45 protein-coding genes and 1 pseudogene (2 of these 46 cut by a window edge) are annotated in these 57,671 nt (G+C 62.3%); 25 read left to right on the top strand and 21 right to left on the bottom strand.

From position 1 onward, the window contains the following. The 4 genes from aceA to AC0L15_RS02125 all read left to right on the top strand — a co-directional run. Nucleotides 1–938, top strand: the 3' portion of a protein-coding gene (gene aceA / locus AC0L15_RS02140; RefSeq protein ID WP_287246535.1) for an isocitrate lyase. Its footprint begins 352 nt before the window's first position; 938 of the gene's 1,290 nt are visible here — the last part of the coding sequence; the start codon falls outside the window, past its left edge; the stop codon is at nt 936–938. A 64-nt stretch (nt 939–1,002) separates the two neighbouring features. Further along, the gene (locus AC0L15_RS02135; protein ID WP_027156310.1) at nt 1,003–1,245 is read left to right on the top strand and encodes an SMc00767 family acetate metabolism repressor; all 243 of its coding nucleotides are present in this window, start codon (nt 1,003–1,005) and stop codon (nt 1,243–1,245) included. A 273-nt stretch (nt 1,246–1,518) separates the two neighbouring features. Continuing rightward, nucleotides 1,519–1,932: a response regulator gene (locus AC0L15_RS02130; RefSeq protein WP_473495842.1), complete on the top strand. Its 414-nt coding sequence runs from the start codon at nt 1,519–1,521 to the stop codon at nt 1,930–1,932. A 195-nt stretch (nt 1,933–2,127) separates the two neighbouring features. Then, on the top strand, nt 2,128–2,571 hold the full coding sequence (locus tag AC0L15_RS02125; protein WP_287223349.1) for a Fur family transcriptional regulator: 444 nt from the start codon (nt 2,128–2,130) through the stop codon (nt 2,569–2,571). A gap of 137 nt (nt 2,572–2,708) precedes the next feature. Here the strand turns inward: AC0L15_RS02125 and AC0L15_RS02120 are convergent, their stop codons facing one another. The 5 genes from AC0L15_RS02120 to AC0L15_RS02100 form a co-directional block, all read right to left on the bottom strand. Beyond that, nucleotides 2,709–3,554 (bottom strand): metal ABC transporter permease, encoded by an 846-nt coding sequence (locus AC0L15_RS02120; RefSeq protein WP_287246534.1) that lies wholly within the window; start codon nt 3,552–3,554, stop codon nt 2,709–2,711. Next, the gene (sitC, locus tag AC0L15_RS02115; protein WP_287246533.1) at nt 3,551–4,408 is read right to left on the bottom strand and encodes an iron/manganese ABC transporter permease subunit SitC; all 858 of its coding nucleotides are present in this window, start codon (nt 4,406–4,408) and stop codon (nt 3,551–3,553) included. Before sitC ends, AC0L15_RS02120 begins: the two co-directional genes overlap by 4 nt. Further along, on the bottom strand, nt 4,405–5,310 hold the full coding sequence (locus tag AC0L15_RS02110; protein ID WP_287238014.1) for a manganese/iron ABC transporter ATP-binding protein: 906 nt from the start codon (nt 5,308–5,310) through the stop codon (nt 4,405–4,407). Before AC0L15_RS02110 ends, sitC begins: the two co-directional genes overlap by 4 nt. Next, nucleotides 5,307–6,188, bottom strand: coding sequence for a metal ABC transporter substrate-binding protein (locus AC0L15_RS02105; protein ID WP_287246620.1), 882 nt, complete (start codon nt 6,186–6,188; stop codon nt 5,307–5,309). Before AC0L15_RS02105 ends, AC0L15_RS02110 begins: the two co-directional genes overlap by 4 nt. A gap of 318 nt (nt 6,189–6,506) precedes the next feature. Then, the gene (locus AC0L15_RS02100) at nt 6,507–7,220 is read right to left on the bottom strand and encodes an HAD family hydrolase (RefSeq protein WP_287285166.1); all 714 of its coding nucleotides are present in this window, start codon (nt 7,218–7,220) and stop codon (nt 6,507–6,509) included. 148 nt (nt 7,221–7,368) lie between these two features. Between AC0L15_RS02100 and AC0L15_RS02095 the strand changes: the two genes are divergently transcribed. The 4 genes from AC0L15_RS02095 (at nt 7,369) to AC0L15_RS02080 (ending at nt 11,702) form a co-directional block, all read left to right on the top strand. After that, entirely contained in the window at nt 7,369–8,805 is a 1,437-nt protein-coding gene (locus tag AC0L15_RS02095; protein ID WP_287246531.1) for a glutamine synthetase family protein, read from the top strand. Between the two features lie 48 nt (nt 8,806–8,853). Beyond that, the gene (locus AC0L15_RS02090) at nt 8,854–9,219 is read left to right on the top strand and encodes a four helix bundle protein (RefSeq protein ID WP_287246530.1); all 366 of its coding nucleotides are present in this window, start codon (nt 8,854–8,856) and stop codon (nt 9,217–9,219) included. Between the two features lie 129 nt (nt 9,220–9,348). Beyond that, nucleotides 9,349–10,632, top strand: a complete 1,284-nt coding sequence (locus AC0L15_RS02085; protein WP_287246529.1) for an NAD(P)/FAD-dependent oxidoreductase — start codon at nt 9,349–9,351, stop codon at nt 10,630–10,632. Nucleotides 10,633–10,859: 227 nt separating this feature from the next. Then, on the top strand, nt 10,860–11,702 hold the full coding sequence (locus AC0L15_RS02080; protein ID WP_287246528.1) for an SH3 domain-containing protein: 843 nt from the start codon (nt 10,860–10,862) through the stop codon (nt 11,700–11,702). Between the two features lie 212 nt (nt 11,703–11,914). On the opposite strand, the gene AC0L15_RS02075 is transcribed toward AC0L15_RS02080, so the two are convergent. Continuing rightward, complete coding sequence (locus tag AC0L15_RS02075) at nt 11,915–12,661, bottom strand: SDR family oxidoreductase (protein ID WP_287246619.1); 747 nt, start codon at nt 12,659–12,661, stop codon at nt 11,915–11,917. 309 nt (nt 12,662–12,970) lie between these two features. Here AC0L15_RS02075 and zwf point away from each other — a divergent pair, with 309 nt between their 5' ends. The 3 genes from zwf to edd all read left to right on the top strand — a co-directional run bounded on the left by zwf (nt 12,971) and on the right by edd (nt 17,049). Continuing rightward, nucleotides 12,971–14,440 carry a glucose-6-phosphate dehydrogenase gene (gene zwf / locus AC0L15_RS02070; RefSeq protein ID WP_287239880.1) on the top strand — a complete coding sequence of 490 codons (1,470 nt, stop codon included), beginning with the start codon at nt 12,971–12,973 and terminating at the stop codon, nt 14,438–14,440. Further along, nucleotides 14,422–15,138: a 6-phosphogluconolactonase gene (gene pgl / locus AC0L15_RS02065; protein ID WP_287239882.1), complete on the top strand. Its 717-nt coding sequence runs from the start codon at nt 14,422–14,424 to the stop codon at nt 15,136–15,138. The genes zwf and pgl overlap by 19 nt, the downstream gene beginning before the upstream one ends. A gap of 66 nt (nt 15,139–15,204) precedes the next feature. Continuing rightward, entirely contained in the window at nt 15,205–17,049 is a 1,845-nt protein-coding gene (gene edd, locus AC0L15_RS02060) for a phosphogluconate dehydratase (protein ID WP_473495841.1), read from the top strand. Between the two features lie 781 nt (nt 17,050–17,830). Here edd and AC0L15_RS02055 read toward each other — a convergent pair. Continuing rightward, nucleotides 17,831–18,889, bottom strand: coding sequence for an alpha-hydroxy acid oxidase (locus tag AC0L15_RS02055; RefSeq protein WP_287246600.1), 1,059 nt, complete (start codon nt 18,887–18,889; stop codon nt 17,831–17,833). Between the two features lie 522 nt (nt 18,890–19,411). After that, a complete protein-coding gene (locus tag AC0L15_RS02050; RefSeq protein WP_287246252.1) occupies nt 19,412–19,993 on the bottom strand; it encodes a TetR/AcrR family transcriptional regulator in 582 nt (193 codons plus the stop codon). A 120-nt stretch (nt 19,994–20,113) separates the two neighbouring features. On the opposite strand from AC0L15_RS02050, the gene AC0L15_RS02045 reads away from it, so the two are divergent. Beyond that, nucleotides 20,114–21,514: an FAD-binding oxidoreductase gene (locus AC0L15_RS02045; RefSeq protein WP_287246601.1), complete on the top strand. Its 1,401-nt coding sequence runs from the start codon at nt 20,114–20,116 to the stop codon at nt 21,512–21,514. Between the two features lie 851 nt (nt 21,515–22,365). Next, nucleotides 22,366–22,824 carry a YHS domain-containing (seleno)protein gene (locus AC0L15_RS02040; protein WP_123150749.1) on the top strand — a complete coding sequence of 153 codons (459 nt, stop codon included), beginning with the start codon at nt 22,366–22,368 and terminating at the stop codon, nt 22,822–22,824. Here the strand turns inward: AC0L15_RS02040 and AC0L15_RS02035 are convergent. Continuing rightward, the gene (locus AC0L15_RS02035; RefSeq protein ID WP_473495853.1) at nt 22,821–24,791 is read right to left on the bottom strand and encodes an adenylate/guanylate cyclase domain-containing protein; all 1,971 of its coding nucleotides are present in this window, start codon (nt 24,789–24,791) and stop codon (nt 22,821–22,823) included. The two genes, AC0L15_RS02040 and AC0L15_RS02035, sit on opposite strands and share 4 nt — an antisense overlap. 529 nt (nt 24,792–25,320) lie before the next feature. Between AC0L15_RS02035 and AC0L15_RS02030 the strand changes: the two are divergent. Further along, a pseudogene (locus tag AC0L15_RS02030) lies at nt 25,321–26,737 on the top strand (transposase). A gap of 239 nt (nt 26,738–26,976) precedes the next feature. After that, nucleotides 26,977–27,324, top strand: coding sequence for a hypothetical protein (locus tag AC0L15_RS02025; protein WP_254026881.1), 348 nt, complete (start codon nt 26,977–26,979; stop codon nt 27,322–27,324). 570 nt (nt 27,325–27,894) lie between these two features. Here the strand turns inward: AC0L15_RS02025 and AC0L15_RS02020 are convergent. The 3 genes from AC0L15_RS02020 to AC0L15_RS02010 form a co-directional block, all read right to left on the bottom strand. Then, on the bottom strand, nt 27,895–29,205 hold the full coding sequence (locus AC0L15_RS02020) for a hypothetical protein (RefSeq protein ID WP_473495840.1): 1,311 nt from the start codon (nt 29,203–29,205) through the stop codon (nt 27,895–27,897). A 252-nt stretch (nt 29,206–29,457) separates the two neighbouring features. Then, nucleotides 29,458–31,290 (bottom strand): AAA family ATPase, encoded by a 1,833-nt coding sequence (locus tag AC0L15_RS02015; protein ID WP_473495839.1) that lies wholly within the window; start codon nt 31,288–31,290, stop codon nt 29,458–29,460. 949 nt (nt 31,291–32,239) lie between these two features. Then, nucleotides 32,240–34,015: a hypothetical protein gene (locus AC0L15_RS02010; protein ID WP_287246257.1), complete on the bottom strand. Its 1,776-nt coding sequence runs from the start codon at nt 34,013–34,015 to the stop codon at nt 32,240–32,242. A 736-nt stretch (nt 34,016–34,751) separates the two neighbouring features. Here AC0L15_RS02010 and AC0L15_RS02005 point away from each other — a divergent pair. Together AC0L15_RS02005 and AC0L15_RS02000 are read left to right on the top strand one after the other, a co-directional pair. After that, the gene (locus AC0L15_RS02005) at nt 34,752–35,288 is read left to right on the top strand and encodes a FecR domain-containing protein (RefSeq protein WP_473495838.1); all 537 of its coding nucleotides are present in this window, start codon (nt 34,752–34,754) and stop codon (nt 35,286–35,288) included. Between the two features lie 5 nt (nt 35,289–35,293). After that, entirely contained in the window at nt 35,294–37,183 is a 1,890-nt protein-coding gene (locus tag AC0L15_RS02000) for a CHASE2 domain-containing protein (RefSeq protein WP_287246517.1), read from the top strand. Nucleotides 37,184–37,555: 372 nt separating this feature from the next. Here the strand turns inward: AC0L15_RS02000 and AC0L15_RS01995 are convergent, their stop codons facing one another. The 5 genes from AC0L15_RS01995 to AC0L15_RS01975 form a co-directional block, all read right to left on the bottom strand. Further along, on the bottom strand, nt 37,556–38,089 hold the full coding sequence (locus tag AC0L15_RS01995) for a dihydrofolate reductase family protein (protein ID WP_287246516.1): 534 nt from the start codon (nt 38,087–38,089) through the stop codon (nt 37,556–37,558). Between the two features lie 335 nt (nt 38,090–38,424). Next, nucleotides 38,425–40,086 carry a vWA domain-containing protein gene (locus AC0L15_RS01990; RefSeq protein WP_287246515.1) on the bottom strand — a complete coding sequence of 554 codons (1,662 nt, stop codon included), beginning with the start codon at nt 40,084–40,086 and terminating at the stop codon, nt 38,425–38,427. A 165-nt stretch (nt 40,087–40,251) separates the two neighbouring features. Next, nucleotides 40,252–41,250 (bottom strand): GlxA family transcriptional regulator, encoded by a 999-nt coding sequence (locus AC0L15_RS01985; RefSeq protein ID WP_023800286.1) that lies wholly within the window; start codon nt 41,248–41,250, stop codon nt 40,252–40,254. A 19-nt stretch (nt 41,251–41,269) separates the two neighbouring features. Continuing rightward, on the bottom strand, nt 41,270–42,169 hold the full coding sequence (folD, locus tag AC0L15_RS01980; protein WP_287239909.1) for a bifunctional methylenetetrahydrofolate dehydrogenase/methenyltetrahydrofolate cyclohydrolase FolD: 900 nt from the start codon (nt 42,167–42,169) through the stop codon (nt 41,270–41,272). Nucleotides 42,170–42,291: 122 nt separating this feature from the next. Beyond that, nucleotides 42,292–44,556: a GumC family protein gene (locus tag AC0L15_RS01975; RefSeq protein WP_473495837.1), complete on the bottom strand. Its 2,265-nt coding sequence runs from the start codon at nt 44,554–44,556 to the stop codon at nt 42,292–42,294. A 151-nt stretch (nt 44,557–44,707) separates the two neighbouring features. On the opposite strand from AC0L15_RS01975, the gene AC0L15_RS01970 reads away from it, so the two are divergent. Together AC0L15_RS01970 and AC0L15_RS01965 are read left to right on the top strand one after the other, a co-directional pair. Beyond that, nucleotides 44,708–46,003, top strand: a complete 1,296-nt coding sequence (locus AC0L15_RS01970; protein WP_473495836.1) for a lipopolysaccharide biosynthesis protein — start codon at nt 44,708–44,710, stop codon at nt 46,001–46,003. A 461-nt stretch (nt 46,004–46,464) separates the two neighbouring features. Next, a complete protein-coding gene (locus AC0L15_RS01965) occupies nt 46,465–47,613 on the top strand; it encodes an alpha-hydroxy acid oxidase (protein ID WP_287246513.1) in 1,149 nt (382 codons plus the stop codon). A gap of 99 nt (nt 47,614–47,712) precedes the next feature. Here AC0L15_RS01965 and AC0L15_RS01960 read toward each other — a convergent pair whose 3' ends face one another. The 3 genes from AC0L15_RS01960 to AC0L15_RS01950 are packed head-to-tail and all read right to left on the bottom strand — an operon-like array spanning nt 47,713 to nt 50,620. Continuing rightward, nucleotides 47,713–48,636: a DUF6492 family protein gene (locus tag AC0L15_RS01960; RefSeq protein ID WP_128247758.1), complete on the bottom strand. Its 924-nt coding sequence runs from the start codon at nt 48,634–48,636 to the stop codon at nt 47,713–47,715. Then, nucleotides 48,633–49,451 carry a WecB/TagA/CpsF family glycosyltransferase gene (locus AC0L15_RS01955; protein WP_287067502.1) on the bottom strand — a complete coding sequence of 273 codons (819 nt, stop codon included), beginning with the start codon at nt 49,449–49,451 and terminating at the stop codon, nt 48,633–48,635. The genes AC0L15_RS01960 and AC0L15_RS01955 overlap by 4 nt, the downstream gene beginning before the upstream one ends. Then, nucleotides 49,448–50,620: a glycosyltransferase gene (locus AC0L15_RS01950; protein ID WP_287246512.1), complete on the bottom strand. Its 1,173-nt coding sequence runs from the start codon at nt 50,618–50,620 to the stop codon at nt 49,448–49,450. The genes AC0L15_RS01955 and AC0L15_RS01950 overlap by 4 nt, the downstream gene beginning before the upstream one ends. A 173-nt stretch (nt 50,621–50,793) precedes the next feature. Between AC0L15_RS01950 and AC0L15_RS01945 the strand changes: the two genes are divergently transcribed. The 3 genes from AC0L15_RS01945 to proC all read left to right on the top strand — a co-directional run bounded on the left by AC0L15_RS01945 (nt 50,794) and on the right by proC (nt 54,024). After that, nucleotides 50,794–51,792, top strand: coding sequence for a glycosyltransferase family 2 protein (locus AC0L15_RS01945; RefSeq protein WP_287246511.1), 999 nt, complete (start codon nt 50,794–50,796; stop codon nt 51,790–51,792). Then, nucleotides 51,761–53,080 carry an O-antigen ligase family protein gene (locus AC0L15_RS01940; RefSeq protein ID WP_287285108.1) on the top strand — a complete coding sequence of 440 codons (1,320 nt, stop codon included), beginning with the start codon at nt 51,761–51,763 and terminating at the stop codon, nt 53,078–53,080. Before AC0L15_RS01945 ends, AC0L15_RS01940 begins: the two co-directional genes overlap by 32 nt. 128 nt (nt 53,081–53,208) lie before the next feature. Further along, a complete protein-coding gene (gene proC, locus AC0L15_RS01935; RefSeq protein WP_287246509.1) occupies nt 53,209–54,024 on the top strand; it encodes a pyrroline-5-carboxylate reductase in 816 nt (271 codons plus the stop codon). Nucleotides 54,025–54,301: 277 nt separating this feature from the next. Here proC and AC0L15_RS01930 read toward each other — a convergent pair whose 3' ends face one another. Beyond that, a complete protein-coding gene (locus AC0L15_RS01930) occupies nt 54,302–55,618 on the bottom strand; it encodes an NAD(P)H-dependent oxidoreductase (RefSeq protein ID WP_287246508.1) in 1,317 nt (438 codons plus the stop codon). 133 nt (nt 55,619–55,751) lie between these two features. Between AC0L15_RS01930 and AC0L15_RS01925 the strand changes: the two genes are divergently transcribed. The 3 genes in view from AC0L15_RS01925 to AC0L15_RS01915 are tightly spaced (at most 56 nt apart) and all read left to right on the top strand, a layout consistent with a single transcriptional unit that may run on beyond the window. Next, nucleotides 55,752–57,062: a pilus assembly protein TadG-related protein gene (locus AC0L15_RS01925; RefSeq protein WP_287246507.1), complete on the top strand. Its 1,311-nt coding sequence runs from the start codon at nt 55,752–55,754 to the stop codon at nt 57,060–57,062. Nucleotides 57,063–57,118: 56 nt separating this feature from the next. Beyond that, the gene (locus AC0L15_RS01920) at nt 57,119–57,508 is read left to right on the top strand and encodes a TadE/TadG family type IV pilus assembly protein (protein ID WP_287067487.1); all 390 of its coding nucleotides are present in this window, start codon (nt 57,119–57,121) and stop codon (nt 57,506–57,508) included. A 40-nt stretch (nt 57,509–57,548) separates the two neighbouring features. Beyond that, nucleotides 57,549–57,671, top strand: the beginning of a protein-coding gene (locus tag AC0L15_RS01915) for a TadE/TadG family type IV pilus assembly protein (RefSeq protein WP_287067486.1). 231 nt of this gene lie beyond the right edge of the window; the window shows 123 of its 354 coding nt (coding positions 1–123); the start codon lies at nt 57,549–57,551; its stop codon lies off the right edge, out of view.

The raw sequence follows: 57,671 nt of genomic DNA, 5'->3' as shown, positions 1-57,671 counted from the left end.
ACCGCACCCTGCAGCGCGCCGACCAGATCGAGACCTCCGAAGGCAAGGGGCTTTCGGTCGACACCTGGTTCGCGCCTATTGTCGCCGATGCGGAAGCCGGCTTCGGCGGACCGCTCAACGCCTTCGAGATCATGAAGGCCTTCATCGAGGCGGGTGCCGCCGGCGTCCACTACGAGGACCAGCTGGCGTCGGAGAAGAAGTGCGGCCATCTCGGCGGCAAGGTGCTGATCCCGACCGCCGCACACATCCGCAACCTCAACGCCGCGCGGCTTGCCGCCGACGTCATGGGCACGCCGACGCTGGTCATCGCGCGCACCGACGCGGAAGCGGCAAAGCTGCTCACCTCCGACATCGACGAGCGCGACCAGCCCTTCGTCGACTATGGCGCCGGCCGTACGGTGGAGGGCTTCTATCAAGTCAGGAACGGCATCGAGCCCTGCATCGCACGGGCCGTCGCCTACGCGCCCCACGCCGACCTGATCTGGTGCGAAACCTCCAAGCCCGATCTGGCGCAGGCCAAGAAGTTCGCCGAGGGCGTGCAAAGGCAGCATCCAGGCAAGCTTCTCGCCTATAATTGCTCGCCGTCGTTCAACTGGAAGAAGAACCTCGACGATGCCACCATCGCCAGGTTCCAGAAGGAACTCGGCGCCATGGGCTACAAGTTCCAGTTCATCACGCTGGCCGGTTTTCACCAGCTCAATTTCGGCATGTTCGAACTCGCCCGCGGCTACAAGGCGCGTCAGATGGCGGCTTATTCCGAACTGCAGGAGGCTGAATTCGCGGCGGAAGCCCACGGCTACACCGCGACCAAGCACCAGCGCGAAGTCGGCACCGGCTATTTCGACGCCGTGTCGATGGCGATCACCGGTGGCCGGTCTTCGACCACGGCGATGCATGAATCGACCGAGCACGCCCAGTTCAAACCGGCGGCGGAATAGCACGAACGCAACAAAATAGAGGCAACGCCCCAAAAGGGGTAAAAAATACGCAAGGAGAATACCAATGGCATCGATAAGCCGCGTCAAGGAACGAGCCGAAGAACAGGCCACCACCATGACCGTCGACCAGCAGGCGACCATCCGCATGCTGGCCAACGACCTGCACAGGCTCAACCAGTCGGTGATGAAGGCGGTCGAGGCCGGTGTGTCGGTAGAACTCGTGCGCTCGGCACGGCACCATGGCGGCGACGGCAACTGGGGCGACCTGCTGATCCCGGTCATCGTCACGCAGCGGAGCGTCGGCTGACCGAAATCCGACCAAACCCTGCTGGCGGGTCCGGCATCACCTGCGCAGTTCTCTGCGCAGGTGATTTGCGTTTGCGCAACCAGTTTGCATGCTGGGCCAGAAAAGAACTTTTGCTTTGAATTTTAACCTTTCTTGCGATGTTCTCGATGCCAGCCATTTCAGCTTGACATAGGCAGCGATCTCACGGCAATTGTTTGCAAGATACAACCCTGCATTGAAGTACCCGCCCTGCTCATGCGCCCCTTGAATCGCATTGTGAACCAGTTGAGTTTGATGAGCCGGAATGTGGACCTCGAAATGCTCACCGACTTCACCCGCGTGCTCGTCGTCGGAAATTCGCCGGTCAACCGGGTGGTGGTGTCGAAAATCGTCGAACGGTCCGGGCTCAAACCAATCTCGGAATCGCCCGAAATGGCAGCTACGACGCTGCGCTCGTTGATTCCCGGAGCGATCGTCCTCGATGGCGGAGCCGACAACAAGGACTGCGACGCACTGATGTCGCGTATCGACGCGCTTCGACGCATCTCGGGCAGATCGCGTCCCTCGGTGATCCTGCTCTCGACCAAGAGCGGCACACCGGAGAGCCTCGGCCTGTCGAGCGTCGTCGATGCGGTGGTCGTCAAACCGATCACGACCGAACGGCTGCAGCCGGTAATCGACCATTTGATCGGGCTCGGACGCAGCTAGCCGGCGTCCTATCCGGCTCCTTCCTCGCTTCTTGCGATCGGATCTGAATCTCTTATGTCAGTGTGTGACCGCCTGACAGCGAACCCAGTCCGATGTCCTTTTGCAATTGCGACGCATCTGGGATAGCACCTTCGAACAAATCCGCAGGCATGTTCCGACTTCGCGACATGGCTGTCGATATTGGCGGATCATGACATGTCCTCAGAACAAACCATCGCCGCGCTTTGCAGGGAACTCGGACTGCGCATCACCGGTCCGCGCCGCGTCATCATGCGCGTTCTATCCGAATCCAGCGACCATCCGGATGTGGTGGAACTCCATCGCCGTGTTGTCGCAATCGAGCCGACGATCGCGCTCGCCACTGTCTATCGCACCGTCAGCCTTCTGCGCGAAAAGGGCATTCTGGAGCGGCACACCTTTGGCGATCGGCGCGCCAGATACGAAACCGTCCCCCGCGAGCATCACGATCATCTCATCAACATCGAGACGGGAGATGTCATCGAGTTCCAGTCGGCGGAGATCGAGCGGCTCCAGGAGGAAATCGCTCGACAGCACGGATTCACGATCATCAGCCACAGGCTGGAGATCTACGTGAAGCCGATCCAGAAACCGCGACGCTCTCGCCAAACCAGGGAATGACCGCCGGTCTCCAAAGCGCGTCGCGTCTGAAGGGATTCATGCGACGCGCTTAAGTTCTTGTTTTATGCATGTCGTTATCCCAAAACCGCTGCGCACCCGCGGGTCAGGCCCGAGGGCATGCTTTTGGGCGACATGCATTAGCCCTCCTCGCCAAGCTCCATTCGGCCCGCCTTGAGCGTGGTGACGACGAAGGCAGCGATGAAGGCGGCAGACAGCATGAGAATGATTGTCGGCGCCGGTGCGCTGTCGATGAAGAAGGACAGATAGACGCCTAGAAACGATGCGGCGACCGCGATCGCCACCGACAGGATCAGCATGGCGCTGAACTTCCTTGTCAGCAGGAAGGCGATGGCGCCGGGCGCGATCAGCATGGCGATGGCCATGATGATGCCGACCGCCTTCAGCGCGCCGACGACGGTGAGCGAGATCAGGCAAAGCAGGCCGTAATGGAGCAGGTTGACCCGAAGTCCGACCGCGCGCGCCTGAGCCGGGTCGAAGGCGTGCAGCAGGAAGTCGCGCCATTTGATGCCGATGATGCCGGCCGTGATCGCAGCAATGAGCCCCGTTTCGACGATGTCGCGCAGGCCGATGCCCAGAACGTCGCCGAACAATATGTGGTCGAGATGCACGTCGGACTGAATTTTTACATAGAGCACCAGGCCGAAGCCGAACATGCCGGAGAAGACGATGCCCATGACCGTGTCCTGCTTGATGCGGCTATTGTCCTTGAGGAAGCCGGTGGCGAGAGCGCAGACCATCCCGGCGGCGAAGGCGCCGATCGAATAGGGGAATCCGAGGATGTAAGCGATGACCACGCCGGGAAAGACGGCGTGGCTGATGGCGTCGCCCATCAGCGACCAGCCCTTGAGAACGAGAAAGCAGGAGAGCAGCGCCGTCGGCACGGCGACCAGCACCGAAGCAATCAGCGCATTGACCATGAAGCCGAACTGGAAGGGGGTAAGCAGTGTATCGAGGATGCTCATACGCTGGCCTCCAAGGCCCTCGCCGAGCGACGGCGGGCTGCCAGCATTCCATGCTTGGGAGCGAAGAAGAAGGCGGCGAGAAAGATCAGCGTCTGCAGCACGACGATGATGCCGCCGGTGGCGCCGTCGAGGAAATAGCTGGCATAGGCGCCGGTGAAACTCGTCGCCGCGCCGATGACGACCGCGATGACCAGCAGGCGCGGAAAGCGGTCCGTCAGAAGATAGGCGGTCGCGCCGGGGGTCACCACCATGCAGATGACCAGGAAGGCGCCGACGGTCTGAAGCGCGGCGACCGTGGAGGCCGATAGCAGCATGAAGAACATGATCTTGAGCGCGCTCGGGTTGAGGCCGATCGAGCGGGCATGGCTCTCGTCGAAGAAGACCACCATCAGATCCTTCCATTTCACCAGCAGGACGGCGAGCGAGACGAAGCCTATGATGGCGAGCTGAAGCGTGTCTTCCGGAGTGATGGCCAGGATGTTGCCGAGCACGATCGTCTGGATATTCACCGAGGTCGGCGACAGCGACACCATGAACAAGCCGAGGCCGAAGAAGGAGGAGAAGATCAGGCCGATGATGGCGTCTTCCTTCAGCTTGGTGCGCTGGTTGAGGAAGAGCATCGCCGCAGCGGCGAGCCCGCCGGAGAAGAAGGCGCCGATCGAGAAGGGAAGGCCCAGCATATAGGCGCCGGCGACGCCCGGCACGATCGAATGCGAGAGCGCGTCACCGATCAGCGACCAGCCTTTCAGCATCAGATAGCAGGACAGGAAGGCGCAGACACCACCGACCAGGGCCGACACCCACATCGCGTTGAGCATGTATTCGTAGCCGAACGGCTCGAGCAGGACACTCATTCGTCCGGTTCCCGCATCTTGTGCTGCATGGCTCCGTTCTCTCCGTAGAAGACCAGTGGCCGCTCGTCGTCGGTGATGACGGCAAGGCGGCGCCTGTCGTCGTCCTCATGCAGCCCGGCTCCGCCCAGCACGAAATGACGCAAGGCGCCGCCGAAAGCCTTTTCCAGGTTCGCCTGCGTGAAGGTCTGGCCTGTCGGCCCGTAGGCAAGGACCGTGTTCCGGAGCAGCACGGCACGGTCGCAGAACTCCGGCACGCTACCCAGATTATGCGTCGAGACCAGCATCACCCGGCCTTCGTCCCGGAGCGCGCGCAGCAGTTCGATGATAGCGTCCTCGGTCCTGACGTCGACGCCAGTGAAGGGCTCGTCGAGCAGGATGACGCGCCCGTCCTGCGCCAGCGCCCGAGCGAGAAAGACGCGCTTCTTCTGCCCGCCCGAAAGCTCGCCGATCTGGCGCTTGCGGAAATCGCTCATGCCGACACGCGCAAGCGCCGATGTAACCGCCTCGCGATCAGCAGCCTTCGGAATGCGCATCATGCCCATATGGCCGTAACGCCCCATCATGACGACGTCCTCGACCAGTACTGGAAAGTCCCAGTCGACCTCCTCGGCCTGCGGCACATAGGCGACGACGTTCTTCCTCAGCGCGGCCGCGGCCGGCCGTCCGAGAACAAGAATCTCTCCCTTTGCCAGCCGCACGAAGCCCATGATGGCTTTGAACAGCGTCGACTTGCCCGAGCCGTTGACACCGACAAGTGCCGTGATCGTGCCTGTCGGAATTTCAAAGCTCGCATCGCGCAGCGCCGTGAGGCCGTTGCGGTAGGTGACGGTCGCGCCGCGCACGGCGAGACCGCCTCCCGCATCCTCGGACGCGGCGGCAAGAGGCGGAACGGCTTCGTTCATTGCGACAGCCCTGCGGCGAGGCCTTTCTGAATTGTATCCGATGTCACACGCAGCAGGTCGATATAGGTCGGCACCGGGCCGTCCGCCTCGCTGAGGGAATCGACGTAGAGCACGCCACCGTAATGGACCCCCGTCTCGCGCGCGACCTGCCGGGCCGGCTTGTCCGACACGGTGCTTTCACTGAAGACGGCGACGATCTTGTTGTCCCTGACGGCGTCGATCACCTTGCGAACCTGCTGTGGGGTGCCTTGCTGGTCAGCGTTGATCGGCCACAAATAAAGCTCCTTCAGCGCGAAATCGCGTGCGAGGTAGGAGAAAGCGCCTTCGCTCGACACCAGCCAGCGCCTGTCCTGCGGGATCGAGGCAAGCTTATCGCGGATCGGCGCGACGGCCGCCTCTATCTTTGCCTTGTAGGCTTCCGCATTGGCGTTGTAGGTCTCGGCATGCGCCGGATCGTGCTCGACGAAGGCGTCGCGGATGTTGTCGACGTAGATCAGCGCGTTTGTCGGCGACATCCAGGCATGCGGATTCGGTTTGCCGGTATAGGGTCCCTCGGCGATGCTCATCGGCTGGACGCCCTCGGAGACGATGGCGCCGGGCACGTCGCTGAGGTTCTGGAAGAATTTTTCGAACCAGACTTCGAGGTTGAGCCCGTTCCACAGAATGAGCTTTGCGCCCTGAGCCCGCTGAATGTCGCCCGGCGTCGGCGCGTAATTGTGGATCTCCGCCCCCGGCTTGGTGATCGATTCCACGATCGCTGCGTCGCCCGCCACGTTCTTCGCCATGTCGGCGATGACGGTGAAGGTCGTCACGGCCTTGAATTTTTCCTGCGCTTTCGCTGGGCTTGAAGCCACTGCCGCAGCGAAAACCGCAGCCATCAACCCGACGGCAACCCATCGCCCGTATCTCTCGATCATCAAAATCTCCTGTCGCGATTACTCGCATGCCGCGCGGGCGCTGTGACGCCGCGCTTGTCGCATATTCTGCAATTGCGACTGATTTGCAAGTAGAAAACGATTTTACAGCATCGATTGTTCAAGAGCCGCGCGATGGAGGGGCCGCGCGATGGAGGGCCGCACGATGGAGGGTCAGCCACAGCGCGGCTCTTTGGCGGAGCGAACAACAAGGATTGCGACGCGCTATGTCGGCATCGATACGCCTGCCGCGCACGTCCGGTTCGACGCCGAGACATGCGATCAGCCGGCTTTCCCGATGCTTTCGACCAGCCGGGGCAATTCCGAGAGATCGGCTATCTGGCGGAAGCGAGGCGCGGTGACCGGCGTCTCGACATGTTCCAGCGCCCAGGTCAGCTCATGCGGCACGTGGATGCCCCAACTGCCGGCCTCGATGGCCGGCACCACGTCCGACTTGAGCGAATTGCCGACCATCATGCTTTTTTCGGCGCCATCGCCGTGGCGGCTGAAGATGCTGATATAAGTAGCGGGGCTCTTGTCGCTGACGATCTCGACGGCATCGAACAGGTCACCGAGGCCCGATTGCGCCAGCTTGCGTTCCTGATCGAAAAGGTCGCCCTTGGTGATCAGCACCAGGCGATAGGCACCCGCCAGTTTTTCAACGGTTTCGCGCGCATGAGGCAGCGCCTCGATCGGATGGCCAAGCATCTCGCGGCCCGCGGCGAGAATTTCGGCGATGACCGAGGCCGGCGCGCGGCCCTCGGTAATCTCGATCGCCGTTTCGATCATCGACAGGGTAAACCCCTTAATGCCGAAGCCGTAAACGGCGAGGTTGCGCTTCTCGGCCTCCAGCAATCTTGCCGAGATGTGCTCCTCCTCGGCATGATCGGCGAGCAGCGCGGCAAAGCGCTTTTCGGTGATGCGGAAGAACTGCTCGTTCTGCCAGAGCGTGTCATCGGCATCGAAGCCGATCGTGGTCAATTCATGGTTCCGCATTCGACGTCTTCAAACGAGGTCATTGAACTTGCGTCGAACCTAGCCTGCTTGGGGCGATTTTCAACTGGCGGCGAAGGCAGGGCCGGCTCCCCTTCCCTTCCATCACCGGCCCCGGCTATACTCCCAAATCCGCAACCCAATCTGGTGAATGATGCCGCCTGCAAAAAAGGAAGTCCGTCCGTCGAGCCGCGGAGGACGTATCCGCACGCCTGCCTTCGTGAAAAATCAACGTGGTGTGAAAAACTGGAAGGAAGTCGGCGCTTGGCTGGCGTGGCGCGGCATCGAGGATATCGAATGCATCACGCCCGACCAGGCCGGCGTTGCGCGCGGCAAGATGATGCCGTCGAAGAAATTCACCTCCAACACCTCGCTGGCGCTGCCTTCGGCGGTGTTCATGACGACGATCTCCGGCGGCTACCCCGAGAACGGCAACGGCTTCAACTATCCGGAAGACGACGGCGACCTCAAGCTGATGCCGGACCTTTCGACGCTGACCGTGGTGCCGTGGGAAGAGGACCCGACGGCGGCGGTCATCTGCGACCTCGTCCACCAGGACGGCCGCTCGGTCGAGTTCACGCCGCGCAACGTGCTGAAGCGTGTGCTTGCCGCTTACGACAAGCACGGGCTGAAGCCGGTGGTGGCGCCCGAGATCGAGTTCTACCTGGTGCGCAAGAATCCCGATCCGGACTACCCGCTGACCCCGCCGGTCGGGCGTTCGGGACGGGCGATCGGCGGTGGCGCCGGCTATTCGATCGCCGGCGTCAACGAGTTCGACGAACTGATCGACGACATCTACCATTTCTCCGAAAGCCAGGGCCTGGAGATCGACACGCTGATCCACGAGGAAGGCGCCGGCCAGCTCGAGATCAATCTGCGCCACGGCGACCCGATCGAACTGGCCGACCAGGTGTTCATGTTCAAGCGCACCATCCGCGAGGCGGCGCTGAAGCATGAGATCTATGCCACCTTCATGGCCAAGCCGATCCAGGGGCAGCCCGGGTCGGCCATGCATATCCACCAATCGATCATCGACAAGAAGACCGGCAGGAACGTCTTTTCTGCCGAGGACGGCTCGGAAACCGAAGCCTTCTTCCATTTCCTCGGCGGCATGCAGAAACATGTGCCGAACGCGCTGGTGATGTTTGCGCCCTACGTCAATTCCTATCGCCGCCTGACGCAGTCGGCTTCGGCGCCGGTCAACAACAAATGGGGCTACGACAACCGCACCACCGCCTTCCGCGTCCCGCGCTCCGACCCGGCAGCCAGACGCGTCGAGAACCGCATCCCCTCCTCCGACGCCAATCCCTATCTGGCGATGGCCGCATCGCTCGCCTGCGGGCTAATCGGCATGACCAACAAGATCAAGGCCGAACCGCCGGTCCTCACCACCGCCAACGCGGCCGAGATCGACCTGCCGCGCAGCCTGCTCGAGGCGGTCGACCTGTTCGAAGCCGACGAGGAACTCTGCGCGCTGCTCGGCAAGTCGTTCGCCGCCACCTATGCAGCGATCAAGCGGGCGGAATTCGAGACCTTCATGGAAGTGATCAGCCCGTGGGAGCGGGAGTACCTGTTGTTGAATGTTTAGGAAGGGGAGTAGGGGAGTACGGCAGTAGGGCAGTAGGGGCGGCACGTAATGGCGAAAATCGAATCTTACAGGGATCTGATCGTCTGGCAGCAGGCAATAGACCTGGCAGTATCAATCTATGAAGTGACACGAGCTTGGCCGAAAGACGAGATCTATGGAATGACAGGTCAGGTGCGTCGGGCAGCTACCTCAGTGCCTGCCAACATCGCTGAGGGTTACGGCCGAGAGAGTCGAGCTTCCTATCAGCAATTTCTCAGGATCGCCCAAGGATCACTCAAAGAACTGGAGACGCATCTTATGATTGCGCACCGTGTCGGAATCGCCTCGCACGAGGCGGTCGAACCTTTGATGAACCGCAGCGAGAGCGTAGGGACGCTACTGCGCCTTCTGATCCGCAAATTGTCACCTGAATAGCTCCTACTGCCCTACTGCCCTACTGCCCTACTGCCCTACTGCCCTACTGCCCTACTGCCTTACTGCCCTACTGCCTTACTGCCCTACTGCCCTACTGCCCTACTCCCCTACTCCCCTACTCCGAGCATCATGCCCTACCAATCCGCAATCTCCCCCGGCCGCTCCTGGTATGAGGACACGGCCGGGCCGCGGCCCGAATACAAGGCGCTCGACGGTGACCTGAGGTGCGACGTCGTCGTCGTTGGCGGCGGTTTTACCGGCCTGTCGGCGGCGGTGCACCTCGCCAGGGCCGGCAGCAATGTCGTGCTGGTCGAAGCGCATCGTTTCGGCGACGGCGCATCGGGCCGCAATGGCGGCCAGCTCGGCACCGGTCAGCGCGCCTGGGCCGAGGAGCTCGAAGCGGAATACGGCTTTTCCCGGGCCAAGGCGCTGTTCGAACTCGCCGAAGAGGCCAAGGCGCATCTCCTCGAATTCGCCGCCGTCAACAAGATCGAGATCGACTACATGCCCGGACAGATGTCGGTGGCGCACAAGCAGCGCTACGTCGACGACTACAAGGGGCATGCCGAGATCATGGCGAACCGCTTCGGCTATCCGCACATCAGCTTCATGGACGCCAGGGAGACGGCGGAGCGGTTGGGCTCGGCGCGCTATTTCGGCGGCACCCGCGACACCGGCACCGGGCACATCCATCCGTTGAAGCTGGTGATCGGCACGGCAAAAGTGGCGGCGCAGGCGGGCGCGCAGCTGTTCGAGCAGACGCCGGCGACCGCCATCGCGTCCGTTGGCGGCAAGGTCAGGGTCACGACGCCGAAAGGCACGATATCAGCCGAAAAATGTCTGATCGGCGTCAACGCCCATGGCGGCACGCTCGAGCCGATCAGTGCCGCGCATATTATGCCGATCGGCTCCTTCATCGGCGCGACGGTGCCGCTTGCGGATTCAAACGTGTTGCCGGGCGGTGAGGCGGTCGACGATTCCCGCTTCGTCGTGCGCTACTTCCGCAAATCGACGGATGGGCGGCTGCTGTTCGGCGGGCGCGAGATCTACGCGGTCAACGATCCGAAAGACATCCATGTCCACATCCGCCGGCAGATCACCGAGCTTTACCCTGACCTCAGGGATGTCGAGATCACCCATGGCTGGGGCGGCTATGTCGGCATCACGATACCGAGAAAACCGTTCGTGCGCGAGGTGATGCCCAATGTGATCTCGGTCGGCGGCTATTCCGGCCACGGCGTCATGCTGTCTAACTTTTTCGGCAAGCTCTATGCCGAAACCGTCGCCGGCAACCGGGACCGGCTGAGGCTGATCGAGGACCTGAACATCCCGGCCTTTCCCGGGGGCCGGCGCTTGCGCGCGCCTCTGCTGTTTCTTGCGCTCAACTGGTATGCCTTGAGGGACCGCATATAACCACAGGTTGCAAAATCCCTTGCAAGTTGCAGAATCGATGGTAAACGTGCAGAATCCGCCCGGCCAGGGCGCAGTGATGCCACAATCGCCGGCAAAGGATGCCGGTTCTGGGCAGTCGAAGGGGGATTTTGCGGGCCTGCCCGCGTTGGATTGGGACCGATGCCGACCAGATGCCGGTTTCCGGCACAGGTCGTAAGAACGTTGGCCCGCAAATGGAGGTTGTAACAGTGAGAGAGCCCTTCAGTTTCGGCGCGCCGGAACGACGGCGCTTTGCGATGCAGTTTGGCTACGACATGCAGCCCAGGTTCTGGCGGCAAATCCGGTCGAACCTGCATCTGGTCATCGCCGCGTTTGGCACAGCAGCGCTGCTTGGCGTGGCAGCGATGGCGCTATGGCTGGCATTGCCGGCCACCGAGAGACAAGCGGTCGCCAGTCCCGAGCAGATCGTTTCCAGCATTCCGGTGAAAACGACAAGGATCGTGCCGGCCGCGGCCGCGGCCGCGAGGATAGAAGCGGCACAGCAGGCTGCAAGCAAGACCGATGCGATTTCGTCGGCGGTGGTTGCAGCGAAGGCCGAGATAGCGGCGCTGGCGCCCAATGACCCTCGCTGGACAGGATCGGGACCGAAGACCACATCCGGCCAGACGGGGGGCGGCGAGACGGCGGGCCAGGCTGAAAAAGCAGACAAGCCGTCCACTGCGGCGGCATTCGCCGATCCGGCAGCGAAAACCAAAGTGGCAGCATTGATTGCCAAAGTCGCTGCTCCCGCCAAGGCGGCGACGGACGGTGCGCCAACCGCCGCCATCTCGACCCCGAAGCCGCTGCCGGCCGCGACACAGAAGGATGGCACCAAGGCCAAAGTCGAGGCCAAGCCAGCAAGCGCGGCAGATACCGGACGCATCCTCAGGGGCGTCACCATGCGCACCGGTCCGAAGAACAGTGCGGCCGCCATCGTCACCATTCCCGCCAAGACCTCGGTTCAGGTGATGGGCTGCAAGAAATGGTGCCAGATCGTCTACAACGGCAAACGCGGCTGGATCTACAAGAGCTTCGTCAAGACCGGCGCCTGATGCATGTCGCGCAAAAGCATGCCCTCGGGCTTGAAGCGAGGGTGCGCAGCGGTTTTGCGACAACGACATGCATAAAAACAGGAACCCAAAGCGCGTCGCATGAGTCGATTCAAAGGCGACGCGCTTTAGGGCCGGTCAGGCCATTCCTTGACGTTGCCCACGGCTCATTTGGCTGCTGCCAATCAGCCGCCCGGGTGCGAGGGCCGGACGGCTCAGATGCACCGTCCGCCGTCGACCTCCAGCGCCACGCCAGTGATGAAGGCCGCCTCGTCCGAAGCCAGCCAGAGCGCCGCGTTGGCTATGTCGAGCGGCGTCGAAAGCCGGCCAAGCGGGATCGACGCGCGAAATTTCTCGCGGATTTCGGGCGTGTCGGCGCCCATGAATTTTTCCAGCATGCCGGTCTCGCCGGCGACCGGGCACAGGCAGTTGACGCGGATGTTCTTCGGCGCGAGTTCCACCGCCATGGATTTGGTCGCGGTGATCGCCCAGCCCTTCGACGCATTGTACCAGGTGAGGCCGGGCCGCGGCCTGATGCCGGCGGTCGAGGCCGTGGTCAGGATGACGCCGCCGCCTTGCCTGTCCATCACCGGCACGACAGCCAGAGCAGCGTGGTAGATCGCCTTCATGTTGACGGCCGTGATCAGATCGAAGGTCGTCTCGTCGACCTCGAGCATATCGCCGTTGCGATGGGTGTAGCCGGCATTGTTGACCATGATGTCGATGCGGCCAAACGCACTGTTTGCGGCATGGACCATCTCGTCGAACTCGGAACGGGTCGAGACGTCCGTCTGGGTCCAGATCGCCGCCCGGCCGATCTCGTTGGCGACGCGTTCGGCGCCCTTGGCGTTGAGGTCGGCGACAACGACCTTGGCGCCCTCCTCGGCAAAACGCTTGGCCATGCCCTCGCCGAAGCCTGACGCGGCACCGGTGATGATGGCAACTTTGTTTTCCAGGCGCATGGCTTTCTCACTCATGATTGAAGTCTCCCCGCTCCGGCAGCCTCCGGCAATGGCCGCCGAAAGATCAAAAATACTCTCGATTTCTCCTTTGGCTTTCGCCTCGATCCCGCTCTATGCTGCATTTGCGAAGGCCTCCCGGAACCACCTCGCCGACAAGCGTCCGGGTTGCGCCAGTGTCAAGGGCACACCTCAGAACAATCGGCAAACACCCGATTGGCCCTGGGATGTGACGCCATGTCACTGGAAAATCTAAATCGATTAGATTATATCCACCCGTACACCAGCGAGCGGCGTCAGAGCGGACAGACCATGACCAGCCAGATCATTCCTGTCGACCCTTTCGACTTCATCATTTTCGGCGGCACCGGCGATCTGTCGGAACGCAAGCTTTTGCCGTCACTCTATCATCGCCAGCGCGGCCACCAATTTTCCGAACCGACGCGCATCATCGGCACGTCGCGCTCGAGAATGACCGACGAGGAATTCCAGGCTTTCGCCAGGCAGGCGATTTCCGACCATGTGAAACCGGCCGATATCGACGCCGCCGAGCTGGAGACCTTCCTTGCCCGGCTTTCCTACGTCTCGGCTGACGCGACGACCGGCGCTGGCTTCGACAAATTGAAGACGGCGATCGGCGACAGCGAATGCATCCGCGCCTTCTATCTGGCGGTTGCGCCGGCGCTGTTCGGCGACATCTCGCACAAGCTGAAAGAGAACGGACTGATCACGCCGAACTCGCGCATCGTGCTGGAGAAGCCGATCGGGCGCGATCTCGCCTCCGCGCGCGAGCTCAACGATTTGGTCGGCGACGATTTCCATGAAAGCCAGATTTTCCGCATCGATCACTATCTCGGCAAGGAAACGGTGCAGAACCTGATGGCGCTGCGCTTTGCCAATGCGCTCTACGAGCCGCTGTGGAATTCCGCCAATGTCGATCATGTGCAGATCACCGTGGCCGAGACCGTCGGCCTCGAAGACCGCGTCACCTATTACGACAAGGCGGGCGCGTTGCGCGACATGGTGCAGAACCACATGCTGCAGCTTCTCTGCCTCGTCGCCATGGAGGCGCCGTCGTCTATGGACGCCGACGCCGTGCGCGACGAAAAGCTGAAGGTGTTGCGCGCGCTGAAACGCATCAACGGCAATGAAGCGCCCAAGCACACGGTACGCGGCCAGTACCGTGCCGGGGCCTCGGCCGGCGGGCCGGTGAAAGGCTATGTCGAGGAGCTCGGCAAAAACAGCAACACCGAGACCTTCGTTGCGCTCAAGGCCGAAATCGGCAACTGGCGCTGGGCGGGCGTGCCGTTCTACCTCAGGACGGGCAAGCGGCTGGCGACACGCGTTTCGGAGATCGTCATCGAATTCAAGCCGATCCCGCATTCGATCTTCGGCGACAGCGCCGGGCCGATCTCGGCCAACCAGCTGGTCATCCGGCTGCAGCCCGACGAAGGCGTCAAGCAGTTCATCATGATCAAGGATCCGGGGCCTGGCGGCATGCGGCTGCGCCAGATCCCGCTCGATATGAGCTTCGCGCAATCGTTCGACGGCCGCGCCCCCGACGCCTATGAGCGACTGATCATGGACGTCATCCGTGGCAACCAGACGCTGTTCATGCGCCGCGACGAGGTCGAGGCGGCGTGGAAATGGATCGACCCGATCCAGGACGCCTGGGAAGGCGCCAGGCAGGAGGCGCAGGGCTATACCGCCGGCACATGGGGCCCCTCCGCCTCGATTGCGCTGATCGAACGCGACGGGCGGACATGGCACGAGAGCAATTGAACAGCGAGGCCTACAACTGGCACGCGTTTGCCGAACGCCAGGATCTGGCGGCTGCACTTGCCGGCCACGTCGCAGGCCGGCTGACCACTGCGATCGCTGAGCGCGGCACGGCATTGCTCGCCGTTTCCGGCGGCACGACGCCGGCGAAATTTTTCGCATCGCTTTCGAGCATCCCGATCGCCTGGAACAAGGTCACGGTGACGCTGGTCGACGAGCGTTGCGTGCCGGTCTCCTCGCCGCGCTCCAACGCCGCGCTGGTCGCCGCCAATCTTTTGCAACACGCCGCCGCAGCCGCACGTTTCGTGCCGCTCTACCAAGAGGCAGAAAGCGTCGGCAACACGTCGGAGGCCGATAGCAGGATGTTGCGGTCGCTGCCCTGGCCGCTCGATGTGGTCGTGCTTGGCATGGGAACCGATGGCCATACCGCGTCGTTTTTTCCTGACGCCGACAATCTGGAAACACTGCTCGACCCGTCCTCGGAAAGGGTCGTGCTCCCGGTTCACGCGACAAGCGCCGGCGAGCCGCGGCTGACGCTGTCGCTGGCGCGGATCGTCAGGGCCGGCTTCATCGCGCTGCACATCGAGGGCGAGGACAAGCGCAAGGCATTCGAAAGCGCGATGGCATCGGACACGCGAAAGCCCATTCGCGCCGTGCTCGACGCAGCCGAGAGACCCGTACAGGTTTTCTGGGCACCCTGATTTCAACTTGCCGAGGGGTCCCGCACGGACCGTGTTTGCGGGACCTCGCCTGAAAGGACCGACGCCATGACCGCGAGACGCGACATCGAAGCCATCACCGAGCGCATCCGCCAACGCTCGAGACCGGGGCGCGAGGCCTATCTCGCCCGCATCGCCGAGGCATCGAGCCGCACCGCCAACCGAGCCGTGCTGTCCTGCGGCAACCTCGCCCACGGCTTTGCCGTGTGCAGCCCTTCGGAAAAGCTGGCATTGGGCGGCGACCGCGTGCCGAACCTCGGCATCATCACCTCCTATAACGACATGCTGTCGGCGCATCAGCCTTTCGAGACATTTCCAGCACTGATCAAGGACGCGGCGCGCGAGGCCGGCGGCATTGCCCAGGTCGCCGGCGGCGTGCCGGCGATGTGCGACGGCGTCACCCAGGGCCAGCCCGGCATGGAGCTGTCGCTGTTCTCGCGCGACGTGATCGCCATGGCGGCGGCGATCGGCCTGTCGCACAACATGTTCGACGCCGCCGTCCATCTCGGCGTCTGCGACAAGATCGTGCCGGGGCTGGTGATCGCGGCGCTGACCTTCGGCCATCTGCCGGCGGTGTTCATCCCGGCCGGGCCGATGACGACGGGCCTGCCCAACGATGAGAAAGCCAAGGTCCGCCAGCTCTATGCCGAAGGCAAGGCAGGACGGGCCGAGCTGCTCGAGGCCGAGTCCAAATCCTATCACGGGCCGGGAACCTGCACCTTCTACGGCACGGCGAACTCCAACCAGATGCTGATGGAGATCATGGGCCTGCACACGCCGGGCGCCTCCTTCGTCAACCCCGGTACGCCGTTGCGCGACGCGCTGACCCGGGAGGCGACGAAGCGGGCGCTGGCGATCACCGCGCTCGGCAACGCCTACACGCCGGTCGGTCGGATGATTGACGAGCGCTCGTTCGTCAACGGCATCGTCGGCCTGCACGCCACCGGCGGATCGACCAATCACACCATCCACCTGATCGCCATGGCGGCCGCGGCCGGCATCGCCATTACCTGGCAGGATATTTCGGACCTTTCGGAAGCCGTGCCGCTGCTGGCGCGGGTCTATCCGAATGGCCTTGCCGACGTGAACCATTTCCACGCAGCCGGCGGGCTCGGCTTCCTGATCCGCGAACTGCTCGACGAGGGAATATTGCACGAGGACGTCCAGACGGTTTGGGGCGAGGGGCTGCGGCCTTATGCGGTCGAGGCCAAGCTCGGCGCCGATGGCGGCGTGGTGCGCGAGGCCTCGCCCCGCGAAAGCGGCGACGAGAAGGTGCTGGCGCCGTTCAAGAAGGCGTTCCAGCCGACGGGCGGGCTGAAGATGCTCTCCGGCAATCTCGGCCACGCCGTCATCAAGACTTCCGCCGTGAAACCGGAACGGCGCATCCTCGAGGCGCCTGCCAGGGTTTTCGACAGCCAGCAAGGGCTCAACGAGGCGTTCAAGGCCGGCACGTTGACCGGCGATTTCATCGCCGTCATCCGTTTCCAGGGCCCGAAAGCCAACGGCATGCCGGAGCTGCACAAGCTGACCACCGTGCTCGGCGTGCTGCAGGATCGCGGCCAGCATGTGGCGCTGGTCACCGACGGGCGCATGTCGGGCGCGAGCGGCAAGGTGCCGGCGGCGATCCATGTGACGCCGGAGGCGGTCGAGGACGGGCCGATCGCCAGGATCCATGACGGCGACATCATCAGGCTCGACGCCGACACTGGGACGCTGGAAGTGCTGGTGCCGGCAGGCGATTTCGCGCTGCGGCGGGCGGCGGACAGCGATCTTGTCGGCAATGAATTCGGCTTCGGCCGCGAGCTTTTCGCCGGGTTGCGGCAAATGGTCGGCCGTGCCGACCACGGCGCTAGCGCATTCGGAAACAACGCGGCGGAATTCGCGCTGCAGTGAAAAGGGCGGCTCGTGGCCGCCCTTTTGGCGGTTGTCGATTGCCACGCTATTTTGCCCTTTTGGCCACTACGCTGCCTTCAGGGCAGACATGCTGTCCTATCTCCTTAAGACGGGCATTAAACACATCGAGGGATGCAGTGTTGAGTGGTTCTGCGTCGTTAGGGAACGGCAAAGGTCGACCCGTTCCAGTCGTCCAGATTCGCTCGCACTACGGAATAAGTTGACCCTTTCGAGACCCCCCGGAGTCGAATTCTCGTCCTGGAAGCCGACATTGGCCGGAACCAGCATTCGTGACCCAAAGACGACTGACATCTGCCGCGACGTGGACGGCAGCTTTGCGCCCCATGTCGGTCGTTGAGGTGATCTTCGCTGTTGCCCAATAGCGGACGTTGCCGGCGACCACCTTGGACATAGTTGTTGCGCCATGAGCGGCCCCTTAGGGACATCGGATGACCGCAGTGGGGCCGACAGCAGACCGTCAGCTTCACGGTGCGAGTCCTCAAAGCGGCCATTCAGGTAGATGCTGGGAAAGGACGCATTCTGATCCAAATCTGACAGGCGCATGATCCAATGGAGGTCTAGAACCGATCAGGCGTTGCCATCAGTGCCGCGAATTCTTGGGCTTAGAATAGCGCTGCGTAAGGAGTGGAGAGCGTCCCCATAATCCAAGTTTTCTGTCCAAAAGCCGCCCCCTTGCTATGGCCGGCGTTCGTTGGACAAAGGGCGGGGACGGAGGTAAAGCGAAGTGCAATCCTGAACTTGGCCGAGGAATGGGCCGGCTTCACCAGATTACCGACTGGTCGATTTCGCCAACGCGCGCCCGGCCGGTTAGCGCCATTGCCACCTCGAAGTCCCGGCGAAGCAGGTTGACACAATGGGCTACGCCCTCAGCACCACCCGTTGCCAGGGCGTAGACATAGGGGCGGCCAATCATGACTGCGCTTGCCCCCAGGGCAATCGCCTTCAAAACGTCTGTGCCACGCCTCACGCCGCCGTCGAGGATGATGGGAATCCGCCCGGCTACCCGCTCCGCGATGGCGGGCAGGGCGTCGATAGTCGCCGGCAGGGTGTCGAGGTTACGCGAACCGTGGTTTGATACGGCGATAGCATCAGCACCGCTTCCAATCGCCTGCTCGGCATCGTCAGGATCGAGGATACCTTTCAGGATAAGCGGCAGGGTTGTCAGGGAACGCAGCCAGGCAATATCCGCCCAGGTCGGCATGGCCCGCGGCTGCGCAGTGCCAACTTTGAGCACGCCGGTGTTCCGGTCCTTGAAGTATGGCGTTGCGAGGCTGTCGGGAATTTTGAATCCTGCCCGGAACTGCCTGCGGCGATCGCCTGGCGTTGGCATGTCGACCGTCACGCTGATTGCCTTTGCGCCCAGTGCCGCCATGCGCGATACGAGTTCACCATTGAAACAGCGGTCGCTTTGCCAATAGAGCAGGAACCAGACTGGAGACTGGCTCACCGCCACGCAATCTTCGATCGCCGCCGTCGCCGTGGTACCCAGAGTGAACACCGCTTCCGCCACTCCGGCGCCGCGCGCCGCGGCTATCTCGCCTTCCGGATGCACCAGCCGCTGATATGCTATTGGGGCCAGCATGATCGGATGCGGCAGACTTTGCCCGAAGAGCGTAATCCCGGTATCAAGCCTTGTCACATCGCGCAGCACGCGCGGCCTTAACCTGATGCGATCGAATGCGGCTTCGTTATCGCGCTTGGTGATTTCTTCGCCAGCACCGGCGGCAATGAACTCGTAAACAGCGTGCGGCAATAACTCTCGCGCCGCAGGTTCAAGATCCGCCAGGCATAGAAACCGGGTTTCGATGTCAAGCGGCATGGACCACTCCGGTCAACGTCTCAAAAAAAGTCGGCTAATCCAGAGACAACATTCGCGCATATGGCCGCTGGCCGCAAGGCTGCGGCACGGCACGCGGGACAACGAACGCCGATGACTGAGGGGCGGAAACGGGGCCGGAAACAGTAGGTCCGTTTGTGGTGGAGGAAGAACGATAGGGGACATTCAACTCTCGTGCGCGAGAGCGACTTTCAGCAAAGGCCACCCAAATCTCGGCTCCAGCTTCCACACTCGGCTGACAGCGACAGCTGAGCGCGGCTCCGGAGGATTGGCCTCAAGGCGTTTAACTCATCGTCGTTGCTCCAGCCTGCGTTGAGACGAGGCCCCGGCCGCCTGAGGTTTCGCGGGTGGCGTTAGTTGTTTCGCGCTGAAGGGCGTGCGCGAGCGCAAGCGCCACGAGACGGGCAAGAAGGTCGCGAATGCTGCAGACTGAGACCAAAAGTTGTTCTGGGGCGCGGCGTCACCTTCAGCGTTCGCCATCGCAGTCGCAATATTGACGTGCGCCTATGTCGGCGTCGGACTATCTGCCATCACTGCTGCCTGGCGACGAATTCGAAACAGCCCTTGAGCGGCGGCGGCGGCGGCGCTCGCATATGATCGGTCGCCATGGATAAGGATCAGCACCATGGCACCCTCGGTCAAAAGCAGTATTTCGCGGGCAACTACTGCCGCATCCGAGATACCGTCGCTTTCCAGCCGCTCCGCCAAAAGGCGCTCCAGCGTCGCCTTGTGTTGCCGTGCCATCCGTCGCGCCGGGTGACCCGGGAGATCAGCAAGCTCGATTGCCAGCCTTGTGAAACCTGATCCCTCCCAGTGTTTGGTCGCCGACCAACTCGCTAAATCCGCGAAGATTCCCTCGACGACTTGTTCCGGTCCATGCTTTGGACGGTCAATCATCTTGACGAAAGCAGCAACGGCAAGGTCGTGCTGGGCATCGAGCATAGCTGCCAATAGGGCGTCCTTGCTGTCGAAGTGGTGGTAAAGGGTTCGCTTGGTCAGAGATGCTCCGGCAGCAATGTCGCTCATCTTCACTCGGGCAAAACCGTGCCTCCGTATCAATCGATAGGCGGATGCAAGTATTTTCATCCGGGTTTCATGCGCGGACCTGGCCATTGCTCCTAGGCTTTCGAAAGTAGACCCAAGAGTGAATTTACTCCGATCAGTCAATAAGTGAACATCAAGAAATTCAACGTTCGGAGCAGGGCCGTGGTCGCGGATTTTAGGGGGCCTGTCGCTGGATTGAGCGACGGGAGTGGGCACGCCGAACTCATCGCTCTGTTTGGTGATCGTCTTGTTGTGACGCGAGCGGTTCGGGAGCAACACGCCAACACGACAACATGGGTGGCCGGGACACTGCCCGACGCGGTTGCGTTCCCCAGGTCGACGGACGAAGTACAGCAAGCTGTCCGGATATGCGCCAGGCATCGCATTCCCATCATCGCGTTTGGCGCCGGAACCTCGTTCGAGGGACACGTAAATGCGCCTTTCGGCGGACTATGTCTTGACCTAACTGAGATGAACCGCGTGATCGAAGTGCACGCCTCAGATTTTGACTGCATCGTCGAACCGGGCGTCACCCGCAAGCAGTTGAACGACTTTCTGCGGGACGAGGGCCTGTTCTTCCCGGTAGATCCCGGCGCCGACGCTTCGTTGGGCGGTATGGCCTCGACACGCGCGTCCGGCACCACCGCTGTGCGGTATGGCACGATGAAAGACAACGTCCTGGCGATGAAAGCTGTGCTGCCGAACGGCGACCTCATAGTCACGGCGCGCCGTGCCCGCAAATCCTCCGCTGGCTATGATCTGACCCGGTTGCTTGTAGGCGCCGAGGGCACCTTGGGCGTTATCACAGAACTCACCCTCAAGCTCCACGGCATACCCGAAGCCATTTCCGCCGGTGTCTGCCCGTTCCCCTCGGTCGAGGCCTGCTGCGACGCGGCCATCACGGGGATTAAGTCCGGCACACCGTTTGCGCGGGTCGAGCTTCTCGACGAGTTGCAGGTTCGGGTTTGCAATGCCTATTCGAAACTCAGCATGCCTGAGCAGCCGCATCTGTTTCTGGAATTCTACGGTTCCGAGGCGAGCGTTGCGGAGCAGGCAGAGCTTTTCGGCGCCATCGCCGAAGATTTCGGCGGAGGGCCTTTCGAGTGGAGCGCCCGATTAGAAGACCGTGCGCGCCTTTGGCAGGCCCGACACGATGTATTCTGGGCTCAGCGATCCTACCGCGCAGGCGCAAAGGTTGTCGTCTCCGATGTCTGCGTTCCGATTTCTCGATTGGCTGAATGCGTCCGTGAGACAAAAGCCGATATCGAACGTTCCTGCCTAATCGCACCTATTGTTGGACATGTGGGCGACGGCAACTTTCATGCCGGGGTCCTGGTCATGATGGACGATCCTGATGAGGTTCGGCGTGCGAAGGCTTTCCTTGAGCGCCTCGTCGAGCGGTCACTTGCCATGGATGGCACCTGCACCGGCGAACACGGCATCGGCGAGGGCAAGAAGCATTTTATGGTCGCTGAGCATGGCCAGAATGCCGTCGATCTCATGGGTGCTATCAAGCGCGCCATCGATCCCAATATGATCATGAACCCGGGCAAGATTTTCTAAAAGGTGGCGCACCGGGATTGGACAGCACTGCTTTCAGTTGCAAGCCGCGAGACCTGAAGGTTGGCCTTACCCACGCAACAACAAAAAGGTGCGACATGGATAGGGAATTTAGACCGCGCAGTCTTTTTGAAGATTCGTCCAAACTGAATGTGGACTTGCGAGCGACCACCCTTCCTCCCCCACGGTGTAGGCACCTGTCGCTACCGCTGCCCGTATGTTTAGGCTTGCTATCATCCCATTTGGCCGTCGGCTTCGTGACCGAAGAGGACATTCGGCAATTTTGGAAGGGTTACGCAATAGGCGGCGGGGTATTTGTCATTCTACTGATCTTGGAGCTAGGGGTCATCTGCCTCCTCTGACTTTCAGTGGTCGCTCCGGCAGCGGTGGCGCTGTCCGCTTTGGTAGTTTATAAAACCGTCGCATTGGCTGCTATCGGGCGCACAGCCAGAATTGGGGCGGCAGCTTTACCGAGCGGATCCTCCAGGATCGAGGAAGCTCCGGCAAGTCTCGCTGGCTGCTTCGGCAGCATATTCGAAATGCGGGTGTTGGTTCCAAGGGATGTCGGCTTCGCGCCGATCTCGGCCGTAGAGAATCCCTTTGCCACCGCCTGAAAGCGGACGATAGGGGGACCAAGCTGGAGGTCGCGGTTGCGGACTAAGCAGACGAAGAATGGAGCCCGGCGCCCCTGCAATGTGCGCCGGCCTCACCACACTCGAACTCCGAAAATCTCCGAAACGTGTTGCGGCCGAGCGCTACAAGAGCGATAATTAGTGCCCGAACGGAATGACGCAGACGGCTTCGCTTGCCGCGGGGCTGGTAGCGGCCCGGACGGTCAAATCAGGGAATTCGCCATGCACAATGTCTCTCGGCGAAATGCCATTCGCCTCGTTCTGGCGGTCACAGCCGCCCTGTTTGCGACCTCGATGCCCTCTTTTGCCACTGAAGCGGTTCCGCTGGCGATCAAGGGTTATGACCCGGTCGCCTATTTCACCATCGGAAGCCCCACGCGCGGGCTGCCGGAGATCGAGTACGAATGGGATGAGCACCGCTACCTCTTCGCGAACGCCGAGCATCGCGAGCTTTTCAAGGCCGATCCTGTTCGCTACGCGCCAGAGTTCGGAAATTTTTGTGCAATGGCGCTGGCCCTGGGCGAGCTCGACGAGGCCAACCCGGAGAACTGGCTGATCAGCGACGGAAAGCTTTATATTTTCGGTAAACCGGCCCCGATGGGACCCGCGCTCTTCCAGCAGGACCTTGCTGCGAATATCGCAAAGGCCAACCAGAACCGCGCGCTACTTCAAGGACATTAGCGGTTCATTCTCTCGGCTGGTGGCAGGTCGCCTGTGACGGGGTAGAGGCGGGCCTTGCGGAATCCGTCGCGCAGATGTTCGAGATCGCCAGAGCGTAGAAACTTGGTTCCGAACTCCTGGGGGTCGAAGGTTGGGTCGATGCGGCGTATCATCGTCACGACACGCGCGGCGTCCTCCGCTCGATCGTCTTGTGCATAGGCGGCCGCCAGCAGGATACGGCTGAAGTTCGCGCCTGCGGTTGTTCGAAGACTAAGTTCCGCCTGTTCGATCGCCGCGTCGTAACGCCGTTTCAGATAGTAGGCCAGGCTCAGCGCAAAGCGATCGATCGCATTGAGATCGGGGTCGATACGCTGCGCCTGCTCCAAGGCCTCGATCGCCGCATCCGTCTGTCCCAGCCACAACAGGATGGTGCCGCGCCCGGCGAGGCCGTGAGCATCGTTCGGATTGATCGCAATGGCGCGCTCGATCTCAACCTCTGCCTGGTTGTATCTCTGACGAAAGAGGTGGATGTGGCCGAGAGTGATGCGCGCGCGCACGTCGGAATCATCAAGGCTCAGCGCCTTGATTGCCAGTTCCTCGGCACGGCTCAGGAAGGCGGTTGGCGATTCCGCCCAGCCCATCGAGCTGGCAATGTGATAGGTTTCGGCAAGTGCCGCATATGCAGCAGCGTAGTTCGGGTCAAGCTCGATGGCGCGTCTGAGCAGGGCGCGCGCCTCCACATTGTTTGCATGCGTCGGGCTCTGCAATGCCGGCCTGGCGCGCAGCACGTAATCATAGGCTGCGAGATTTTCGGTTGGCTTCGCGAACACCCGATTTTGTTCGATCTGGGTCACGCGAATCGCCAGGACGCTGACGATGCGAGTGACAATGTTGTCCTGCAGCGCGAACACGTCCGCCAGCGCCTCCTCGAAGCGTGCAGACCAAATCACCCGTCCCTGCCTTGTGTCGACGAGTTGCGCGATGACCCGCACGCGGTCGCCGGTCTGGCGGACGCTGCCTTCGACCAGATAGCTGACGGCGAGACCGCGGCCGATCTCCTCCGGGCTTGCGGGCTTTCCCTTGTAGGGGAAGACAGCGTTCCACGACATCACGGTCAGCGCGGAGAACCGACCCAGTGCGTTGATGATATCCTGCGTCAATCCATCCGCGAAATACTGACGAGCCGAATCGTCGCTCTGGTTCAGGAACGGGAGAATGGCGATCGCGGGTTTCGTGCTGACTTCAGCACTTTTTGTGAATTGATCGCCAGAGCGCAGAATGCTGAGAAATTTCCACTCAGAGCCAAGACCGGCCCAGAGCGCGCCTACAATAAGCAAAATCATCAGAGACAGAGCGGCGAACAATCCCCGGCGCCAGCCGGTGGGCGCCGGAGCGGCCGTGGCGTCGAGCCGCACGCGAAAGGCGCGCACCGGCCGAGCGATGTTCTTGAGCTGCTGTTCGCCGATATTCTCAAAGGCAACGTCGAGCTTGCCTTGCACGTCTTCCTGCACGCGGCCCGAGACGCAGATGCCGCCAGGCTCCGCGAGCCCCTCCAAGCGAGCCGCCACGTTGACGCCATCCCCGAAAATGTCGTCATCCTCGATGATGATGTCGCCGACATTGATGCCGACGCGGAACTCGATACGTTGTCCTGCCGGCACCGCGACATTGCGTTCCGCCATGCCGCGCTGGATCTCGACGGCGCAGCGCACGGCCTCGACCACACTCGCGAACTCGACCAGCATCCCATCGCCGGTGGTCTTGACAATCCGCCCGCGGTGTTCGTTGATCTTTCGGTCGACCAGAGCACGCCGATGCGCCTTCAGCTGGGCGAGCGTACCTTCCTCGTCGTTGCCCATCAGCCGGCTGTAGCCGGAGATGTCGGCCGCTAGAATGGCCGTAAGTCGCCGCTCTACATGCTCGGTTGACAATCCGACTCTCCCCCGTGCGCTTCGGCCACCTTTTTCCGATAGCTCTGGGCTAAGCACTACGGAACCTAGGGCTCCGTAGTGCTTAGCCCTAAGGAGGCCCCAATCGAAGGCGAGCGTCGCGCCCACCGCTGGGGCGGTGGAACCGCGAACGCTATGACCTGCTCGGCCACACCCTCACCGATCTTTTGGCCCGCAACCACATCGGAGCGAAAATGGACCCCGGCCCACATGCGCGCGTCGGCCGCCTGCTTGGCCGTCACAGTCCATCAGCGCGGAGTAGCCCACCACATCGGCAGCAAGAATGGCAGCAAGCTTGCGATCCACGACGGCGTTCTTTGAGACCACCTATGCCCGAGGAATGCACCATAGCAGAAGTCGGAGGCATTGTATCGCCGCAAGGCCCTTTGCTGTGCATGCACCGGAAGGTCTGGAATGGGTCAGGACTTCTGGTTCGGCTCAATGTCTGGTTTCTGGAAGGAAATGCGTCCCTGAAGGTCGGGATTGGGTCCGATTGTGTTGAAAAAGTCCGGGTTGCAGCAGTCCTGAAGCACTGATTCAATGTTCGTCGTAAGAGGAGATTGAGTCGATGATGGGCGAGCAAAGTGTGATGCAGGAGGAGCTGTTCTACGGCTTCAGCCTGGAGCGGCATGTGCCGGCAGATCACCTGCTCAGAGCGATCGACCGCTTCGTCGACCTGTCCGCCATCCGCCAGCATCTGGCGCCCTTCTACAGCCCGATCGGCCGTCCCTCGATCGACCCTGAGCTGCTGATCCGCATGCTGATCGTCGGCTATTGTTTTGGCATCCGCTCGGAGCGGCGGCTGTGCGAGGAGGTACATCTGAACCTGGCCTATCGGTGGTTCTGCCGGCTTGGCCTCGACGGTGATGTGCCTGACCACTCAACCTTCTCCAAGACCCGCCACGGCCGCTTCCGCAATGCCGACCTGCTGCGCGAACTGTTCGAGACCGTCGTCCGGCGCTGCATAGCGGAAGGGCTCGTCGGCGGCGAAGGCTTTGCGGTCGATGCCAGCATGATCGTCGCCGACGCCCATCGTCAGCGCGGGATCGAAACGGCCGAGGACCTCAATCCTAAAGCCAAGCGGGCCGTGGCTGAGTATCTCGCCACTCTGGATGACGCCGCCTTCGGGGCCGCCACGCCGGTAGAGCCAAAGTTCGTATCGCCTGTCGATCCTGCAGCACGCTGGACCGCCTCTTGGGGCGGCCCGGCCGTCTACGCCTATTGCACCAACTATCTGATCGACGTGGAGCACGCCGTCATCGTCGATGTGGAGCCCTCGACCGCGGTGCGCCAAGCCGAGGTGACGGCCGCCAAGACCATGATCGAGCGGGCGCACGACGAGTTCGGCCTCTGGCCGGAGCGGCTGATTGCCGACACCGGCTACGGCTCGGCCGAAATGCTGAACTGGTTGGTGCATGAGCGTGGGATCGAGCCGCACATCCCGGTGTTCGACCACTCCAAGCGCAAGGACGGCACCTTCTCGCGTGAGGATTTCGCCTACGACCATGCAAGCGATACCTACCGCTGCCCGGGCGGAAAGACGCTCAGGCAGCGCCAGAAGACCTATCGGGTGCCACACCCTCTCGTCGACGAGAATGGCATGATGCGCTATCGCGCCAGCAAGCTGGATTGCGACGCCTGTGCCCTGAAGCTCCGCTGTTGCCCGAAGGAGCCGGCGCGCAAAGTGCTGCGCTCGATCTATGAGGGTGCGCGCGACATGGCCCGCGATATCGCCAAGACCGACGCCTACCAAACCTCACGCTATCAACGGAAGAAGGTCGAGATGCTGTTCGCGCACCTCAGGCGCATCCTGAAGCTCGACAGACTGCGGTCCCTGCGGTGCCCGCGATGAGTTCCACCTCGCAGCCACCGCCCAGAACCTCAGGAAATTGGCCAAGATCTGCACCACCCGGACACCAATCCCAGCCAAGGAGCCGCCTCGACCCAACCGCAACTCGTCGCGGCGAAAAGAACGCCCGGCTTAATCACCGACTTCTTCAACACAATCGGACCCAATCCCGACCTTCCTGCGCTGGAATCTTTCCCAAAAGCCGACGTTGGGTGCGACCGGCGCTCATGACGCGATCCGCATCTTGCCACACGCGCCCAGCCTCGTTTTTGAATTTGCCACGCGTGTGAGAATTCTCACAGACGAACCTACCCACTCCTCATATGCTTTGCGCACCGATCTTGTTCTGACCTGTTCGGTGGGGAGGAAAATATCATGTACAGATACACGGTCCTTGCAGCGCTTTGCGTGACGACGGGCTACGCCTCTGCAGGTGAACTGGACCCCCTACAAGGAGGGAGTATCGATCTCGGCGGTTTTCAAGGCGTCGTCTATTATACGGAAGCCGATAACAGCTTCCGGGTGGTCACCACGATCGCTGAAGGCGAGGCGGGCTTGCCTGTGCGCTTCGAGGCAACCCTCGATGAAGGCCAAAGCCTCACGATCTCGGTTCCAGGCAGGTTGGACGAGCGCAGCCAAACCGTCGAGATTTCGCGGGCCGGCGGCAAACTCTTCGTGGCAGGAGCCGAGCCCCCTCCCGAACTCGTTCGTGCCGGCCATTGAATCTGTCGCCTCCGAGGACGAACTCGATCTCCGCGAAGGAACAAGACAATGCTTTATACGCTCGTCATTCTGGCTTGCCTTACATCCGCTCCGGAGGCCTGCGAGTCGCGCGAGTTGATCGTCGGCGATTTGGCCATCCATCCCGGGGCCGCTTTTATACAGGCGCAACCACTTGTCGCCCAGTGGACCAAAACGCATCCCGCCTTTTTCGTACAACGTTGGCGACTGCTACCTGGTCGTGGGACATGAATGCTGCACTCGTCTGCAGTTCCGTGCCGGCACAGGGCACGACCGCACAGCCGATTCGGCGGTCGGGCGTAGGTCGGGATTGCCAACGCTCCGTGAATGTCGGCAAATGGCGCACGTGATCGGTTGGTGCGTTCCGACTTCAGATTGCCTGATGAGGCTCGGCAAGGTCCGGCTGGGGTGGAGAGACGAAGTTCCCATTCGTCCCTTGAACGGGGAAAACGCGCCAGTAGCAGGCAGTCAAATGTGTGTTCTGGAATGACTGCAATTGGCGCGACCGCGCCCGTTGAACGCGCTGCCCCTTCCACCAACTAACGGCCAACGCTATTCCCGCCGAGCCCAGGGCGTGTCATATAGCGTAGCACGCTCCAGCTCGCTGAGCAGGGCCTCGGCCTCTCTGACGTCGGCGGTTTCGAAACCCTCGGTGAACCAGTCGCGAACGGGTGTCAGAAAACCGTGGGCTTTCTCCCCGGCGCCTCGCTCTGCCCACAGGCGTGCGAGCTGCGTCGCAGCTCGCAACTCCCACCATTTGGCGGCCTGCGCCCCGGCAGTCTCTACCGATTTGCCGAAAGATTCCGCCGCCAAGTCGCTGTCGCGACCAGGCTCGCGCAAAGCAAACTCCCCTTTCAGTCGGTACAGCTCGGCATCAAACCAACGCTCGCCGGTCGAAGTCGCACGCTCGAACGCGTCGTCGAGCACACGTCGTGCATCTTCAACGTTGCCACTACTAAGGTAAGCCTCAGCCAGAATGGACTCGAAGTACGGCATCATCACCAGGTAACCGGCGTTCACGTCGTGCTCGTAGCAGGATTTGAGGGTCTCGAGGCCTTCGGTTGCATTTCCTTCAGCGATGAGTGCGGCAGCTCGAAAGCCCCGTCCCTTGTTCAACATTGCAGGCATGGCCTTTTCGGACGCGAGAGCAATCAGGCGCTCGCTGTCGCGCCGAAGGGCGAGCCAGTCTTTGCACAAGTGGTAGTAGACGCACGTGTTGGCGAGAGCCAACACGATCGCGAAGGGCTGGCGCGTTTTCTCCGCAGTTTCCAGACCCTGCCGGCACCGCCGGTACCCCTGCTCGGGGTAGCCCAGAATGAGCAGCGTCCGGGCAAGGTAGAGGATCGGTCCGGCGTCGGCGATGTCCGCACCGAGCAGAGGGTCCAGGTCAGGTGCCCTTGTCGAGACCCGCTGCTCCAGGAAAGAGCGTGCGGTGGCAAAATCGCCCATCCAAAGGGCAACGAATCCGGCTGCGTCCGCTCCGATTGGGCCACCCTCGCCGTATGCGCGCGCCGCCGCGCGCATCAGCTCGTTGGCGACTTCGCGCGCGCGATCGAGCTCCGCGCGATTGTAGTAACAGAGAAACTCGCCGTAGCCGGCCGGGAGGTTCTCGTGCTCCGCTCCCGTTTGCCCTGCCAGGAATCGGGCGCGAGCATAAGCGGTGCCCGTTTCAACCGCCGCCGTGCCCCTAGCCGCCCGGAGCGCATCCCCGAGTGCAAGGCGGAGCCCGAGTTCAAATCGGTTGCGCTCCAAGCCTTCCGGCAGCGTTTCGAGAAGCGAGAGACCGTTATCGAGCTGGTCCAGCGCTTCCCTTGTCGCCGAGCGCATGATCGCCGTGCGTGCCGCAGCCTGATAATATGGCACTGCCTGCTCGACGAGCCGGCTCTGCCGTAGTGGCCGGCGACGAGTTCGGGATGAGCTGTGGCAGTGTCCTTGAATCTCTTGACCAGCGCGTCGGCAATCGCGCCATGCAGTTCCCGGCAGCGGCTTTTGAGGAGCGATTCGTAGGCGGCGTCCTGAATGAGAGCGTGCTTGAAGATGTGTGCCCGGCTGGCCGCGGTGCCGCCGCTCAAGATTAGCTCGGCTCCGATCAGTTCCGAGAGCGCCGTCTCCAGTTCACCGGCAGGCATGTCGCTCACGCTCGCCAGCAGCGCAGGAATCGAACTCCCGCCCAATCACGGCACCGACTTGCGCGGCATGCCTTGCGGAGGGCGGCAGGCGGTCGAGCCGAGCCATCAGCGCGTCCTGAAGTGTCACGGGAACCGTGACTGCAGGCAGAGATCCCAAAAGGTCGAAGTGATCTCCTGCGTCGACAAGGACGTTGAGATCGCGCATCGCCTTAGTCAATTCCTCGATGAACAGCGGAATGCCGTCGGTGTGCGCGACGATCTCGTTCAAGACTTCCTGCGGAAGACGCTTGCCCGCAACGGCCTCGGCCACTGCGGCCGCCTCAATCGGATCGAGCCGTTCGAGCACGATCCAGTCAACGTGTGCGCCGCTCCAAGCCGGCTTGAACTCCGGCCGGAAAGTGACGAGCAGCAGCACTGGCAATTGGGCGATCCGATCGTTGATCCGATCGACCAGTTCCAGCGTCGTCGGGTCGAGCCATTGTGCGTCCTCGACGACCACGAGCAGCGGATGCCGCGTCGCGAGCCCCTCAAGCCAGTTCAGCAGCGCTGCAAACGTCATGGCCCTCCTCTGCTGAGGGGTCAGATCACGTAACGAATGCTGCTCGCCGGTTCGAACGCCGAGCAGATCGGCGATGACAGGGATGGCGCCGCTGGTATCGGACAAAGCCCTTCCTAGAAGAAGCTCGAGCTTCCTGAGCTGTGTTTCGTCCGGGTCAATGCTTGCAAACTCCGCGGAGCGCCGGATTTCCGAGATGACGGGCCGTAGCGCCGAGTTCGCGTAGTACGGCGAGGCGTCGAAATGGATTTCCTGGAGCCGGTCCCCTCTCAGTCGATCCCCGAGAAAGCGCACCAGTCTCGATTTTCCGATCCCGGGCTCCCCGGTTACGAGGACAACCTGGCCCATCGTTCGCCTGACCCGCCCCCAGCGCTCGAGCAGCAGATCGATCTCGCGGCCTCGGCCGACGAACGGCGTGAGCATCGTGCCGTGAAGTCCCTCGAACCGACTTTCACTGCGCCCGATGCCGTGGACCCGCCAGCGGGCTACCGAGGGGCCGATCCCCTTGATCGGCTGCCTTCCCAGGTCCTCCAGGTCGAAAATCCCTCCGACGAGGTGCCGGGTGGTTTCGGAAATCACAACTTGGTCCGGCCCTGCCGCCTGCTGCAGCCGTGCTGCGAGGTTCGGCGTCTCCCCGACGATCTCGTCCGGGCGCTCTGCCTGCCCTTCCCCTAGGCTTCCGATGACCACCAACCCTGTGGCAATGCCGATGCGTGCACGAAGGTGAGGAACCTCTTGCGTCTTGATTCCACCAGCTGCTGCCACAATGCGAAGGGCAGCCTTGACCGCCCGTTCAGCCGCGTCCTCCTGTGCCTTCGGCCAGCCGAAATATGCAAGAACGCCATCGCCCAAGAACTTGGCGACGTGCCCCCCGAAACGGTCCATTTCTTCGGTTACCGCGCTTCGGTAACGCCGCATCAGCGCCCGCAGTTCTTCGGGGTCGAGCTGATGGCTTAGCTCGGTCGACCCGACGAGGTCGACGAACATCACCGTGAGCTGCCGCCGCTCTGCCTCTGTCGGGGCGGATAAAGGCAGCGCTGTCTTCAGCGATGCGGATGCGCCAATGGGCGCCGACCTCGAAACCAGGGCCAGTGAGGCAATCGCATCGAGCAGCTTGCGCCGGTGACCGACGGAGGTCACGCCGATTCCCGTCAAATCCTCGGCCGTCAGGTGGGCAAGAACCTCTTCACTAATATCGTTGTCGCGGAAGGCCTTCTCGTATTGTCCCAGGCCGATACCGCGAAGCCAGGTGGCGACGTCCACGTTCCCCTCCTGTATGAAAGTACAATCATACACCAAAAGCCCATCATGGACGCGTGAAAACGGTCCGAGAAGTCGATTCGGCCTCAGCCTGAAGGTCCACTTTAATAGGACCAGAAATGTCGGGAAATGGTGGCGCAAATGTCCTTCCGGAACCGGAACTGATGACCCATTTCTCTCCTTCCGCCATATGGACTCGGATGTCCGGATCGGGTCACGAATGCTGGTTCCGGCTAATGTCGGCTTCCAAGAAGTGAATTCGACTCCGGAAGGTCTCGAAAGGGTCAAACTTCGCCGTACCCCTTCTGCGAACGAGCGTCCGCATCGGGGTGGAATGTCGCCATTCGTCGCGTTGATGGAACGAGCAAGTAGCGCCAATTGCCGACCTTCGCACGGCTAAATGCGAACGTCTTGTACATGCCGACGTGTTGAAAAAGTCCGCGGCCGATCTCTTATGGACGTTTTCGTAGAATAGTGTTCTGCCAAGGCGCCGATCGTGAGTCCTGATTCCGGGAAAAGACCTTGCCTTTGAAATGTGGTTCTGTCGACGGCACTTGTTTTGCTGTGCGACGGATTTTTTCAACACTATCTACCTGATGCGGACGTTCGTAGCTTCGCTAGTCTTCTACTTCGAACGACGAGGAAGCCGGAGCGGATGATCTCCGTATCGGAGCGCGTGGCGGCGCCCGGGATCGGTTAGGCGGTTGTCAGGCGCACCGTCACCTTCGCCCGCTCGCCCGTGTATTGACCTGGCGCTTGAATCCTTCGAACTGCTCGCCCTAGAGGATGTAGGCCAGCATGGGCAGGCCGAGCGGCCGGAGAAATTCGCGATTCAAGACTGGCTCCGGCCAAAACCGAACAAGCGCTTGGAGATGTTCCGATAAATCGGAGTTCGGTGACTGCTTTGGAGCCCGGGCGGCCGACGGATCGGTCCCGCCCGGGATGAGCTTCGTCAGAGCCGTTCGAGCGTCAGCATGCCCGGATCGCCCTTCCAGGCTTTGGAAAGTTCGTCCGCGGCCTTGGTTTCGGCGGCAGCATCGCCTTGGGCCTTCGCCGCCTGCTGCAGCCCGAACAGCGCCCAGGCGCTGCTGCGTGCGCGGTCGAGCGCCGCCACGAACTCCTTCGCCGCGTCCGCCGGCTGACCATTCTTGAGGAGGGCGGCGCCTAGGGACTGCCTCACGGGATAGTACCAGTACGGAGGCTCCATATAGGGGATCGAGTCCTCCGTTTCGGCCGCCTTCTTCCAGAAGGCTATCGAGCCGCCGACGTCGTTCTCGGCCTGCGCAGCGCGGGCGCGTACGACATCTTCGGCCACTTGCAGGACCGACAATGCCGGGATCCCCCAGGCATCGTGCACCGACCAGTCGGTTTCCTGAGCGATCTTGTGGATGGCGTCCGCCTCTGCTCGGGCGCCTGAGGCGTTCTTCTTCTCCGCCAGGGCGACACCGCGCGCATAGTGCCACATCGACGTGATGTAGGGCGGTGCGCCGGCCGGCTCGGCCTTAGCCAGGATCGCATCCGGCTCGGCATATTGCGCCCAGGCAAAATACGGAGCTGCCTTCACCGGCTGCACGATCGGAATGGCCGTCGCCACCTCGTTGGTCAAAAAATTGTCCAGCTTGTCGGCCTCTGCGAGCACCGTCTTCGAGTCACCGAGGAGCTGGGCCGAAACCAATACGAAGTGCACGTTGTGGGAATAGTAGCCGAGCGGATAGACACCGACCGCGCCAGTCTCGGCGAGATACGTCTCGTCCACTTTCGAGGCAGCTTCGTTGGACTTCAGCGAATCCGTATAGCGGCCGACGCGGTAGTAGATATGGCTCGGCATATGGACGATGTGTCCGGCCCCCGGCATCAGCGCTGCCAGTCGATCTGCGTAGGGCTCGGCGCGCTCCGGACGATCCGATGCCTCGACAAGATGAATGTAGAGGTGAATCGCCATCGGATGGTCAGGCCTCTTGGCGAGAACGCCTTCCAGCCGCTTCTGGACGTCCGCGGTGCGGCCCTTGGGTTCCTTGCCGCCCGGCTGCCAATAGTCCCAGGGCTGCGTGTCCATGCCGGCCTCTGCGGCCAGCACAGCGAGCTCGAGATCGTCAGGATATTTGTCGGAAAGCGCCGCAGTTGCATCGGCGAAGGCGGCGTTCAGGGTGTTTCGATCGGCGTTGGGATCGTCGGAATACCGCGTGGCGACCGCCTCGATCAGTCCCCGCTCCTTCTCGGTGGCACCGGATGAAAGCGCCTGCGCCTTTCGAATAGCAGCGATCGCCGGTACATTTGCGGCGGGATCCATCGGCACGTTGATGTTCGGCCCCAGGATCAGCGCCTCGCCGAGGAAGCACATCGCACAGTCGGGATCGAGACTTTGTGCCTTGCGGAAGGCGCGTCGCGCCTCCGCGTGATTGAAGTTGACGGCGAGCCGCAGCCCCTGGTCAAAATATTTTTGGGCATCGGCGCTCTTTGTGCTGATCGGATAGCTCAGGGAGCCCAGGTCGTCCCACAGAGGCGGCTGGGCCTCCTCGTAAGCCTTCATGTCTTCCGGGGCCAATGATTGGCCGGCAGCCGCCAGGACGACGCAGTGTCCGACGTCGAGTTCCCCCGGCACCGGCACTTTAGGCGCCGCAAGCTGCACCGGACTGGCGCCGACGTAAGCAACGGCAGCGCCGGTGCCGAAACTCATCAGGACAAGCGCGGTCCATCCCGCGCTTGGCAGGCAAGCACGCAGTTTCATGTGAACCTCCTGGCGTTCGGTACGTTCGCCCACCCCCGATCAGCCCTGTCTCTGCCAATTCTCGATCGGGGTGGTGCGGGCGATGATGATCCGCCTCTTGCCGCCGTTTGGCAACATATTTCCTGTTGCTATGTAGCTGCGATTCAGATGTTTTCTGCTCAACCTCGCCGCGCTCGCATGCGTTGGTCTGGCAGACCAGAGGTTGCGCGAGCCACCGATCCGATCCGCCAAAGGCCTTTAGCCGTTGCACCAATGCCGCGATTGAGGACCGCAAGGTCGGGACCGTGGCGCACAGCCGCCGTCTGTTGGCGAACAAGCGGGCGTCGCTCTTGGGTCAGCTTGAGACCTTGGTCCCACTGGGCTGAACGTCCGCTATCGTTCTTCAGACGCCAAAAGCCGCCATTCCGCTTCCGGCCCCATTGCGGTCATTCAAGGGCTTGCTACGGAGTGACCGCTTCTGGCGCGACCTGCTCGTTCTGGCAGATGAGCCGAACAGCAGCGTCGCCGCGTGAGGTTCGCGACATCCGCATCGCGGCCGCTTCAAACGGCTTGATGTCGCCTTATTTGGTGTTGGAGCAAGCTATCGTGCTAAGATCGCTGGTCGGCACCGTGCTACCTCTAAGGCAACGCGGCTGCAAGTGCCGGTTCGTACGCATGAGTATACTGCCAGGCTGACCGCAGAAGACAATGCAAAGATTTTCTTGCCGCAGATTTTCGCAAAAGCAAGGAGACGTTCATGAGCGCAAGTGGCCGATATCTCCGGAGCCTGATGGCATGCATGCTTGCCTGTGTCTTCTGGGTGGATACCGTTTCAGCGCAGTCGAATAACGCCGGCTGTACGTTCAGACTGGTAGCAGGTGCGTCCCGACAAATTCTGAGATGCCGGGAAGGCCTTACCATCATTGCGGAAGATGGCGCTCGTTTTGCACTGGTGGACCGTGATCGAAATGGTAGTGCCGATGCGGTCAGATTACGACGCAAGGCGCTGTTGCTCGATGCTCCAGCCGGCAGGGTCCGGGGTGGCTTCGCTGTCGTCACCCCGCAGGCGATCGCCGCGGTGCGAGGTACAAAATGGGCAGTCGACGTTGCCCGAGGCAAGACGTCTGTTTTCGTCGTCAAAGGTCGCGTCGCCGTGCAAAGGCCGGCGTCCAATGCTGGTGTAGTCCTCGGGCCGGGCGAAGGCGTCGATGTGGAAGCCGGAACAGGCACACTGACGGTCAAGCGCTGGCCCGCCGCACGTGTTTCGGCTTTGATGGCCCGTTTCGGTCAGTAAGCTAAATGAGCGGGCGAGCGCTTCAGACGCTGATCGCGCTCGTTCTGGCGGGTCTTTGGGGGGCCGGCCTTGGCTTTGCGCACTGGCGCGGCAACATGTGGTCCCTCGATCGCGTCGAAGCGACGATGACGGATCTTCGAACGCTTGTTCGGGGAACCACAAAGCCGCCGGAGCTGATTACCATTATCGCCATAGACGACGAAGCGGTCCGAAACGATGGCCGCTATCCCCTCAGCCGCGCCACGCTTGCCCGGATTGTCGATACGATAGCTCGCTTTGGACCGAAAGCCATTGCGTTCGACCTGCTGCTGGTCGATCCCGGGACAAAAGATGATGATGAGGCGCTCGCGCGTTCGCTGCGTGGGACTTCAAGCGTAATCGCTGCTGCAGCGGTCTACTCGGGAGGTAAACAATCGATTGCAGTCGAGGGCGATGGCCCTCTCGCCCGAGTGCCGAATGCCGAGCGGTTTTTGTGGCCCCTGAAAGCGTTCTCGGATATCGCCGCTGTCGGCGTCGTGAACGTGGTTACCGACTGGACGGGAACGCCTCGGTTCGTCCCGTTGCTGTTTCGGGCCGGAGATCGGACTGAAGCGTCTTTCTCCCTGCGCGTTGCCGCCATGGCGGTGGGAGAGGATCCGGGAATAGCGCCCGACTATCTATCTCTGGGTGGACAGCGGATTCGGACGGACATTGGTCACATACTCCCTCTGACATTCTATGGCCCCCGCGGCACGATCCGCACGATCAGCGCCACGACGGTGCTGGGCGGCCAAGTCGATGGCGGTATTATTCGGGATCGAATTGTTGTGATCGGAGCAACTGCAACCGGCGCCGGCGATGTTTTCCCGACACCGTTTGATCCCGTGCTCCCAGGCGTCGAGGTCATGTCGACGGCCATTGCCCATCTGATGACCGGCGACGGCATAGTGCGAGATCAGTACGTTCGCCTTGCAGATGCCGGCTTTGCGGTGGTGCTGCCGGTGGTTCTTGTGGGGCTGTTGGCATGGCGTCGCAACGCCGTCGGCCTTGCAGCGATCGTCGGCGTGGTTGCGATCTGGTTCGTGGTCAATATGACCGCATTCTCACACCATATCTGGCTGAGCGCGGCGTTGCCGATGGCCGCCGCCGTTCCGCCGGCTATTTTGTTCGGGGCCGCGCAGCTTTGGTTGGGCAGGAACCAGGCCCAGTATTTCGCCACGCAGAGCGAATTGCTTCAACGAGTTCAGGCCCCGGGCTTTGCGGGGTGGCTTGCGGAGCATGGCGACTTTCTCCTGGAACCTGTCCGGAGGGACGCCGCCATCATATTCATTGACCTGTCCGGTTTCACCGGACTGAGCGAAACATTGGGGCCGAACGCCACACGCGAACTTTTGAACACGTTCCATGCGTTGGTGGACGAAGAGGTGACAAAATGCGGTGGCGTTGTCACGAATTTCATGGGTGACGGAGCCATGATCCTGTTCGGTCTACCGGAAGCAGCGACAGATGATGCCTTCAATGCCGCCCGCTGCTGCGCAGCGCTCTCCAGCCGTACCAGCAACTGGCTCGTCTCGCTGCCCGCATCAACTGCATCTAGGCTCGGCTTCAAGATCGGAGCGCATTACGGAACAATCGTTGCGTCGAGACTCGGCGGCAAAGGCCGTCAGCACATCGCGACGACGGGTGATACGGTTAACGTCGCCAGTCGCTTGATGGAGATCGCGGCCGACCAAAATGCTGAAGTCGCAGTGAGCGACGAAATGCTGCAAGTCGCCGGCCGCGACTGCGAGTTGTTCAAATCTGGTGCTCTAAGAGGACCTGTGGAAGCACAGCTCCGCGGGCGTTCAGGCTCGCTCGCAATCTGGCTGTGGCAGAGTTCGCAGACGCTGCAGGATACCAGGCCCCGTGAACAATGATGGTATCGGAATGTCTGAATGGCGCCCGTTTGGCCGCGACACTTCGAATCCTGCCTGAGGCCTCGGCCAACCCGAACGGGAGATTCTGAAAAAATCCGCATTGATGGAAGGCAGCTTCGGGTCATGGGCGTGAATTCGGCCGGGGGCGAACGAGCTTCCGCTTAGGGTCGTATCAGGCTGTAGCGCGAACGGCAGGTTTGGAGAAACGCAATGAAGGTCGGCAAATGGCGCAACCGAGCCGTTCGGCCGATCCCCGGCGAATGGCGATCTCCCCACCCGCAGCCGTCGTTCTTCCGAATCCTTTCCGCAACGTCTAGGCTGAACCGAAAGGGGGATTTCGATGCATCGCCTTCTCATCGGCGTGGTCTGTAGTCAGGCAGGAACGTAGGTCAACCTGATGACTTCCCCGCCGATTCGCTCGCTGGCCACAAGGCGGAGCGGTGGCCGAGAGCCGGCGAAGAAGGGCTTGCCGCGACCAAGCACCACGGGGTGAAGGTAGAGGCGGTATTCGTCGATCAGACCCATTTCTGTCAGGCTTTGCGCCAACTCTGGTCCGGAAGCGGAAATCTCTCCTGTTAGCTTGGCCTTTAGCCTGCGTATCACTACCTCGACGTCATCCGCGATAAGCGTGGCATTGGGACCGACCGACTTCATCGAGCGCGATACAACCCATTTCGGCTGGCGCCGCCACGCCGCCGCGAACTCGTGTTGCTCCGTACTCCACTCAGGACGGTCTTCGTCCCAATAGCGCATGGCCTCGTACATGCGGCGACCGTACACACTGCCGGTCAGGTCGCGCACGTGCTCTATCCAGTGACGAAAGAGCGCGGGACTTGGCGCAGGTAATTCCTGGTGGTCGACATAGCCGTCGAGGGACTGGTTCATTCCGAATACGATCTTCGCCATGGTGCAAAATCCCCCGTCGTGTCAGGTATACAAGACGAACGACAGCCAAGCGCCTCGACGCATGCCCGAAATTTTTTTCTTGTGGGGGTCGTTGCCCCGTTCTTGTCGCAAGATTCCCGAGTTTTGAATCGGTTCGCGACTGATATTTGCGACGTCGCAAAACCGGATGTTCCGCGACGATCCGGCGAACAGAATGCTTTGCGAAATTTTTATAGCAAGCTAAACCGCGCGAAACGTCTGCGCCGCAGGCGAATATTGCGCTGTAAGGTACTTGGGTTCCACATTTGGGTTAGGGGCCGGGCTTCGGAACCACTTTTTTCAGACGTCGAATGTCCCTACTGCACCGTCAGCTCGGCTCGCTCGCCGGCTGTGATAGTCACCGTGCTTTCCTTTGAGCTGTTGTCCAACATTTGCGAGACGACGGCGTACTCGCCGGCCGGCAGCGCCGCCTGATATTTCTCGTCAAAGGCGTAGCCGAGCGATTTGCGGTTGCCATTGATGTCCTTCTTCGGATCGAAAATCTCGATCTTCGAAGCTCCTGGCGCGGTGATCGCCAGCACGCCGGCATTGACGGCGATGTTCAGATCCTGATGCTCACCGGCCTTGACGCTGAACGGCTGCTCGACGACGGCAAGGTCGACCGTCGCCGTCAGCACATAATCATCGGGCGGCAGATCGAACTTGCTGTCGGGGCCATAGGCATAAGCCACCTCTTGCCTCGTCCCGTCGATCTTCTTTTTTGCCTTGAACACCTTGAAGCCAATGCCCGAGCCCTCGGCCTTGTCGCCGCCGGCAATGTAGTAGGCGTTGGCAACGACATGGCCGACGCCGACGACGATATCCTTGTCGATGATCTTGCCGGCAGTGAGCGGGATGGTTTCGGTAACCTCGCCCTGCCCGATCCTGACCGTGACTTTCTGATCGCCGGCCGGCAACACCACCTTTGTGTCGCCATAGTAGGTCGCGGGCATTTCAACGCCCGGATAGGCGATCACGACAGCCGCACCATCGGCCACATCCGCTCCCTCGCTTGGCCGCGGATGAATGATGAGCGTACCGGCATCGAGCACAAAAAGGGGCTTGTAGACCTGGCCCGCCTCGACCGTGATCTTCTGTTCGGTGCTGGCCTCGCCATGGCGCGCCACGACTGTGTAATCGCCCGGCTCCAAATTGCCTTTATAAGCTCCGTATTCGGTGGCGACGTACTCGCCGCGCGTGCCGTCGGAGTTTGCCTGGTGGATCTCCCAGGAATTGCCGTCAGTGACGAGATCGCTGCCCTCGGCGAGCACCACGGCGGGGATGAAGTTGAACTCCGGTTTTTCCGGCGCGGCGGCCGGCGGCGGCGCGGGCGCTGGTTCGGGCGCTGGTGCAGGTGCGGCGGCGATGGTCTCGACCAGCGCGTCCTGCAGCGCCTTCTCATCCGACGCCTGGATGTATTTGCCGCCGGTGTTGTCGGCGAGGCAGGCAACCTGCTTGCCCTCTTCCGCGGTCAGGCCGAAGCCGACGACGTTTACGGTGAAGTCGACACCGGCAGCCCTCAGTTCCTTGCCGAGCGCGCAGGGGTCGCCTTTGCAGGTCTCGAGCCCGTCGGTGATCAGGATGACGGTGGCCTTGTCCTCGGTGTATTTCAGCGCCTCGGCCGCCTGCCTGACGGCTGATGTCAGCGGCGTCTTGCCGAGGAATTTCAGGCTGTCGGCGGCAGTGGAAACAGCACCTGCCGAGCCGGCCTGCGGCGGCACGATGAGCTCGATGTCCTCGCAACTGCCCTTCTCGCGATGGCCATAGGCCATGAAGCCGATTTCCTTGTCGGCGGGGACCGATTGCAGCACCGTTCGCAGCGATTCGCGGGCGATTTCGAGCTTCGGCTTGCCGTCGATCTGCGCCCACATCGAACCGGAGGCGTCGAGAACGATGACGACACGGTCGGCGGCAAGGCCGAGCGTCGTCATCCACAACAGGAGCGCCGCCGCAACGATGCTCCGTGCAAGTCCCGCCATGAAATCTCCCCCCAGTCAGTGGTCGCCAGTTCGTCGCAGCCAGTCAGCTTCTGCCAGCCGGCCCATGCCCGCCAGTCCGTGCCGCCGGGGGAAGCTATTTGACGCCGCGTCAGGATACAAGCCCGGGCGCCGGGGCACGTGGCGGGGCTGACTGCGCCAAAGCACTCAATATGTCGTGCGCCGCTCTTCGGAAGGCGGCCGGCCAAACTGCAGCCGGTAGCTCTGGGCAAAATAGGAGTGCGAGGTGAAGCCGGTGGCGATCGCCACGTCGAGGATCGGCATGTTGGTCTGGCGCAGCAATTCGCGCGCCCGCTCAAGCCTGAGCCGCATGTAATAGCGGCCGGGCGTCACACTGAGGTGGCGCAGGAACAGCCGCTCGACCTGGCGCACCGACAGGCCCGCCGACTTGGCGAGCTGCACCGCCGAAAGCGGCTCGTCGAGATGGTCGGCCATCAGTTCGACGATGCGGCGCAGCTTTTCCGATTTGCCGGTCAGGTCGCGTTCGGGGCCGACGCGCTGGCGGTCTCCGGCGGAGCGGATGCGTTCGTGCTGGAACTGGTTGGCGACGCCGTTGGCGAGGCTCGAGCCGAAATCGCCGCGCACGATCTCCAGCATCAGGTCGATGGAGGTGGTGCCGCCGGCGCAGGTGTAACGCTTGCGATCGATCTCGAAGACATTGCCCGTGCAGTTGATGTCGGGAAACCGTTCGACGAAGCCGGCGCGGTTTTCCCAGTGGATGGTGCAGCGATAGCCTTCGAGCTGGCCTGCCTCGGCGAGCAGATAGGAGCCGACCGACAGTGCGCCGAGCGCGTTGCCGCGCCGGCCCCAGCTGCGCAGCGCCGCCAGCACCTTGCTCTTGCCGGGAAACTCGGTCGTCAGCCCGACCGAGACGAAAAGAATATCGACCGGCGGTAGATCGGCGACAGCGTAGTCGATCTTGAGCGGCAGGCCGTTGGAGGCCATGACGGCATCGCCGTCGGCCGACACCGTCGTCCAGCCATAGAAGTCGTGGCCGAGCAGCCGATTGGCCGACCGGAACGTGTCGATTGCGGCGGCCAGCGAGAACATGGAAAACTTGTCAACCAGCAGGAACCCGAACTGCCGGCCGCCGTGAATGGGATCATTGGTGACCGGCCGCTCTGGGGGAACAGTGAGGTTCGGCAAAGCTTTGGGCTTTCCAGGTTCAGAAAGACGGCCGTTTCAATCCGGCCGCGAGATAGGCGGAAGCTAGCGTGTTGGCCATCAGCATGGCAATGGTCATCGGTCCGACGCCGCCGGGCACCGGCGTGATGGCGCCGGCGGTCCTGGCCGCTTCCGCAAAGGCGACGTCACCGACGAGACGGGTCTTGCCTTCGCCCTTTTCTGGCGCCGCGATGCGGTTGATGCCGACGTCGATGACGGTGGCGCCCGGTTTGACCCAGTCACCCCTGACCATTTCAGGTCTGCCGACAGCGGCAACGAGAATGTCGGCGGTGCGCGCCAGTGCAGCCAGGTCCTTCGTGCGGCTGTGCGCGACAGTGACGGTGCAGTTGGCGGCAAGCAGAAGATTGGCCATCGGTTTGCCGACGATATTGGAGCGGCCGACGACCACCGCATTGAGTCCGGAAAGATCCTTGCCGCGCACACGCTCGATGAGCAGCATGGAGCCGGCCGGCGTGCAAGGCACGAACGCCGTCTCCAGTTCGCCGGTGCCGAGCTTGCCGACATTGATGAAGTGGAAGCCGTCGACATCCTTTTGCGGCGCTATTGCCTGGATGACCTTGCCCGCATCGATATGGCCAGGCAATGGAAGCTGCACCAGGATGCCGTTGATGCCGGGATCGGCGTTGAGTTCGCCGATGATGGCAAGCAGTTCCTGTTCGGATATTTCCGCCGGCAGCGTGTGCTGGACCGAATGAAAGCCGCATTCCTTGGCGGTGCGGGATTTAGAGGCGACGTAAACCTGGCTCGCCGGATCCTCGCCGACGATGACCACGGCGAGACCGGGCTTGTGCGCGCCCTTTTCCATCAGTTCGATCGTCAGGGCCTTGACGCGCCGCACTACGCCTTCGGCAACGCTTTTTCCGTCGATCAACTCGGCCATCAACCATCCTCAACACGTTCTGCTTCGGGCGGCATTCTCACGAAAATCCGACCGGGCAATCCCGTCAAAGCGCCGTCTTATGCCGCTAACTCGAAACCGATGGCTTTTATTCTATTCGGCGCTCAGAAATAGCGCCGCGATCGGCTTTCGGTGAGTTCGCGAACCGCTTCGCGGAATTCGCGCAAGCTGGCTCGGATTTCCTCGATGGAGGCTTGCTGTTCAGCGGCTTTCGAAGCCTGATCTGCCTCGTCCGACGAGGCTCGCCGATACTGCTGCTGCGGATGAGGCACTTGCCCGGCATGGGGCGGAACGGGCGGCGACGCCTTGTATGCTTTGTCTTCAATGGATGTCCGGCGCCCTTCTGCCCGGCGGCGCGGCCGCGAATCGGCGGTTTCGCGCAAGCTCGCATAAGCGCCGCGCATGGCGCCGAGGCCGACACCGGAAGCAAGCCCTGCCAGCAGGCCGGCAAGCACCGTCATGGCGCGCGACGGTCCGTTTGGCTCGAGCGGGGCGAACGCCTTGGAGATCACGTTGATGTTGGCGGTGTTGATGTCCTTCTGCTCGCCGGTCTCCTTAGCGCGGAGAAGATATTGCTCATAGACGGAGCGTTTGGCGGCGGCCTCGCGCTCCAGTTCGCGCAGCGTGACCAGATCGCTGTTGACGTCGCCGCTGCGGACCTTCAACTGCGCCAGCCGGGAGGCTAGATCCTGTTCGAGCTGCACGGCGCGCCTGAGGTCGACCTGCAGCGACGAGGCGATGCGGCGCAGTTCCCCGGCGATACGCTCGCGCGATCCGGCAAGCTGGGCATTGAGCGCCTGGAGCTCGGGATGGCGCGGCCCGAGCCGGATCGCGGCGCGGTCGGCCTCCTGCTTGAGTGTCGCATATTGCGAGCGCAACTCGCTCATGGTGTTGGAGTTGATCTCCTCCGGCAAGGTGCCGCTCAGAACCGAATTCACGTCGATCGAGCGCGCCGACGCCGCGCGGGCGTTAAGTTCCAGCGTGCGCGCGCGAGCGATCGCCAGCTGCTGGTTGAGCTTGAGCATCTCGTCGTCGCTGATCAGATGGCCTTGCGCGTCGACGAGGTCGTGCGCTGCCCTGAAATCCTCGACCTTGCGCTCGGCCGCTTCGACGCCCTTGCGCAGCTCGTCGAGCCTGCCCGTCAGCTCGTTGGTCGCGCGGCCAGCGGTGTCGGCCTGGATCTGACCGAAGGTCTGCAGAAAAACATCCGTCATCGTGTTGGCGATGAGCGCCGACTTCTCGCCATTTTGCGTGGTGGCGCTGACGGAGATGACAAAGGTCTTGCCGCCGCGCTCGACCGCAAGGCTCTCGGCCAGATTGGCGACGGCCAGCGCACGGCGGCGGCCTTCACCGGCAGCCGGCCCGTCATTGCGCGACAGGATCGATCGGATGACCGTCATCATCCCCAGGCCATCGGAACCTTGCCCGTTGAACTCCGGATCATTGACCAGATTGAGCTTGTCCACGACCTTGTTCAGAACGGTACCGGAGGTGAGCACGCGAACCTGGTTCTCGACAATGGCCAGCGTCGCGTCGGACGCAACCACGGATTGCGTGAGGTCGCGGTCGGTGAGCTTCAGGTCGCGCGGGTCGACGATCAGCTCTGCGGTGGCTTCGTATTTCTTCGGCGTCGACAGCGCGATGGCGACGCCAAGCGTGGCGCCCAGTATCGTCATGGCGACGATCAGCAGCTTCGAGCGGGCAATGCCGCGGACGACCTGCATCGGGTCGATCAACGGCTTCCATTCTTGTCTGTCGTCATCCTGACGGGAAGACCGCCGCTCGTCATCTGCATATCCGGGTTCGGGTGCGGCATATCGAGGTTCGGGTGCGGCGTCTCGAGGCTCGGGTGCGGCGTATCGGGGGTCGAACGCGGCGTATCGGGGGTCGGCATCGGAGCGGCGGCCCTCGGAAACAGCGGCTGCAACCGGCTCCTCCCGCTGCCTGGCGTATCGAGGATCGAACGCGGCGTCGGCATAGTCCGCTTCAACGGCGTCGTCGGTCTCAGGCGGCATCCGGGCGGCCGAGGCCGATGCATCCTCGGCGTGAAACCGGCTTGTTTCATCGTTTGCCGATAACTCCGGAGTCACCCAGCGTTCCGGGGTCGCCGAGGGCTCCGGGTTTGCCGAGACTTCCGGATGCGCCCGCCCCTCGCGCCGTAAGCGCGCGACACGATGGCGCGTTGCGGCATCGTCGCGCCATGACGGGTCTGCCCGGTCCCCGATCGCAACCAGCGATGGTTCTTCTTCGCCGCGCAACGCCTGGCCGAGCGCCAGCAAGGACCGCTCGCGCTTCCAATCTTCACGGTTTTGCCTGTCGACCATTGTCGTGGAGCTTGCCCTTTGCGGCTTGGACGCGCGGTCAGCCATTCGTTAAACCACGCTAAACAAGCATAGGAAACAAAAGGTTAATTTCCCAGCCTTGAAGACACGGTTTCCCTCTAGGGTTGTGCCCTTCCTGAAAGCATCGAAAGCGCCCAGAACCGCGCGTTAAACTTTCCGGCCTATGCTGTCTCGACACATGACTCAGGCTGGCAACATCCCGCAAAAACGGCTTCTCGCCCGGATCGGCGCTTTCGTCGCCGAGCGACGGCGGCTGGTACGCGACTATCTTTCGGCGATCAGTGGCGCGGGCGGGCGGCTGGTGTTTTCGCTCGCCTATTTCATCGCGCTGGCCAACACGCTGTCGATCGCCGAGTTCGGCATGTTTGCCACCGCTTCGGCGGCCGGCGTGATGCTGTCGCGCATCCTGGCCTTCGGCTTCATCTCGGCGCTTTACCGAACCGCCACCATCCGCCCCAATCTGATCGGCACCTTCACGGCCGGCTTCCTGCTGTTTGGCGCGATATCGCTGCCGTTGCTGGCTGCCGCCTCCTACGGCGTCTACCTGGTCTTCTTTGCCGGCACCGTGCCGCTGTCGGTCTTTGCGGCGATCGTGTTTGCCGAGGCGTTGCTGTGGCGGCCGGTCGAGGTGGCGCTGATCGTCAACAACGGTCTCGGCAAATTCGGTCGCGCCGCCCTGCTGACGATCCTGGCGACGGCCTTGCGGGCGCTCGGCGCCGTGCTGTTCATGTTCGCGGCGCAGCCGACCATAGGAGCCTGGTCCTGGTATTACATCGGCACCAACGCCGCCTCGCTGCTCATCGCCTTCGGATTTTTCTATCCGCGCCAAAGGCTGCGGCTGCGGCTGGCGCTCTATGTCAGGCGGCTCGCCGATTCCATCTACGTGGCCGGGGCTGAGGTGCTGTTCTACCTGCAGATGGAATTCGACAAGCTGCTGGTGCTGGCGATCGGCGGCCCGCACCTCGCTGGCATCTACGCCATCATCATGCGGCTGGTCGACCTGACGGCGATCCCGATCCGCACCTTCTCGATGATGTTGGTGCAGCGTATGATGCGGGCGCCGGAACTCTTGTCGCGCTTTTCGGTCAAGAGCGGCATCGAAGGCGGCGTGTTCGCGGTCTCGACGTTGGCGCTGGCGGCACTCGGCATCGTGCTGCATTTCTTCCCCAACGCGCTCGGCAGGAATGTTGCGGAGGCCGCCCCTTTGGTGGTGGTGGCGATCTGCGTGCCGGGCCTGCGCAATCTCGTCGAATACCAGGCCGAGCTTCTGTTCGCGCGCGGCCAGACGCTGGTGCGGGCGATCAACCTGGCGCTGCTTGCCGGGCTGAAGGCGGTCCTGCTGACCTATGTGCTGACCCATATCCTGGACACGCCCGATCTGGTGCTCTCGCTCAATCTCGTCTTCCTGCTGCTCTATCTCGCCTCGGCGCTGCTCACCTATTCGGCGATGCGCAGGCCGGCGAAGCCGGTCTAGGTCGACCAGCTGGCTGCCGTCGATGCCGAGATGGGATGGACACTTCGATTCGTTGGCAGTAGTCGCTGGCGATGGGACGCCACAAATGATCACGCGTGGTTTACAGGTGAAGGCCGTTATAGCAATCAAGCTCCAAAATGGGGGTCTACGAAGTAATCGGCGACGGCGGGGCAGTCGACGAGCCCGATCGGGAGGTTCTGTCGCCGGACAGTCCGACATCACGGCATTTCTTGTTCTATTTTCGAGATGAGACCATCGAGGTTGTCGCCCGAGACTGGTCGTTCACTCGAAAAATGCCGGGTGTCGGGTAGCGGTGCACCTTGCCGCCGCTTCTCCAGAGCGACGTTCGCGCCCCGACTGCTACCGGCCCGTTGCGGCCGTTTATCGTTCAGCCCGCGTCAGTTAGGCATCGCGCAGCAGTGTGCTATCGGGCAGATGAGCCGGGCCAACAGAGTGATGAGATGCGTCTGAGGAATTGCCACAACTTCCATGACTTCCGCAGCATGGCCAAACAGCGCCTTCCCCGACCGATCTTCAACTACATTGACGGTGCGGCCGATGACGAAGTCACTTATCGGCGCAACAGGGCTGCCTTCGATGACTGCGACCTGGTGCCGAATGTTCTGCGCGGCGTGACCAATGTGGACATGTCGGTGACCGTCATGGGCCAGAAGCTAGCGATGCCGGCCTACTGCTCGCCAACAGCGCTCCAGCGCCTGTTCCACCATCAGGGCGAACGTGCGGTGGCGGCAGCGGCGGCGAAATATGGCACGATGTTCGGCGTCTCCTCGCTCGGCACCGTCAGCCTCGAAGAGGCGCGCCAGATCAGCAATGGGCCGCAAGTCTACCAATTCTACTTCCACAAGGACCGCGGATTGAACCGCGAGATGATGGCCCGGGCCAAGCAGGCGGGAGTAGAGGTGATGATGCTGACGGTGGACAGCATCACCGGCGGCAACCGCGAGCGTGACAAGAGAACGGGGTTCGCCATCCCCTTCAAGCTCAATCTCGCTGGCATCGCGCAGTTCGCGGTCAAACCGTCATGGGCGATCAACTACTATATGCATGAGCGGTTCCGGCTGCCACAGCTCGATGGCCATGTCGACATGGGCGGCGGCGCGATGTCGATCAGCCGCTACTTCACGGAGATGTTGGACCCCTCCATGTCGTGGGGCGACGTTGCCGAGATGGTGCAGCACTGGGGCGGACAGTTCTGCCTGAAAGGCATCATGTCGGTCGAGGATGCCAGGCGTGCGGTCGAGATTGGCTGCACCGGAATTGTCCTCTCCAATCACGGCGGTCGCCAACTCGACGGCTCGCGTACCGCGTTCGACCAGCTTGCCGAGATCGTCGATGCGGTGGGAGACAGAATCGATGTGATGATGGATGGTGGCGTGCAGCGCGGCACCCACGTGCTCAAGGCCCTGTCGCTGGGCGCAAAGGCCGTCGGATTGGGCCGCTACTACCTTTTCCCACTGGCGGCCGCCGGGCAGGCCGGCGTCGAACGCGCGCTGGAATTGATGCACATCGAGATTGAGCGTGGCATGAAGCTGATGGGCTGCACCTCGGTCAACGAGCTCACGCGACGGAACCTGCGCTGCCGTCAGTAACAGGCGACTTCCCACCCTTTCATCACCTCCTACCGGGGTAAATGGGAAGGTCGGGGCCTAAGCCCGGTCGCTAAAGGGCGATGAGTTTTGATCCTCGGACTAATCGAGCCCGATCAGGCGGCGGATGCGGCCGACGTCGGTGCCGATGAACGACTGCATGCCGATGGCCACCTGTTGCGGCGCCATGGCGGCTACGAAACGGCGGAACTCGTCATCCGACAGCGCCTCGCCCGTCCAGTGGACGCGGCAGAACTCCTCCGAGCCATGGAAATGGCCGGCGCCGGCGAGCACGTCGTCGACATAGCGGCCGTAGATCATGCATTCGGAGAATTTGCGCGCCGCACCGATGACTTCGACCCAGTTGCGGCCATGGATCTTCTCGATCCGCGCGCACAGCGCCGTCACGGTTTCGCGGCGCCAGGCAATCAGCGTCGAAATGTAGTCGTGGGTCGAAACCTCCGATGGCTCGATGCCAAGCGCCGAACCGGCATTGCGCGACCAGATGCGATGCTCCTCATGACCGTCACCGGACAGCACGCCGTCGCGGCGGAACAGCCGCACCTTGCCATCGCGCCAGAAGCCGCTGCAGTCGAAAGGTTTTAGGAACGCCACGTCGGAATCGCAGAAGACCAGCACGTCTTCGCCGGCATGCGCCGATATCGCGATGCGGCGAAGCTGCTGCACATGCCAGCCGCGCAGCGGTTTGGTCTTCAGGCTGAGCCAGATGCGCCGGCGGAACAGGCTGAGCGGATCGTCGAAGGCATGCAGCCAGCGCGGCAACAGGTCCCGCTCGTCGACGATGGTGCGGCGATTGTTCTCCAACTGACGAAACAGCGCCACGTCACGATGCTCGACAAGAATATAGTGGTGCGCCACGCCGGAAACGTAGCGGTCGATTGTGTCGCACAGCAGGCGGCAGCGCTCCAAATCCGGCGCATAGCTTGCCGTCACGACCGCCGCCGTCGGCGTCCGGTGGAGGAAATCGGCCTCGGTGTCAGGGCGCGGCACGAACCGGTTGTTCAATGATCTGCTCCGGGGCTTGCTCTGGGGCGAGTTTTGGCAGCAGCGGGCCTGTGCAAGAATTTCTGGCCGATGACGCGCCACAGGAACAGGGGATTGCCGACCACATAGCGGCGCCAGAGACGGCCCGGTTCGATGCACAACCGAAACAGCCATTCGAGCCTGAGCCGACGCATCCACAGCGGCGCCCGCGGCACCGTGCCGCTCAGGAAATCGAGCAGCGCGCCGACGGCGATCGGCAGCGTGCAGTGGCGCGCGTCGATGTGGCGCGCGATCCATAATTCCTGGCGCGGCACGCCCATGGCGACAAGCAGCACGTCCGGCCGCAATCTGGCGATGCGATCGACGATTGCCGGCTCCTCGGCGGGAGAGAAATAACCGTCATGGATGACTACGAACCGGTGCTGCAACGCGAGCGCTGCCAGCTTCTTCGACGCCGCCTCGGCGTTGACACGGGTCGCGCCGAGCAGCCCCACGGTCAGCGGCCTGGCGGACGCCTGCAGGAAGGCAGGGATGAAATCGGTGCCGTTGAGATTGTCCGGAAACGATGCTCCGTAAAGCAGTTTCGCCGCCAGATCGACGCCGACGCCGTCCGGCAGGATGAGAAAATCGTCGAGCGCCTCGGCAACGACCGGGTCCGTATAGGCGACATTGGCGTTGTGCGCGTTGAGAAAGGTGACCTTGGTGAAGCGCCGCTCTGCAATCAACCGGGTCAGGTGCGCGACCGCATCGTCCCAGCGGATGGCAAGGACCGGGATGCCCAGGATCGATTTCAAGCTGTCGGCCCCGAAAACGGCGCGGGCGTTGTGCACATTCATGCAAACATCTCCTGGCCGACAGGCCCGAGCTTTTCCAGGCCGAGCCTGATTGCGGCATCGAGCGCCTTCAGCTGCCGGCGGTGGAAAGCGCTGCCGTCGACGTCCCCGACATCAGCCACTGCTGCTTCAAGGGCGCCGGCGAAGGCGACCGGATCATCGGTCACCACGCAATTGACCGGGCGATGGTCGATGCCGCGCAGCGAATGGCTGGTGGCGACGGAAGGCAGGCCGAGCTCGAAGGTTTCGATGGTCTTGAGCTGCACGCCGCTGCCGGAGGTGCTGATCAGCGGGATGACGGCGGCGCTGCGCACGAAAGCCTGCGCGTCCGGCACGCGGCCGACGAATTCGACGCCGGGATGCGCGGACGCGAGGCCGGACGGCATGCCGCCGGCAATCCTGACCCGGAAATCGGGCCTGAGATGCGGCACTACCTTTTCCAGGAACCAGTCGAGGCCGATGCGGTTCGGCTGCCAGGTCCAGGTGCCGATCAGCGCCGCGTCGCAGTCGATGCGGCGCGGGGTTTTTTGCACCGGCGGCTCGGCGCAGGTCACCAGCGGCAGCACCGCCGAACGGTCGTCGGAGGCGACGCCGAGCGCTGAGCGATCTTCCTCGGCCAGCGTGAAGACGAAGCGTGCCCGGCGGCAGAGCCGTTCTTCCACAGTCTTGAGCAGCCTTGCCTCACGGCGAAACAGCAGGCGCTGGAAAAGGCCGCCGGCGGCAGCGGCGTTCTCACGCGCCGAACGATGCTCGACATTGTGGGCGACGAAGATCGACGGCCGGTCGCCGAAAAGCCTTTCGAAGGCGCCGGCGAACTGCACGGAATTCAAGACGTAGCCGTCGAAAGGGCCGGCGCGTTTGACGGCGGCGCGGACCTCGCTGTCGTTGACCACGCGCAGCTTGACCGACGCGAAAGTGAGGTCGGAGAGCATCGCCCTTGCAACCCAGGCGAGCTTTTGCAGCGATGAGGCGGTTTCCGTGCGCACATCGACGGCGCCGAGTACGATGGTGTTTTGCGGATCGCTCGCAGGCTTGCCCGGCCAGGTGAAGCCGATCACCGTGACCCGCGCGCCGGCGCGCCGCAACGCGGCGATGATCGCGGCATTGGCGATCTCGTAGCCCGAGGCAAGGGCCCCGTCGGGCACGATCGATGTGGCGAACAGCAGATGCATCTCACCTTCCAGCGCTGATTGGTTAGCAAGGCGCGGTGAAGCCTTGATTAAGTGAAGCTATCTGGTGGCCCGGCGTTGCCGATTTGCCGGCTTGTCCGCGAAGGTGATTAACGAAACGTTATCATCACGGATGCTATCGAGAGCCGAACTCACCAATCCCGGGCTGGACACGGATGATCCCTTTGCCATCGGACGGTTCGGTATCGATCGCAGGGCGGTCGCCGGGACTTGTCGCCGCTGCTGTCGAGGCGGTCGTTACGCTGCCGACCTTCAAACGGCCCGAGCAACTGCTGGCGACGCTGGCATCGCTCAAGGCCCAGGAAACCGGCATACGTTTCGCAATCATCGTCATCGAGAACGAAGCTGAGGCGCGCGCCGGCGCCAGGGCGGCGCTGCCGCTGTTCGAGGGCGGCGACATCCCGGGCATGGTGATCGTCGCGCATGAGCGCGGCAATTGCAGCGCCTACAATGCCGGCTGGCAGACGGCTATCCTCCACTTTCCTGACTTCAGCCACCTGCTGGTCATCGACGACGACGAGATCGCCGATCCGCAGTGGCTCGAGCGCATGTGCCATGCGGCCGAGACGCTCGGTGCCGATATTGTCGGCGGCCCGCAAATGCCTGTGTTTGCCGACGCGGCCCATGCCAGTTGGGCCGAGCACCCGGTCTTTGCGCCACCTTATCGGCAGACCGGGCGGGTGCCCGCGCTGTATTCCTCCGGCAATTTGCTGGTCGGCCGCAACGTGCTCACCGCCATGGGGCCGCCCTTCCTCGACCTGAAATTCAACTTCATGGGCGGCGGCGATTCCGATTTCCTGAGCCGGGCGGCACAAACAGGTTTTGTGCTTGGCTGGTGCGCCGAAGCGCAAGTGCATGAAACAGTTCCGGCCCGGCGCATCGAGGCCGACTGGATCCGTGCCCGCAGCCTGCGCAACGGCGTCATCTCGACACTGGTCGAGAAGAAGAAGCGGGCCGGCACGCCGTTCGCCGGCACCAGGGTTTTCTTGAAGAGCCTGGCGCTGCTTGCCGTCTCGCCGTTTCGCGGCGCGGCCATGCTGGCGCGGACGCGGTCGTTGGCGACGGCCTTATACCCAATCCATGTCGCTGTCGGCCGCGTGCTTGCCGAATTCGGATACGCCAATGAGCAATACCGGCAGCCTGAGAAGAACTGAACGCGCGCCGCTCAGCGCGGCCTTCACACGCGACGGTGTCGCGACTGCGGTCGCCGCGCTGCTGTTCACCGTCATCCTGGTGTCGTTCCGTCCGTTCCAGCCGGCCGGCGCCGCAACGACCGGCGATGGCGGCGACATCGTCAACCAGCTCGGCTTCGGCTCGCTTGGCGCGATCTCGGTCTTCTCGCTCATGGCTTTTGCCGACCCGCGCGTGGTGCGCTCGCTGCTCAGCCCGTCCTGGCTGCTGATGCTGGCTTTCCTGATGTTCTCGGTGGTGATGGCAACCGATCCGCCGTCGGCCATGCGCGCCGCCTTCTTCACGCTGATCGGCATTTTGACGATGGTGACGATCCTAGCGCTTCCGCGCGACGCCGAAGCTTTCTCGAAAGTCATCATCTTCACCATCGTCGTCGTCATGGGCCTGTCCTATATCGGGCTCATCGTCTTTCCAAACGAGGCGCTGCACACCGCCGCGTCGCTGGAGCCGGAACATGCCGGCCTGTGGCGCGGCGTGTTCACCCACAAGAACATCGCTGGGCCCGTCATGGCCTGCTTCAGCTTCGCCGGGCTGTACCTCTACCGGCGCGGACAGCGGCTCTGGGGCGCATCGATCTTTTGCGCAGCGATGATCTTCATGCTGCACACCGGTTCCAAGACGACGGCCGGACTGGTGCCGTTTTCGATCCTGATCGTCGTGCTGCCAAGCCTGATCGGCATGCGGCTTGGCACGCCGATCCTGTTCGCGCTGGCCATCATCGCCGCAGCGATCGGCACGCTGGGCATCGTCTTCCTGCCGCCGGTGAAGCATCTGGCGGCACTCTATTTCCCCGACCTGACCTACACTGGGCGCACGACTCTTTGGGAGTTCGCCGGCGAGATGCTGGCGAAGCGGCCGTGGACCGGCTACGGCTTCGAGAGCTTCTGGGGCACGCCGCTGCTGTTGAACCAGGACCAGCCATTCGACCGCGCCTGGGACATCAGAACCATCGTGCACGGCCATAACGGCTATCTCGACATCGCGGTGCTGATGGGCATTCCGGCTTTGTGCGTGGCGGTCTACACGTTCCTTGTCGCGCCGCTGCGCGATTACATGCGCATTCCCTTGCGCAAGGAGAACATCTATCTCGGCGACTTCTTCATGATGGTGGTGCTGTTCGCAGCGCTGAACGCCTTCCTCGAAAGCTTCTTCTTCCATCGCGCCGACCCGGTCTGGCTGTTCTTCGTGTTCGGCATGTTCGGCCTGAGGCAAGTGTCGCTGCGGCCGATGGCGGTTCGTGGTCCGTCCTGATCCTCCGTCCCAACAGGGCTTCCCCGCCCCGCCACGAACGTCTATGGGAAGCCATCTTTTGGTTTGAGCATCGGATTTTTGCCAAAACCGGTACCCACTTTTGGGTCCGATGCTCTGCGGAGGCTCCAATGACGATCAAGCTTGTCCTCGCCGGTTGCGGCAATATGGGCTACGCCATGCTTTCCGGCTGGCTGAAATCGGGCAAGCTCGCCGCGGCGGCGGTTTTCGTGGTCGAGCCCAATGCCGATTTGCGCAAGCGCGCCGAAGCGCTGGGCTGCAGTGCTGCCGCGGATGCCGGCGGCATTCCGGCGGACGCGGTGCCGGCCCTCGTCGTCATTGCGGTGAAGCCGCAAGTGATCCGCGACGTGACCGCCGCCTACAAGCGCTTCAATGATGGCCGCACCGCCTTCCTCAGCATCGCCGCCGGAACGCCGGTCGCCACTTTCGAGGCCATTCTGGGCGATCGCGCGCCGATCGTGCGCTGCATGCCCAATACGCCGGCGGCGATCGGCAAGGGCATGATGGTGGTGTTTTCCAACCGGCTGGTTTCCATCGATACGAAACATTTCGTTGCCGATCTGCTCTCGGCGAGCGGCGAAGTGACAGATATCGACGACGAGGGCCTGATGGACGCGGTGACGGCGGTGTCAGGGTCTGGCCCGGCCTATGTCTTCCATTTCATCGAAGCACTGGCGGTGGCTGCCGAGACGGCCGGGTTGCCAGCCAAAACCGCCAGGCTGCTGGCCGTGCAGACGGCCTATGGCGCCGCCTCGCTCGCCGCCGAAAGCGGCGAAGATCCGGGCGTGCTGCGCCAGCAGGTGACCAGCCCCAACGGCACAACGGCCGCCGCACTTGCCGTGCTGATGGGCGAGGACCGGCTAATCCACCTGCTCACCGAAGCGGTGGAGGCGGCACGGCTGCGGTCGATCGAACTGGGAAAATAGCGGCGGCTTTGCGAGTCGCCGGCGGCGAAGGTCGACGATCAGTTGCAATAACAAACGTTCCGTAGCGATCCTTCGCGCCCCCCTCTGTCCTGCCGGACATCTCCCCCACTTGGGGGGAGATCGGACGTCACGCCGGCTTTCGCCTATCTCCAACATCGCACTGGTGAGTGGCCGCCAGAAGCTGCCAATCTCCCCCCAAGTGGGGGAGATCCCAAGTTTTGGCAAAGAGGGGAGGACAGAGGGGCGCGCTGTCCCGCCGGCATCAAAATTCTGCGCACTACCCCGCCCCGTACAGCATCTCGTCCTGCAGCCGGCGCAAGGCGAACAGCCTGGTGCTTGGGTCTGGCGCGGCATTGCCTGATGTCAGCAGCTCGCCCTTGCTGACCGGTCTCAGCACCTTGCCGCCTTCGAGCAGGCCGACCGGCACGGCGCGGTTGGTGCGGGCCTCTTCGACAGCCATGGTCCAGGAGCGGTAGCAGGTCTCGCCGATCGCGTCGAATGTCTCTCCCGCCGCCAGATCGCGCTTGGCCACGGCGCAGACCTCGGCAACCGGCCTCGGCAGCGGCACCATGTCCGGCTTGCCATAGAGCGCGATGCGCGCGGCGGTGAGCGGCACTTCCAGCGAGGTCAGATGATAGGGCCGGAAGAAGCTGTAATAGGGTCCATGGCCGATATGCAGATCGTCCATGCGCTCGATGATGCGCGGATGCGTCGCCTCGACGATGACGAACACGCCGGGCGCCACGCCTTTGCCGATGGTGTAGTCGACGACGCCCTTCCTCGACAGGATGCCGCCGTCGGCGCGCGGGATGAGCACCTTGGCCAATTCATCGCGGGCGGCCTTGGGACCGTGCATGCCGGCAATGTCGGGCACCAGCCCGGTGGCGTTGGCGATGGCGCACATCTCGACCATGGTCTTCGAGCCGTCGACGAACTCGACCAGCATGCGCGGGTTCATGTTGCGGCGCAGCGCTTCCGCGCGATAGTCGTCGGGAACCGCGTCATGGTTGAGCGGGTTGTTCTTGCCCTTACCGGCCGAGACGATGGTGTAGCCGAGTGCTGCGGCGAACTCGATCAGTTCCATGCAGCTTGACGGCTCGTCGCCGGCGCCGACCGAATAGACGACGCCGAGCCGGTCGGCCTGCTGCTTCAGATAGCAGCCGATGGTGACGTCGGCCTCGACGTTCATCATCACCAGATGCTTGCCGTGCTCCATCGCCATCAGATCGAAATCGGCGGCGACGCCGGGCTTGCCGGTGGCGTCGATGACGACGTCGATGAGCGGATTGGTGACCAGCATCTCGTTCGAGGTGATGGCGATTTTTCCGCTCTCGATCGCCTCGCTGACTTTCGACGGCGTATCAGCCTCCCGTGCCATCGTCTCGTCGCCATAGGCGATGCGGACGGCGCCCCGCGCCGTGTGCGGGCGCCGGGTCGAGACGGCGCAAACCGAAATGCCCGGCATCAGCATGCCTTGCGTCACCAGGTCGGTGCCCATCTCGCCGGAGCCGATGACGCCGATGCGCACCGGACGGCCTTCCGCGGCGCGCTTGGCGAGATCGCGGGCAAGCCCGGTCAGGGCGACATTGGTCATGCGCAAGTCCACTGCTTTTGATTTGAAGGGGAATAGCAGGGAACGGTGACCTTTTGCCAACGAAACCGGCCCTCGTCGGCAATTTCTTGCGCATGACCCCGGGAACTGGAAGAAGCTGGTTCAGCGTCGGCGGATGGCGAGGAGCGCAGCTAACAAATCGAGTGAAATTCTTAGTCATTTCTTTATGCATCGCTGCTTGAATAGGCAAATGGGATGGGGTGGCGGTACCTTCAGGCGTTTTTTTAGCTGTCCGCTACGAAATAGCGAGAGCGGCAACGTTGCTATTATTTTTGCCCTGTCTTTGCCGATTATTGTCGGCGGAGCGGGCCTCGGTGTCGAGACTTCCTATTGGTATTACAGCAGCCTGAAGCTACAGGCGGTGGCGGATGCGGCAGCCTATGCTGGCGCTTTGGAAAAAGTTTCGGGATCCGACAAGCCAACGATTGTCTCGGCCGCGACGCTATCAGCGACCACGAACGGCTGGGGACCATCGACCGGCACAATCGAGGTCTTCACGCCTCCATCGTCCGGACCGAATGTCGCAAAAAAGGCGGTCGAGGTCATCGTCCATCAGACGCTCGATCGATTTTTCACATCGATATTCACGCAAAATGCGGTTGTCGCACAGTCAAGGGCGGTGGCTCTTATCACGGATGCTTCAAAGGCCTGCATTTTGGCGCTCAGTCCTTCCGCTTCGAAAGCGGCACTCTTTTCCGGCAGTTCGACCACAAAACTGATTGGCTGCTCCGTCATGTCGAATTCGATGGCTTCGGACGCCATCAAACTTCAGGGATCGGCCAGCCTTGATACCGATTGCCTGATATCGGCAGGCGGTGTTTCGTTGAGCAACGTCGTGACGACCGTTTGCGCCAGCCCGATAACTCAGGCGTTGCCCGCTGCCGATCCTTTTGCCGACCTGCCGGCGCCAGTGGCCACGAACCCCTGTCAAAACAGCAATCAGTCGACCTTGCAACCTGGAACATACTGCAAGGGACTGACCTTGAGCGGCAATGTAACGCTCTCGCCCGGGGTATACGTCATTCAGGGAGGCGATTTCAAAGCGAGCTCGAATGCAAATATTTCCGGCGAAGGAGTTATCATCTATCTGGCCGGCACCTCCGGCGTCAGCATGAACGGCACGGCCACTGTCAAGCTTAGCGCACCGACGTCAGGCACCTATTCGGGTGTGCTGTTTTACGGCGACAGAGCAAACCTGGCGGGATCGAACACGTTTAATGGCACGGCGGATTCGCTTTTGACAGGCGCCCTGTATTTTCCAACACAGGAGGTCGATTATCTCGGCAATTTCTCGGGCAAAAGTGGTTGCACACAGGTCGTCGCCAGGACCGTGCAGTGGTCTGGGAACACAAGCATCAACCAGGATTGCACGAGCCTCGGGATGCGAGAGATTCCGGCGACGCAGTCCGTTCGGCTTGTCGAGTAATCTTCGTGAAACGGCGACCAGTCCGAATTTTCCGGAGCGATTCGGGTGTTGCTGCGGTGGAGTTTGCACTGGTTGTGCCGATCCTTTGCCTGGTACTTCTTGGCGTCATCAACGGCTGGTCTTTCGTATCAAGCTCGTTGTCGATGCGTGCAGGCGTCAAAACGGCAGCAAATCTTGTGATGCAAGGAGCAGCCAACGACGCGGCCACCCAAGCCGTTGGCCTTTCGAGCTGGGAAAACCGCCCCGAGGACGCGCAGGTTATATTGGCGCGCAAATACATGTGTGGGAGCACCGTGGCCGATCCATCGATGCTGTGCGACGATTTGAAAGTTCCCTCGGTCTTCGTTGAAATACAAGCGACGGCCACCTGGTTCCCGCCCTTCAGTTTTGGCGTGTTTTCCTTCTCGCGCGAACTCAGTCATCAACAGGTGATTCGTGTCCGCTAAATGGAGAGCATTCTCGCGTAATGGATCAGGCGGAGCTGCGTTGGAATTCGCGCTGATCGCACCTTTTCTAATAATACTTTTGTTCGGTATCTTCGCATTCGGCTGGGCTCTGAATGCCATGTCCAGCGTTCGCTATACGCTGGAAACGTCCTCGCGGGCGCTG

The sequence above is a fragment of the Mesorhizobium sp. WSM4846 genome, from assembly GCF_055811415.1.
This window is presented reverse-complemented; position numbering and strand designations above follow the sequence as displayed.

Bases quoted from the DNA above. Each gene is read 5' to 3' on its own strand.
- AC0L15_RS02135 (WP_027156310.1), top strand. From the start codon at position 1,003: ATGGCATCGATAAGCCGCGTCAAGGAACGAGCCGAAGAACAGGCCACC.
- AC0L15_RS02130 (WP_473495842.1), top strand. From the start codon at position 1,519: ATGAGCCGGAATGTGGACCTCGAAATGCTCACCGACTTCACCCGCGTG.
- AC0L15_RS02125 (WP_287223349.1), top strand. From the start codon at position 2,128: ATGTCCTCAGAACAAACCATCGCCGCGCTTTGCAGGGAACTCGGACTG.
- AC0L15_RS02120 (WP_287246534.1), bottom strand. From the start codon at position 3,554: ATGAGCATCCTCGATACACTGCTTACCCCCTTCCAGTTCGGCTTCATG.
- sitC (WP_287246533.1), bottom strand. From the start codon at position 4,408: ATGAGTGTCCTGCTCGAGCCGTTCGGCTACGAATACATGCTCAACGCG.
- AC0L15_RS02110 (WP_287238014.1), bottom strand. From the start codon at position 5,310: ATGAACGAAGCCGTTCCGCCTCTTGCCGCCGCGTCCGAGGATGCGGGA.
- AC0L15_RS02105 (WP_287246620.1), bottom strand. From the start codon at position 6,188: ATGGCTGCGGTTTTCGCTGCGGCAGTGGCTTCAAGCCCAGCGAAAGCG.
- AC0L15_RS02100 (WP_287285166.1), bottom strand. From the start codon at position 7,220: ATGCGGAACCATGAATTGACCACGATCGGCTTCGATGCCGATGACACG.
- AC0L15_RS02095 (WP_287246531.1), top strand. From the start codon at position 7,369: ATGATGCCGCCTGCAAAAAAGGAAGTCCGTCCGTCGAGCCGCGGAGGA.
- AC0L15_RS02090 (WP_287246530.1), top strand. From the start codon at position 8,854: ATGGCGAAAATCGAATCTTACAGGGATCTGATCGTCTGGCAGCAGGCA.
- AC0L15_RS02085 (WP_287246529.1), top strand. From the start codon at position 9,349: ATGCCCTACCAATCCGCAATCTCCCCCGGCCGCTCCTGGTATGAGGAC.
- AC0L15_RS02075 (WP_287246619.1), bottom strand. From the start codon at position 12,661: ATGCGCCTGGAAAACAAAGTTGCCATCATCACCGGTGCCGCGTCAGGC.
- zwf (WP_287239880.1), top strand. From the start codon at position 12,971: ATGACCAGCCAGATCATTCCTGTCGACCCTTTCGACTTCATCATTTTC.
- pgl (WP_287239882.1), top strand. From the start codon at position 14,422: ATGGCACGAGAGCAATTGAACAGCGAGGCCTACAACTGGCACGCGTTT.
- edd (WP_473495841.1), top strand. From the start codon at position 15,205: ATGACCGCGAGACGCGACATCGAAGCCATCACCGAGCGCATCCGCCAA.
- AC0L15_RS02055 (WP_287246600.1), bottom strand. From the start codon at position 18,889: ATGCCGCTTGACATCGAAACCCGGTTTCTATGCCTGGCGGATCTTGAA.
- AC0L15_RS02050 (WP_287246252.1), bottom strand. From the start codon at position 19,993: ATGAAAATACTTGCATCCGCCTATCGATTGATACGGAGGCACGGTTTT.
- AC0L15_RS02040 (WP_123150749.1), top strand. From the start codon at position 22,366: ATGCACAATGTCTCTCGGCGAAATGCCATTCGCCTCGTTCTGGCGGTC.
- AC0L15_RS02025 (WP_254026881.1), top strand. From the start codon at position 26,977: ATGTACAGATACACGGTCCTTGCAGCGCTTTGCGTGACGACGGGCTAC.
- AC0L15_RS02010 (WP_287246257.1), bottom strand. From the start codon at position 34,015: ATGAAACTGCGTGCTTGCCTGCCAAGCGCGGGATGGACCGCGCTTGTC.
- AC0L15_RS02005 (WP_473495838.1), top strand. From the start codon at position 34,752: ATGAGCGCAAGTGGCCGATATCTCCGGAGCCTGATGGCATGCATGCTT.
- AC0L15_RS02000 (WP_287246517.1), top strand. From the start codon at position 35,294: ATGAGCGGGCGAGCGCTTCAGACGCTGATCGCGCTCGTTCTGGCGGGT.
- AC0L15_RS01995 (WP_287246516.1), bottom strand. From the start codon at position 38,089: ATGGCGAAGATCGTATTCGGAATGAACCAGTCCCTCGACGGCTATGTC.
- AC0L15_RS01990 (WP_287246515.1), bottom strand. From the start codon at position 40,086: ATGGCGGGACTTGCACGGAGCATCGTTGCGGCGGCGCTCCTGTTGTGG.
- folD (WP_287239909.1), bottom strand. From the start codon at position 42,169: ATGGCCGAGTTGATCGACGGAAAAAGCGTTGCCGAAGGCGTAGTGCGG.
- AC0L15_RS01975 (WP_473495837.1), bottom strand. From the start codon at position 44,556: ATGGCTGACCGCGCGTCCAAGCCGCAAAGGGCAAGCTCCACGACAATG.
- AC0L15_RS01970 (WP_473495836.1), top strand. From the start codon at position 44,708: ATGACTCAGGCTGGCAACATCCCGCAAAAACGGCTTCTCGCCCGGATC.
- AC0L15_RS01965 (WP_287246513.1), top strand. From the start codon at position 46,465: ATGCGTCTGAGGAATTGCCACAACTTCCATGACTTCCGCAGCATGGCC.
- AC0L15_RS01955 (WP_287067502.1), bottom strand. From the start codon at position 49,451: ATGAATGTGCACAACGCCCGCGCCGTTTTCGGGGCCGACAGCTTGAAA.
- AC0L15_RS01950 (WP_287246512.1), bottom strand. From the start codon at position 50,620: ATGCATCTGCTGTTCGCCACATCGATCGTGCCCGACGGGGCCCTTGCC.
- AC0L15_RS01945 (WP_287246511.1), top strand. From the start codon at position 50,794: ATGATCCCTTTGCCATCGGACGGTTCGGTATCGATCGCAGGGCGGTCG.
- AC0L15_RS01940 (WP_287285108.1), top strand. From the start codon at position 51,761: ATGAGCAATACCGGCAGCCTGAGAAGAACTGAACGCGCGCCGCTCAGC.
- proC (WP_287246509.1), top strand. From the start codon at position 53,209: ATGACGATCAAGCTTGTCCTCGCCGGTTGCGGCAATATGGGCTACGCC.
- AC0L15_RS01930 (WP_287246508.1), bottom strand. From the start codon at position 55,618: ATGACCAATGTCGCCCTGACCGGGCTTGCCCGCGATCTCGCCAAGCGC.
- AC0L15_RS01925 (WP_287246507.1), top strand. From the start codon at position 55,752: ATGGCGAGGAGCGCAGCTAACAAATCGAGTGAAATTCTTAGTCATTTC.